Origin of the sequence: Flavobacterium difficile, assembly GCF_011392115.1 — a bacterium.
GTDB lineage: Bacteria > Bacteroidota > Bacteroidia > Flavobacteriales > Flavobacteriaceae > Flavobacterium > Flavobacterium difficile.
Genome location: NZ_JAAJBT010000001.1, coordinates 173,015 through 230,685, shown reverse-complemented (window position 1 = coordinate 230,685; position 57,671 = coordinate 173,015). Strand labels below are relative to the sequence as shown.

General features: G+C 30.9%; 49 protein-coding genes (2 of these 49 running past the window's edge). 27 read left to right on the top strand and 22 right to left on the bottom strand.

Going from position 1 to position 57,671, the window contains the following annotated elements:
• Positions 1 to 1,629, top strand: partial view of a hypothetical protein gene (locus G4D72_RS00995; protein WP_166075716.1) — the 3' portion only. Its footprint begins 654 nt before the window's first position; 1,629 of the gene's 2,283 nt are visible here — the last part of the coding sequence; its start codon lies beyond the left edge, outside the window; it ends in the stop codon at positions 1,627 to 1,629.
• 46 nt (positions 1,630 to 1,675) lie between these two features.
• Here the strand turns inward: G4D72_RS00995 and asnB are convergent, their stop codons facing one another.
• The 3 genes from asnB to G4D72_RS00980 form a co-directional block, all read right to left on the bottom strand.
• Entirely contained in the window at positions 1,676 to 3,544 is a 1,869-nt protein-coding gene (gene asnB, locus G4D72_RS00990; RefSeq protein ID WP_166075715.1) for an asparagine synthase (glutamine-hydrolyzing), read from the bottom strand.
• Between the two features lie 553 nt (positions 3,545 to 4,097).
• Positions 4,098 to 4,247, bottom strand: a complete 150-nt coding sequence (locus tag G4D72_RS13560; protein WP_394367562.1) for a T9SS type A sorting domain-containing protein — start codon at positions 4,245 to 4,247, stop codon at positions 4,098 to 4,100.
• Between the two features lie 185 nt (positions 4,248 to 4,432).
• Entirely contained in the window at positions 4,433 to 5,683 is a 1,251-nt protein-coding gene (locus G4D72_RS00980; RefSeq protein ID WP_166075713.1) for an ABC transporter permease, read from the bottom strand.
• A 208-nt stretch (positions 5,684 to 5,891) separates the two neighbouring features.
• Between G4D72_RS00980 and purH the strand changes: the two genes are divergently transcribed.
• The 6 genes from purH (at position 5,892) to rodA (ending at position 13,260) form a co-directional block, all read left to right on the top strand.
• Positions 5,892 to 7,418: a bifunctional phosphoribosylaminoimidazolecarboxamide formyltransferase/IMP cyclohydrolase gene (gene purH, locus G4D72_RS00975; RefSeq protein ID WP_166075712.1), complete on the top strand. Its 1,527-nt coding sequence runs from the start codon at positions 5,892 to 5,894 to the stop codon at positions 7,416 to 7,418.
• Positions 7,419 to 7,559: 141 nt separating this feature from the next.
• A complete protein-coding gene (locus G4D72_RS00970) occupies positions 7,560 to 8,588 on the top strand; it encodes a rod shape-determining protein (RefSeq protein ID WP_166075711.1) in 1,029 nt (342 codons plus the stop codon).
• An 11-nt stretch (positions 8,589 to 8,599) separates the two neighbouring features.
• Positions 8,600 to 9,436, top strand: coding sequence for a rod shape-determining protein MreC (gene mreC, locus G4D72_RS00965; RefSeq protein WP_166075710.1), 837 nt, complete (start codon positions 8,600 to 8,602; stop codon positions 9,434 to 9,436).
• Entirely contained in the window at positions 9,436 to 9,942 is a 507-nt protein-coding gene (locus G4D72_RS00960) for a rod shape-determining protein MreD (protein WP_166075709.1), read from the top strand. The genes mreC and G4D72_RS00960 overlap by 1 nt, the downstream gene beginning before the upstream one ends.
• Positions 9,939 to 11,906, top strand: a complete 1,968-nt coding sequence (gene mrdA, locus G4D72_RS00955; protein WP_166075708.1) for a penicillin-binding protein 2 — start codon at positions 9,939 to 9,941, stop codon at positions 11,904 to 11,906. The genes G4D72_RS00960 and mrdA overlap by 4 nt, the downstream gene beginning before the upstream one ends.
• 97 nt (positions 11,907 to 12,003) lie before the next feature.
• Positions 12,004 to 13,260: a rod shape-determining protein RodA gene (gene rodA, locus G4D72_RS00950; RefSeq protein WP_166075707.1), complete on the top strand. Its 1,257-nt coding sequence runs from the start codon at positions 12,004 to 12,006 to the stop codon at positions 13,258 to 13,260.
• A gap of 12 nt (positions 13,261 to 13,272) precedes the next feature.
• On the opposite strand, the gene G4D72_RS00945 is transcribed toward rodA, so the two are convergent.
• Positions 13,273 to 14,070 (bottom strand): DNA/RNA non-specific endonuclease, encoded by a 798-nt coding sequence (locus G4D72_RS00945; RefSeq protein WP_166075706.1) that lies wholly within the window; start codon positions 14,068 to 14,070, stop codon positions 13,273 to 13,275.
• A gap of 60 nt (positions 14,071 to 14,130) precedes the next feature.
• On the opposite strand from G4D72_RS00945, the gene G4D72_RS00940 reads away from it, so the two are divergent.
• Positions 14,131 to 14,694 (top strand): hypothetical protein, encoded by a 564-nt coding sequence (locus G4D72_RS00940; RefSeq protein ID WP_166075705.1) that lies wholly within the window; start codon positions 14,131 to 14,133, stop codon positions 14,692 to 14,694.
• 71 nt (positions 14,695 to 14,765) lie between these two features.
• On the opposite strand, the gene G4D72_RS00935 is transcribed toward G4D72_RS00940, so the two are convergent.
• Complete coding sequence (locus G4D72_RS00935) at positions 14,766 to 16,976, bottom strand: carboxy terminal-processing peptidase (RefSeq protein WP_166075704.1); 2,211 nt, start codon at positions 16,974 to 16,976, stop codon at positions 14,766 to 14,768.
• A gap of 133 nt (positions 16,977 to 17,109) precedes the next feature.
• Between G4D72_RS00935 and surE the strand changes: the two genes are divergently transcribed.
• Complete coding sequence (gene surE, locus G4D72_RS00930; protein WP_166075703.1) at positions 17,110 to 17,865, top strand: 5'/3'-nucleotidase SurE; 756 nt, start codon at positions 17,110 to 17,112, stop codon at positions 17,863 to 17,865.
• Here the strand turns inward: surE and G4D72_RS00925 are convergent.
• Complete coding sequence (locus tag G4D72_RS00925) at positions 17,860 to 18,891, bottom strand: LacI family DNA-binding transcriptional regulator (protein ID WP_166075702.1); 1,032 nt, start codon at positions 18,889 to 18,891, stop codon at positions 17,860 to 17,862. The genes surE and G4D72_RS00925 overlap by 6 nt on opposite strands.
• A 211-nt stretch (positions 18,892 to 19,102) precedes the next feature.
• Between G4D72_RS00925 and rplM the strand changes: the two genes are divergently transcribed.
• From rplM to G4D72_RS00900, 5 genes are all read left to right on the top strand, one after another.
• The gene (gene rplM / locus G4D72_RS00920; RefSeq protein ID WP_166075701.1) at positions 19,103 to 19,558 is read left to right on the top strand and encodes a 50S ribosomal protein L13; all 456 of its coding nucleotides are present in this window, start codon (positions 19,103 to 19,105) and stop codon (positions 19,556 to 19,558) included.
• Positions 19,558 to 19,944 carry a 30S ribosomal protein S9 gene (gene rpsI, locus G4D72_RS00915; protein WP_166075699.1) on the top strand — a complete coding sequence of 129 codons (387 nt, stop codon included), beginning with the start codon at positions 19,558 to 19,560 and terminating at the stop codon, positions 19,942 to 19,944. Before rplM ends, rpsI begins: the two co-directional genes overlap by 1 nt.
• A gap of 180 nt (positions 19,945 to 20,124) precedes the next feature.
• Positions 20,125 to 20,892 (top strand): 30S ribosomal protein S2, encoded by a 768-nt coding sequence (gene rpsB / locus G4D72_RS00910; protein ID WP_166075698.1) that lies wholly within the window; start codon positions 20,125 to 20,127, stop codon positions 20,890 to 20,892.
• A gap of 138 nt (positions 20,893 to 21,030) precedes the next feature.
• Positions 21,031 to 21,855 (top strand): translation elongation factor Ts, encoded by an 825-nt coding sequence (gene tsf, locus G4D72_RS00905; RefSeq protein WP_166075697.1) that lies wholly within the window; start codon positions 21,031 to 21,033, stop codon positions 21,853 to 21,855.
• 126 nt (positions 21,856 to 21,981) lie between these two features.
• The gene (locus tag G4D72_RS00900; RefSeq protein WP_166075696.1) at positions 21,982 to 22,875 is read left to right on the top strand and encodes a DMT family transporter; all 894 of its coding nucleotides are present in this window, start codon (positions 21,982 to 21,984) and stop codon (positions 22,873 to 22,875) included.
• A gap of 56 nt (positions 22,876 to 22,931) precedes the next feature.
• Here the strand turns inward: G4D72_RS00900 and G4D72_RS00895 are convergent, their stop codons facing one another.
• Both G4D72_RS00895 and G4D72_RS00890 read right to left on the bottom strand, forming a co-directional pair.
• Positions 22,932 to 24,992 (bottom strand): insulinase family protein, encoded by a 2,061-nt coding sequence (locus tag G4D72_RS00895; protein WP_166075695.1) that lies wholly within the window; start codon positions 24,990 to 24,992, stop codon positions 22,932 to 22,934.
• Positions 24,993 to 25,007: 15 nt separating this feature from the next.
• Positions 25,008 to 26,333, bottom strand: a complete 1,326-nt coding sequence (locus G4D72_RS00890) for a M16 family metallopeptidase (protein ID WP_166075694.1) — start codon at positions 26,331 to 26,333, stop codon at positions 25,008 to 25,010.
• 180 nt (positions 26,334 to 26,513) lie between these two features.
• Between G4D72_RS00890 and rplU the strand changes: the two genes are divergently transcribed.
• Positions 26,514 to 27,188 (top strand): 50S ribosomal protein L21, encoded by a 675-nt coding sequence (rplU, locus tag G4D72_RS00885; protein WP_166075693.1) that lies wholly within the window; start codon positions 26,514 to 26,516, stop codon positions 27,186 to 27,188.
• Positions 27,189 to 27,219: 31 nt separating this feature from the next.
• A complete protein-coding gene (gene rpmA / locus G4D72_RS00880) occupies positions 27,220 to 27,480 on the top strand; it encodes a 50S ribosomal protein L27 (protein WP_091310265.1) in 261 nt (86 codons plus the stop codon).
• 166 nt (positions 27,481 to 27,646) lie between these two features.
• Here the strand turns inward: rpmA and G4D72_RS00875 are convergent, their stop codons facing one another.
• The 5 genes from G4D72_RS00875 to ahcY all read right to left on the bottom strand — a co-directional run bounded on the left by G4D72_RS00875 (position 27,647) and on the right by ahcY (position 33,578).
• The gene (locus tag G4D72_RS00875) at positions 27,647 to 28,741 is read right to left on the bottom strand and encodes a DUF4407 domain-containing protein (RefSeq protein ID WP_166075692.1); all 1,095 of its coding nucleotides are present in this window, start codon (positions 28,739 to 28,741) and stop codon (positions 27,647 to 27,649) included.
• A 267-nt stretch (positions 28,742 to 29,008) separates the two neighbouring features.
• Entirely contained in the window at positions 29,009 to 30,901 is a 1,893-nt protein-coding gene (locus tag G4D72_RS00870) for a M56 family metallopeptidase (protein WP_235922418.1), read from the bottom strand.
• Positions 30,898 to 31,269: a BlaI/MecI/CopY family transcriptional regulator gene (locus G4D72_RS00865; RefSeq protein ID WP_166075691.1), complete on the bottom strand. Its 372-nt coding sequence runs from the start codon at positions 31,267 to 31,269 to the stop codon at positions 30,898 to 30,900. The genes G4D72_RS00870 and G4D72_RS00865 overlap by 4 nt, the downstream gene beginning before the upstream one ends.
• Positions 31,270 to 31,402: 133 nt before the next feature.
• Complete coding sequence (locus tag G4D72_RS00860; protein ID WP_166075690.1) at positions 31,403 to 32,068, bottom strand: BclA C-terminal domain-containing protein; 666 nt, start codon at positions 32,066 to 32,068, stop codon at positions 31,403 to 31,405.
• A gap of 193 nt (positions 32,069 to 32,261) precedes the next feature.
• Positions 32,262 to 33,578 (bottom strand): adenosylhomocysteinase, encoded by a 1,317-nt coding sequence (gene ahcY, locus G4D72_RS00855; protein ID WP_166075689.1) that lies wholly within the window; start codon positions 33,576 to 33,578, stop codon positions 32,262 to 32,264.
• Positions 33,579 to 33,727: 149 nt separating this feature from the next.
• On the opposite strand from ahcY, the gene G4D72_RS00850 reads away from it, so the two are divergent.
• The 6 genes from G4D72_RS00850 to G4D72_RS00825 all read left to right on the top strand — a co-directional run bounded on the left by G4D72_RS00850 (position 33,728) and on the right by G4D72_RS00825 (position 40,146).
• Positions 33,728 to 34,384: a 4'-phosphopantetheinyl transferase family protein gene (locus G4D72_RS00850; protein WP_166075688.1), complete on the top strand. Its 657-nt coding sequence runs from the start codon at positions 33,728 to 33,730 to the stop codon at positions 34,382 to 34,384.
• Positions 34,385 to 34,464: 80 nt separating this feature from the next.
• Positions 34,465 to 35,181, top strand: a complete 717-nt coding sequence (locus G4D72_RS00845; RefSeq protein ID WP_166075687.1) for a geranylgeranylglyceryl/heptaprenylglyceryl phosphate synthase — start codon at positions 34,465 to 34,467, stop codon at positions 35,179 to 35,181.
• Between the two features lies 1 nt (position 35,182).
• Complete coding sequence (gene pnuC / locus G4D72_RS00840) at positions 35,183 to 35,788, top strand: nicotinamide riboside transporter PnuC (protein WP_166076082.1); 606 nt, start codon at positions 35,183 to 35,185, stop codon at positions 35,786 to 35,788.
• Positions 35,764 to 37,317 (top strand): DUF4301 family protein, encoded by a 1,554-nt coding sequence (locus G4D72_RS00835; protein ID WP_166075686.1) that lies wholly within the window; start codon positions 35,764 to 35,766, stop codon positions 37,315 to 37,317. The genes pnuC and G4D72_RS00835 overlap by 25 nt, the downstream gene beginning before the upstream one ends.
• A complete protein-coding gene (gene arfB, locus G4D72_RS00830) occupies positions 37,317 to 37,718 on the top strand; it encodes an alternative ribosome rescue aminoacyl-tRNA hydrolase ArfB (protein WP_166075685.1) in 402 nt (133 codons plus the stop codon). The genes G4D72_RS00835 and arfB overlap by 1 nt, the downstream gene beginning before the upstream one ends.
• A 280-nt stretch (positions 37,719 to 37,998) precedes the next feature.
• A complete protein-coding gene (locus G4D72_RS00825; protein WP_166075684.1) occupies positions 37,999 to 40,146 on the top strand; it encodes a TonB-dependent receptor in 2,148 nt (715 codons plus the stop codon).
• Between the two features lie 46 nt (positions 40,147 to 40,192).
• Here G4D72_RS00825 and G4D72_RS00820 read toward each other — a convergent pair whose 3' ends face one another.
• Together G4D72_RS00820 and G4D72_RS00815 are read right to left on the bottom strand one after the other, a co-directional pair.
• The gene (locus G4D72_RS00820) at positions 40,193 to 40,726 is read right to left on the bottom strand and encodes a glutathione peroxidase (protein ID WP_166075683.1); all 534 of its coding nucleotides are present in this window, start codon (positions 40,724 to 40,726) and stop codon (positions 40,193 to 40,195) included.
• A complete protein-coding gene (locus G4D72_RS00815; protein ID WP_166075682.1) occupies positions 40,726 to 41,157 on the bottom strand; it encodes a Rieske (2Fe-2S) protein in 432 nt (143 codons plus the stop codon). Before G4D72_RS00815 ends, G4D72_RS00820 begins: the two co-directional genes overlap by 1 nt.
• A gap of 148 nt (positions 41,158 to 41,305) precedes the next feature.
• Between G4D72_RS00815 and greA the strand changes: the two genes are divergently transcribed.
• Entirely contained in the window at positions 41,306 to 41,782 is a 477-nt protein-coding gene (gene greA, locus G4D72_RS00810) for a transcription elongation factor GreA (RefSeq protein WP_166075681.1), read from the top strand.
• A 123-nt stretch (positions 41,783 to 41,905) separates the two neighbouring features.
• Positions 41,906 to 42,295: an HIT family protein gene (locus tag G4D72_RS00805; RefSeq protein WP_166075680.1), complete on the top strand. Its 390-nt coding sequence runs from the start codon at positions 41,906 to 41,908 to the stop codon at positions 42,293 to 42,295.
• A gap of 84 nt (positions 42,296 to 42,379) precedes the next feature.
• On the opposite strand, the gene G4D72_RS00800 is transcribed toward G4D72_RS00805, so the two are convergent.
• Positions 42,380 to 47,026 carry a LamG-like jellyroll fold domain-containing protein gene (locus G4D72_RS00800; RefSeq protein ID WP_166075679.1) on the bottom strand — a complete coding sequence of 1,549 codons (4,647 nt, stop codon included), beginning with the start codon at positions 47,024 to 47,026 and terminating at the stop codon, positions 42,380 to 42,382.
• A gap of 71 nt (positions 47,027 to 47,097) precedes the next feature.
• Complete coding sequence (locus G4D72_RS00795) at positions 47,098 to 48,243, bottom strand: sensor histidine kinase (RefSeq protein ID WP_166075678.1); 1,146 nt, start codon at positions 48,241 to 48,243, stop codon at positions 47,098 to 47,100.
• Positions 48,244 to 48,502: 259 nt separating this feature from the next.
• Between G4D72_RS00795 and G4D72_RS00790 the strand changes: the two genes are divergently transcribed.
• The 3 genes from G4D72_RS00790 to aat all read left to right on the top strand — a co-directional run bounded on the left by G4D72_RS00790 (position 48,503) and on the right by aat (position 50,521).
• On the top strand, positions 48,503 to 49,378 hold the full coding sequence (locus tag G4D72_RS00790) for a flavin reductase family protein (protein WP_166075677.1): 876 nt from the start codon (positions 48,503 to 48,505) through the stop codon (positions 49,376 to 49,378).
• A 12-nt stretch (positions 49,379 to 49,390) separates the two neighbouring features.
• Positions 49,391 to 49,771 (top strand): DUF3127 domain-containing protein, encoded by a 381-nt coding sequence (locus G4D72_RS00785; RefSeq protein WP_166075676.1) that lies wholly within the window; start codon positions 49,391 to 49,393, stop codon positions 49,769 to 49,771.
• A 114-nt stretch (positions 49,772 to 49,885) separates the two neighbouring features.
• Positions 49,886 to 50,521: a leucyl/phenylalanyl-tRNA--protein transferase gene (gene aat, locus G4D72_RS00780; protein WP_166075675.1), complete on the top strand. Its 636-nt coding sequence runs from the start codon at positions 49,886 to 49,888 to the stop codon at positions 50,519 to 50,521.
• A 61-nt stretch (positions 50,522 to 50,582) separates the two neighbouring features.
• Here aat and G4D72_RS00775 read toward each other — a convergent pair whose 3' ends face one another.
• From G4D72_RS00775 to G4D72_RS00755, 5 genes are all read right to left on the bottom strand, one after another.
• Complete coding sequence (locus tag G4D72_RS00775; RefSeq protein ID WP_166075674.1) at positions 50,583 to 50,798, bottom strand: VF530 family protein; 216 nt, start codon at positions 50,796 to 50,798, stop codon at positions 50,583 to 50,585.
• Positions 50,799 to 50,894: 96 nt separating this feature from the next.
• Positions 50,895 to 51,452, bottom strand: coding sequence for a DNA-3-methyladenine glycosylase I (locus tag G4D72_RS00770; RefSeq protein WP_166075673.1), 558 nt, complete (start codon positions 51,450 to 51,452; stop codon positions 50,895 to 50,897).
• Positions 51,445 to 52,125: a queuosine precursor transporter gene (locus tag G4D72_RS00765; protein WP_166075671.1), complete on the bottom strand. Its 681-nt coding sequence runs from the start codon at positions 52,123 to 52,125 to the stop codon at positions 51,445 to 51,447. The genes G4D72_RS00770 and G4D72_RS00765 overlap by 8 nt, the downstream gene beginning before the upstream one ends.
• Positions 52,126 to 55,890: a TraB/GumN family protein gene (locus G4D72_RS00760; RefSeq protein WP_166075670.1), complete on the bottom strand. Its 3,765-nt coding sequence runs from the start codon at positions 55,888 to 55,890 to the stop codon at positions 52,126 to 52,128.
• Positions 55,891 to 56,038: 148 nt separating this feature from the next.
• A protein-coding gene (locus G4D72_RS00755) for a prolyl oligopeptidase family serine peptidase (RefSeq protein WP_166075669.1) crosses the window boundary here: on the bottom strand, positions 56,039 to 57,671 show its 3' portion. It continues 473 nt past the right edge of the window; the window shows 1,633 of its 2,106 coding nt (coding positions 474-2,106); its start codon lies off the right edge, out of view; its stop codon occupies positions 56,039 to 56,041.

Sequence of the window (57,671 nt, the reverse complement as noted above, 5' to 3'; positions counted from 1 at the left end):
ACAGACGGAAAAAGTCCGTTAAACTTCACTAAAAAAAGTGCCCTTATACAGCCCAATTATATTTCGCCAACTACAAAATCTTCTGAAAAAAACTGGAGCTATCCAGGCATGAAAAACAACGAAGAGTATTACGATTATGACGATTCAACTGCAGTTGTAGTGGATACCGCTTATGCCGTTTCTGAAAACCGATACGAGTTTAAATCGAAAGTAGAAAACAGCTTAAAAGAAGCTTTATTAAACATAAAGAAAGATACTGCTAAATACTTAATGGTGTATTACAACTTAAAGGACCAGAGAGCCTCTAAAAATTTCAATACTTTCGTGAATAATTACGATGAAAATGCAAGCTACAACATGTACGAAGGGTATAATTCTGAATATGATACTTATAATTTTTACTTGGCCACAAATTCAGATGAAGCCTTTTTTAAGAAAAACAACATCAAAGAAAAATCAGTTGTTATTATAAATAAAGACGGTAAAATTATTGCTACATCAACCAAATCGCTAGACGATGTAGCAAATATTTTAAATTACGATAATTCCTTCTTAATTAATAAACTAAAGGAAACAGAAAATGCCATGGCTCTATCGAATTCTGTTACAAACAAAAAAACAAGTATTCCAGAGTTAACTAAAAGTTTAAACAAAAATTATAAAGATATTTATACTGAAAGATTTTATTTCGCAAATACCACTATTGATACAGCAGTAGTAATGGATGATTACCAAAATAACGATGAAAATAATGATGAAAAAATAGCTGTAGATCAAGCAGTAGAAGCAGCAGTTGCAGCGTATGACACCAATGATTTTACATTTTACAAAACAGAAGTTTCAGAAAAACTATTAGCCGAAAAATTAAATACTATTTTCGAATATTACAATTCTAAAAACATCCTTAACGAAAATTTAGTAGCTATTTTACTTGGTGAAATTTCAGGAAATCATATTTCTTTTGATTTATTTAAAAATGAAAACAACGGTTACAATAAACAAGAAATAAAGTACATCAATTATATTTTAAAATACAATAAAGAAGCAAACATTAAAAATAAAATCGCCAAAGTAATAAATAATGTTATTGCTTATAAAAGTGAAAATCCAGATTCAGCAACTTACACTGCTATTGCACATTCTTTGATAGCCTACTCAGACAACGATTTGACTATTTTAAATAGTGTTTTAAACTTATATAATCAGAAAGAAAAAGCATCTGAAGCAGCTAACCAATTAGTAGATTTGTACTACTCGACTTTAGTTAACAACAAACCTCTTTTTGAAAATATTGACGAGCAGTATATTAAATCGAATGCCACAGCAGATTACAAAACAGATTGGATCAGTTTTAAAAATCAAATTAATTCTTTGTTCAATGCCCAAGCATGGGATATTTTCGAACTTAATAAAACAAAAGATTTTGAAAGAGCGATTAAATGGTCGGAAGTATCTAACATTATTGAAAAAGAAAATCCGTATTCTTTAGATACCTTAGGACAATTATATTTTGCAGTTGGTAGAAAATCTGAAGCTATTATGATTCAAACTAAAGCCGTTGCACTAGCAAAAGAAATGAAAATAAGTTCTGAAGAATTTGAAAATGCATTGAACAATATGAAGAAATAAATTGCTAACAAAAATCCCGAATTTCAATTGAAAATCGGGATTTTTGTTATACTTTCATTCTAGCAAATTTGTCTATTTTTTGTTGAATACTTTGATGCGATTCATTAAAATCATACAACAAACCAAACAATTCCACTGAAGCCAATTTTCCAATAAAATACGGATTTTCGTTTCGCAACATATAATCTAAACTAGCATCATTTAATTGTAAATGTTGCGCTACATATCCGTTTTTAAAAAATTCTTTCGTAAAACATACGCCATTTAATCCGTCAATTGGTAAACCATTTTTCTTTTTAGCTACTAAATTTTTAGGTAAATAGTTTTTGGCTACTTCACGAACAATCCATTTATCTGTAATAAAAGGATGTTTTTTATTATGCAATTGTGTGGTCCAACGCGTTTTATATTCTAAAGGTAAGTTTAAACCGAATTTCACCACATCTTCATGTAAAAAAGGAAAACGCACTTCTATAGAAGAAATCATTCCCATTCTGTCGTTTCTGTATAATAATGCTTGCAAGTGTTTTTGCATCATTTCAAAAGAATCCAAATAATACTTTTGTTCATTTTTCGATACGAATGAAAATAATTCCGAACCCTGTTCATATAACATTTCACTTTTATAACCATTTGCTAATCGGACATTGAAACTATCTAAATTAGAAACTTCAGAAGGAAATAAATAATTGTTTAAAGCAGGATATATTTTGTAAATTTTCTTTAAAATTTCTTGTGGTAGTAACAATGCCTTTTTATAACGCGCCGCCATTAATTTCGAATAGCCTAAAAACAATTCGTCTGATCCTTCACCACAAATTACGGCTTTTATATTATTTTGTCTGGCCAAATGTGCTACTCTTGAAATGGGCACGCCATTGGTAAAATACACAATTGGTCCAGCATTATATTCTGTTGCGGTTATCCAATGTTTTAAAAAATCTTCTGGGTAAAATTCTGTTTTATGCAATTGTAAGCCCAAATGATTCGCCAAAGCCAATGAATCTGAATATTCTGAGTGTTTTCCAATAATATCAGCTGTAAACAATTGAATGGCTGGTTGGGTTTTTTTGGCCATTGCAGTTAAAACTGAGGAATCAATTCCACCGCTAACAAATGCACCCATTGGAAAATCTGAAACTAACATTTCATCAACAGATTTTGACAATAAAGTTTCAAATTCTTTTACAATTTCCAACTTAGGTTTTTGGGCTAACTCTTTATGATAATTGGCATCAACCTGATCTGATATTTTGTAATAATAGTGTTCCGAAAGTTCTAGATTAGATGCTATTTTTACAACAGTTCCTGGCTTTACATTTTCAATTTCATTAAATAAAGTGTATGTAGAACTTCCTTCTAAAGTACTGTTTAACGACAGCATTGCTTTATAACTATCCGGCTTTAATTGTAACCCTTTTGCCAAAGTTCTCGATTCGGAAGCGAAAGCAAATACATCAGAATTATTTACAAAAAACAAAGGTTTTATTCCGAATCTGTCACGAGCTAAAAAAAGTTCATTTTTCTTAATGTCGTAAAAAGAAAAAGCAAACATACCTTTGATATCGCGAAGTGTTTTTTCTATTCCAAAATGAACTAAATATTGAAAAAGCACTTCTGTATCTGAAGTTGTGGTAAATTTTACACTTGGTAAATGCTGTTTTAAAGACAAATAATTATAAATTTCACCATTAAAACACAACACAAAATTATCGTTAAAAAAAGGTTGATTGGATCTACTGTTTCCATCAATTAAAGACAATCTTTGATGAAAAAAATGCACCTTATCATTGGCATTCCAATCACCGGAAAAATCTGGTCCTCTGTGCGATTGAAGTGTTCTTAAACCTTCAATTAATTTTTGTTTTCTATTTTCAGAAATGCTTTTATTTATAAAACCAGAAATTCCGCACATACCTTTATTTCTTTAGGGGGATGCTAAGATAAAAAAAAGAATTGTAAAAAAAAACACATGAATCTAAACTTATTATTTGTGAAAGCAAGTCAAACCTTCCTCGAAAAAAAAATTGCTTTACAAACTAGTGATGGATTTGCATTTCTTTAATTATCATAAATTTTGTACGTAATAACTGATGATTCTTGCGCGTAATTTCTTTCAAACAAGAATAAAATTACAATTAGTAAAAAAATTTCTGATATTGAACGTTTAGAACAAGTTGGCAATTTTATGCGAATTTTTGAAGTCACATTATAACTTAAAAATGCAATAAAAAAATTTAAAACAAGATGGCAGAACTGTTTTATAGATTATGGTGATAAATTGTCTATTACCTTAGCTAAAACAACAACTTAATTAGAAAAATTTGATTCGTTTAGTTTTTAAAAAACCGTCGTGAAATTTTTCACGACGGTAAATAACCAATTCACTCATGATTCAAAATCTTATTTTATTCTACTATTTTTTTTTTTTTTGCAGCTACTATATTATCAACACCTTCAACATTTACTTAATTAAGCCCTTTAGACAAATTAGAAACGTTAACATTTTTATGTATTGTAGTTAGCACTTTTTGCCCTTGTAAAGAATACATTTCAATAGATTTTACTCCGTTTTCCATTTCAATTGTAAAGGCATTTGAAATTGGATTTGGGTAGATTTTAGGTTGAAATTTTTTTAATTAAAATCTTTCGAAGATAAAATGCCCGAAACCGTATTATTTACTTCAACTATTAGTACTAGGATTAAAACTCTATTATATTTTCACCAAACCTTTATTTTTTTACACAAAACAAAAAGCCATTACAAAACTGTAATGGCTTTAACTATTGGTATTTACAAACTTTACATTCCGGTACGAATAGCCTCTACGGGATCTAACTTAGAAGCAGAAATAGCAGGTAAAATTCCAGAAATTAAACCGATTAAAACTGACAAACCTGAACCTAATAATATATTAAATGCGCTAAGCACAAATTCAAAATCTAAAGCACTCGTTAAAATCATGGCAATAATCCAAACTAAAACAATTCCAAACAATCCGCCAAACATGGCTAAAATTACCGCTTCAAATAAAAACTGAAATAATATAAATTTATTTTTGGCTCCCAAAGCCTTCTGAATTCCTATTAAATTGGTTCTTTCTTTTACAGAAACAAACATAATATTGGCAATACCAAAACCACCCACTAATAAAGAAAATCCACTTATCATCCAACCAAAAATATTCATTTGACCGACAATATCATCAATAAAATCGGTAAACCCTGAAAGTATATTTACAAAAAAGTTATTAATATCATCTGGTTTTATTCCTCTGTAATTTCTAAGCTTATTGGCTAATTCTGCCTTAAATTCTTCTACATCTACATCGCTTTTTGGCTTTATTATAATAATTGGTTTAAACAAGTTACTATTTTCACCGTATAATTTTCTAATATTATTTACTGGGATAAAAACCGCCACATCATTAGAGCCGCCAATCATATTTTCTCCCATTTTTTTTAACACGCCAATTACAGTATACTTTTGTCCATACAAACGAATTTGCTTTCCAATAGCTTCATTTCCGTTAAATAATCCTTCTGCAACTTCATTTCCTAAAACTATTACCGATGTACCCGAATTGGATTCCGCTTCATTAAACAACCTACCTTTTTCGACTTTAAAAGGTTCTATTTCAAAAAATTCCTCAGTACTTAATTTTATTTCGATTGAATTTACAGTGTTGTCTTCAAATTTTATGGATTGACTTTGAGTAAAAAAGTTGTAAGAAATTTTGTCAATATTATTAACGCTTTTTTTCAAAAACTGAAATTCTTCGTAATTAACATTAGGAAATTGTTCTTTTTTCCATCTGGGAACATCAGTAGGACCAAATGAACCATCAAACAAATAAATAGTATTTCGATCCATACCGTCTAAACTATCTACAATGTTCTTTTTCATGGAATCTACAGCAGCTAAAACGGCAATAATTGAAAAAATACCAACGGTAACCCCTAACAGAGACAACAAAGTACGTAATTTATTGCTTTTTAATGCATTAATTGCAAAAGCAAAACTTTCTTTTAGTAAACGTATGTATAGTATCATAAAAAATCATTCTGATTATATGTAGTTAAAAAATAAAATTTGTTACAATTTAAGTCTTAAAATTTAGAAACTTAAAATGTAAATTAGAAAATTCAATTGTTGCATTTTCTTATTCAAATTCTTACTTTTGCAAATTCTTATTAGAAACAACTACTAAATAAATTTCAACTAAAACGGAAACATTTTCAGTTTTACAAACAACAACACAATGACTCACACCAAACAAATCAAATCGGCTTTAATATCTGTATTTGATAAAACGGGTTTAGAACCTATCGTAAAAGCCCTTCACCAAAACAATGTAACTATTTATTCTACAGGTGGAACACAAGATTTTATTCAAAATTTAAACATTCCTGTTGTAGCAGTCGAAGACATTACTTCATTTCCTGAGATTTTAGGCGGAAGAGTAAAAACGTTACATCCGAAGATTTTTGGTGGAATTTTAAACCGTCAAGATAACGAAAGTGATGTAGCGCAAATGGCTGAGTTTGATATTCCACAAATCGATTTGGTGATTGTTGATTTATATCCATTTGAAAAAACTGTTGCATCTGGAGCTAGTGAAGCAGCTATCATTGAAAAAATTGATATTGGCGGCATTTCTTTAATTCGTGCAGCAGCTAAAAACTTTAAAGATACCGTAATCGTTGCATCTGTAAATGAATACGCTACATTCCTTGATTTCTATACAACAAACAACGGTTCAACATCAATTGAACAAAGAAAATTATTAGCTACAAAAGCCTTTCACACTTCATCTAATTATGATACGGCAATTTTTAATTACTTCAATACTGAAGATACGTATTTAAAAATCAGTGAAGATAAAGGACAAGTTTTACGTTATGGTGAAAACCCACATCAAAAAGGCTTTTTCTTTGGTGATTTCGATAAAATGTTTACAAAATTACACGGTAAAGAATTATCTTACAACAACTTATTAGATGTAGATGCAGCTGTAAATTTGATGAACGAATTTAAAAACAACGAACCAACATTTGCTATTTTAAAACACAATAATGCTTGCGGTTTAGCTACCAGAGCTACAATGAAAGAAGCGTATTTAGACGCTCTAGCTGGTGATCCAACTTCTGCTTTTGGTGGTGTTTTAATTGCCAATGGAAATATCGATTTAGCAACGGCTGAAGAAATTAATAAGCTATTTTGTGAAGTGGTAATTGCTCCTTCTTACGACCAAGAAGCTATTGATGTTTTAGAAGAAAAAAAGAACAGAATTATTCTAGTAATAAATGACGTAGCATTACCTGCTAAAAATGTTCGTACTTGCTTGAATGGAATTTTAGTTCAAGATAAAGACAACATTACAGATTCAAAAGATATTTTAAAAACTGTTACATTAACTGCTCCAACTGAAGAAGAAATTGAAGATTTATTATTTGCTTCTAAAATTTGCAAACACACCAAATCAAATACAATTGTTTTTGCTAAAAACAGACAATTATGTGCTTCTGGAACAGGTCAGACTTCAAGAGTTGACGCCTTAAATCAGGCAATCGAAAAAGCAAAATCTTTTGAATTCGATTTAACTGGAGCTGTAATGGCAAGCGACGCCTTTTTCCCTTTCCCAGATTGTGTAGAAATTGCCAACAAAGCAGGAATTACTGCAATTATTCAACCAGGTGGATCGATAAAAGATGAATTGAGCATCAACTATTGTAACGACAATAAAGTAGCAATGGTTATGACTGGAGTTCGTCATTTTAAACATTAAAAATTTTATACAAAAACAGTATTTTAAAACGCATTAAAAATATTTTTTTTAATGCGTTTTTATTTTAAATAATTCCAAATTAATTTTATACTTTTGTTAGTTGAATATAATTAAACAAAATACTAAACCCTTGATTTAAATATGGGATTTTTTGACTTCATGACCGAGGACATTGCAATTGACCTTGGTACCGCGAATACACTGATAATTCACAACGACAAAGTTGTAATAGATAGCCCTTCAATTGTAGCAAGGGACCGAATAACTGGAAAAATTATTGCTGTTGGAAAAGAAGCCAACATGATGCAAGGTAAAACACACGAAAACATTAAAACAATTCGTCCATTAAAAGATGGAGTTATTGCCGACTTTGATGCCTCTGAAAAAATGCTTCAAATGTTTATTAAAAGCATTCCAGCCTTAAAGAAAAAATTATTCACTCCAGCGCTACGTTTGGTCATTTGTATTCCTTCTGGAATTACTGAAGTGGAAATGCGTGCGGTAAAAGAATCCGCAGAACGTGTTAATGGTAAAGAAGTTTACTTAATTCATGAACCAATGGCAGCAGCAATTGGTATTGGAATCGACATCATGCAACCAAAAGGAAACATGATTGTTGATATTGGTGGTGGAACAACAGAAATTGCCGTAATCGCATTAGCGGGTATAGTTTGTGATAAATCGGTTAAAATTGCGGGAGATGTTTTCACAAACGACATCATTTACTACATGAGAACACAACACAATTTATTTGTGGGTGAAACAACTGCGGAAAAAATCAAAATTCAAATTGGTGCGGCTATCGAAGATTTAGAAAGCGCTCCTGAAGACATGTCGGTTCAAGGACGTGACTTGCTAACAGGAAAACCAAAGCAAGTTGATGTTTCATATAGAGAAATCGCCAAAGCATTAGACAAATCGATTCAAAGAATTGAAGATGCCATTATGGAAACGCTATCTCAAACGCCTCCAGAATTAGCTGCAGATATCTATAATACAGGTATTTATTTAGCTGGTGGTGGTTCTATGTTAAGAGGATTAGACAAACGTATTTCTTTAAAAACAGATTTACCCGTTTATATTGCTGAAGATCCTTTAAGAGCTGTAGTTCGTGGAACAGGAATGGCACTTAAAAACTTAAATAAATACAAAAACATCTTAATTAAATAAGCACGTAATACATGCAGCAAATTATAAACTTTCTTATAAAAAACAGCTATAAACTGCTGTTTTTGCTGCTTTTGGGTGTTTCGTTAACACTTACGGTAAAATCGCATTCTTACCACAGAAGCCAGTATATTAACTCTTCCAACGCTGTATCTGGTTATACCTACAGTCAAATTAATAGCGTGAAAGAATATTTTGGTTTGCGTCAAAAAAATGAAGATTTAGCTAGAGAAAATGCCCGTTTAAAAGAAATTCTTTTCAATAAAAAAGATACCATTTTAGAAGGTAAAATTGTAGTTCCAGATATTTTATCCAATTATGTAGTGCGTCAAGCAAAAGTGACTAAAAATTCTTATACCAAACAAGAAAATTTTTTAACTTTAGACAGAGGTGCTATTGAAGGATTAAAACCAGACATGGCAGTAATTAGTGACAAAGGTGTAGTAGGAATCATTGAAAAAACTTCGAAAAATTTCGCAACAGTAATTAGCATCTTGCACACTAAAAATCCACTTAATGGAAAAATAAAAAATTCCGAACATTTTGGTTCTATTACTTGGGATGGAAAAAATGCAGGTTATGTACAATTGATTGATGTTCCCAAATTAGCAACTTTGAAAAAAGGAGACACTATTGTTACTGGTGCGCAATCTGCCATATTTCCTGAAAATATTCCAATTGGAAAGATTGACAGAATTTTTGAAGAAAAAAACACCAATAAGTACGTAATCAATATCCGATTATTTAACGATATGACAGCACTTGGATATGTGTACATCGTTGAAAATAAAAAGAAAAAAGAAAAACAAGCACTTGAAGCTGAAACAGAAAAAGATCCAACAAAAAAATAATGAACAGTAATTTTATTTTAAATTTAATCCGTTTTATTGTTTTATTAACGATACAAATCGTTGTGCTCGAACAAATTAAATTTGGCGGTTGGATTAATCCGTATTTATACATACTATTCATCATTTTATATCCTATTAACTCTAACAAATCGGGTTTCATTGCTGCTAGTTTTTGCTTAGGAATAGTGATGGATTTATTTTGCGACAGCGGTGGAGTGCATGCCACAGCGAGTTTACTTTTAGCCTATTTCAGACCTGGGTTTTTAAAATTTGCATTTGGTTTAAGTTACGAATATCAAACCATTAGAATTGCCGATAAATTATCCGTAGACCGATTTACTTTTATCATGTCTGCTATATTATTTCATCATTTAGTACTTTTTAGCTTAGAATTGTATCGTTTCGATTTGTTCTTCGAAATCATAACTCGTACTATATTAAGTACACTTTTTACATTCATAATTTGTATTCTTAGTATTTACTTAATTAAACCTAGCAAACGATGAGAAAGACCTTATTACCAACCATCATCATTGTATCATCGGTAATTCTTTTGGCACGTCTTTTTTATTTACAGATTATAGATGATTCACTAAAAATTAAATCTGAAAACAATGCCATAAAAATCAAATATGACTTTCCAGAAAGAGGGTATATTTATGATAGAAATGGAAAACTTCTTGTAGCCAATCAGCCTTCGTATGATATCATGGTTGTGCCCAACGAAGTGAAAGATATAAATGTAACCGAATTTTGCAGAATTCTTCAAATTACTGAAAAAGAATATGCCGAAAAAATAGAAAAAGCCAAAAAATATAGTCCGAGATTACCTTCGTTATTCCTTCCTCAATTAAATAAATTGGAATTTGCAGGTTTTCAAGAAAAAATTAGAAAATACAACGGTTTTTACATTCAAAAACGTTCTCTTCGTGAATACCAAACCAAAAATGGCGCCAACGTATTTGGATTTATCACGCAAGTGAATGATGCCATTATTGCTAAAAAACCTTATTATAAAAGTGGGGATTTGATTGGAATGCAAGGCGTTGAAGAAGCCTATGAAGAAATTTTACGTGGCGTAAAAGGTGTAAAATACATTTTAAAAGACAAACACAACAAAGAAATTGGTTCTTACAAAGAAGGAAAATTTGACACCATTGCGAAACAAGGTAGCGATTTAACACTTTCTATAGATTCAGAACTACAAAAATATGGTGAAGAATTAATGATCAACAAACGTGGTGGGATTGTTGCCATCGAACCAAGTACCGGTGAAATATTAGCACTTGTTACCGCACCAACCTTTGATCCTTCACTATTAGTGGGTAGACAAAGATCTAAAAACTATACCAAATTATATAACGATTCCATCGCAAAACCTCTTTACGACAGAGGTTTACTTGGCGAGTTTCCACCAGGTTCTCCATTTAAAATTTTAACAGGTTTAATTGGTTTACAAGAAGGTGTAATTAATGAAGAAACCTCATTTACATGCGGACATGGGTTTTCTTATGGTCGAGGTGCCTTCATGAAATGCCACTGTCCAGGTGGAATCATAAAATTAAATTTCGGAATTTATAAATCGTGTAACACCTATTTTGCCAACACCTATAAACGAACTATCGAAAAATATAAAAAACCAAAAGACGGCGTAACTGCCTGGTCCAATCATTTAAAAAGTTTTGGACTTGGAGATTTCATGGGATACGATTTACCAACTGGTAGAAAAGGACACATTCCAACTTCAAAATTTTACGAACGATTTTACCCAAATGGAGGCTGGCGTGCTACAACCATTATTTCCAATTCGATTGGTCAAGGAGAAGTTTCTATGACACCTATTCAATTGGCTAACATGATGGCCACTATCGCTAATCGTGGTTACTATTATACACCTCATATCATAAAAAATATTAAAGGAAAAAAAATAGATTCGAAATACACGACAAAACATGTTACAACAATTGACAGAAAACATTTTGACCCAATAATAAACGGTTTATTCGATGTTTACAATCGTGGAACTGCTGCTGGCTTAGGTGTTACGGGCTTAGAAATTTGTGGTAAAACTGGAACTGCAGAAAATTTCGCTAAAATTAACGGAAAACGAGTACAATTAGAAGACCACTCTGAATTTGTGGCATTTGCGCCAAGAATTCAACCCAAAATTGCTATTGCTGTGATTGTAGAAAACGGTCATTATGGAAATACTTGGGCTGGACCTATTGCTACTTTAATGATTGAAAAATATTTAAACAAAAAAATTACTAGAAAGGATTTAGAAAAAAGAATGTTAGAAGGAAATTTAAATTGGCAATATCGAAAATTATATCCAAGTAAAGATTCTATTCACAAACCTAAATTAACAAAAATAGATTCGCTTCGCTTAAAATTAAAATCGAAAAAAGAAATAGAAGCAGAAAAAAAGAAAAAACAAGAAGAAAAAAAGAAAGATTCAGTAAAAAAATAAACCGTCACGAAATATCAAAATTGAGATCGTAATCAATTAAATATCTAAAAAAAACTGCTATTTCGTAATTATAAAAATTCCAAATAAAGGAAGTAAAATGAAAAACCAAGATATTAGTAATTCCATCGATTGGATAACGATAATGTTATACATCATCCTTGTGGTTTTTGGATGGATGACTATTTATTCTGTTACGGTGCCGCCAGATGAAGAATACACCTTTGATTTTAGTTTAAATTATGGAAGACAAATGATATTTATGATTATTTCTATTCCTTTAATTTTTACTATTTTATTTGTAGATTCTAAGATATTTGAACGGTTTTCATTTATATTATATGGATTCGGAATATTTCTACTTCTAGGATTGTTTGTTTTTGGAGTTACCAAAAAAGGACAAACCAATTGGTATCAATTTGGTGGTTTTGGTTTTCAACCCTCGGAATTTGTAAAAACAGCTGTTGCCTTATTATTATCAAAATATTTGAGTGATGCACAAGTAAATTTAGCAAAGAAAAATTTTCAATATATCGCTTTTGCAATCATTGGACTGCCTGTTTTTTTAATATTAATGCAACCTGATGCAGGAAGCGCCATGATATTTTTATCGCTAATATTTGTGCTACACAGAGAAGGATTACCGAGTTGGTATTTATGGACAGGTGCAATAGCCATTGCCACATTCTTATTAGCGCTAATTATTAAACCCATATTTTTAATTTCCTTTGTGGGTGTTTTCATGGTAATTCATTATATTTTTAATCGTCTAATTACGAGAAATCCAATAGTTTATGGTTTGATTTTTATTGCCATTTCAAGTTTTGCTTTTTCTGTAAGTTATGTGTATGATAATGTGTTAGAACCACATCAAAAAGACAGAATTAATGTACTTTTAGGTGATGATGTAGACATGAAAAAAGAAGGATACAACTTAAATCAATCGATGATAGCGATTGGTTCTGGAGGTTTACTTGGAAAAGGATATTTAGAAGGAACTCAAACGAAAGGAGGCTTTGTACCAGAACAACACACTGATTATATTTTTACAACCGTTGGTGAAGAATGGGGATTTGTGGGGAACCTTTTAGTTATGAGTTTATTCGTGTGTTTATTTATTCGAATTTTATACTTAGCAGAAAGGCAAAAAACCCGATTTAGTCGAGTATATGGCTATTGTGTGGCTACCTATTTATTCACCCACTTTTTTGTAAATATTGCGATGCTTATTCGTTTGTTTCCAACTATTGGAGTACCACTACCCTTTTTCTCCTATGGAGGTTCGAGTTTATGGGCATTTACCATTATGCTATTTATCTTTATTAAGTTAGATGCGAATAAGGTAAATGAGTGGTAAAAAATTGATTTCTTAAAAACTCCAACCTTTATAATCTTTACTGGCTTCTAATTTATTTTCAGAAGCATCATTTAATTTAGGAAAAAAGTCAATTCCTGTTTTTTGTTCCAATTCGTCTACCGATACAACAAATTCGTATAAAGGCTGATTCGATTTTTCATGTGGCACTAAAAAAGCAATCATTCTGGTTTTGTCTTTCGTTAGTAACACCTTGTAAAAATATTTTGGCACAGCAACCTCTTCTCTACCAATAGTTTCTAAATCTTCAGTTAAAACACCACCCGTTACTACATAAACTCCATCATATTTACCTGCCCAATACCGTACTTTGTTTTCTAAACGGTTCCAAACTCCAGCATTAAAATCATATAATTGCGGTGAGGCGTTACTTGTAAAAAAAGTTTCCTCATACAATTCCTGACTTTGTTTTCTATCGCCAGCGGGACACAAATGACCTTTCGTATACCCTGATTTTTTATAATTTCCCCAATGTGCCGATTCTGTTTTTACAAGTGGGTCTTGTTCAAAAAGTGGTCTTTCTAAATCGGAATATTTCCATTTCCCATCTTCTAACAAATAGGCTACCCATTCGCTTTGCTCATAAGCTTCCGCATAGGAAAACGTATAACCTTCACGTTCATAAACAGCGTTAGTTGTAGAAGTCGGCAATGGAGAAAACTCAGAAGAATCTGTTGAATTGTTCGATACTTTTGTGGAAGTAGCATCTGTATCTAATTTCGTATTTTCATTTTTTAATTGACAAGAAGAAATAAAGGAAAGAAGAAATATATTTAAAAAGAATATTCGCATAATTATGTTTGTTATCTTTGTAAAAGTAAATAAAATACGTAAAACTTAACTCATATCAATATGAAAAAATTAGTCGCAATTATAGGATTTTGCCTCATAGCTGGCAGTCTAAAAGCACAAGAAATAAAAACCGATTCTATTTTAAAAAGTAATGATTCAATTAAAAAAATTGAATTTTCTAAATTAGAAAAAGAAAAAAAAGAAGCTTTAAAAGAAAAAGAAAAAGCAGAAAAACAAGCTGCTAAAGAAATTGAAAAAGCGGAAAAAGAGGCTAAAAACCAGCAAAAAGAACTAGAGAAAGCTAAGAAAGACGCTGAAAGAGAAAGAAAAGCAGCTGAAAAAGAAAGAAAAGAGGCAGAAAAAGAGCGCAAAAAGATTGAAAAAGAAAGAGAAGAATTAGCTGACGCTAAAGAAAAAGTTGCCGATTTAAAAAAGGACATTCTTAAAAACAAAGAGAAAACAGAAGACGAAAAAGAAAAGTTTGAAAAGGATAAGAAAAAAGGGAAACTATCGCCAAATGATGAAATCAAACGTCAAGAAAAAATAGAAAAACTTCTGAAGAAAAACATTGAATTACAAAACAAACTAGAAAAAGCGCAAATCAAATTAGACAAAATAAGATAAGCGACTCCTTAACTTTAACAACAAAAAATGCCATTCAAATTGAATGGCATTTTTTTATTTATAAATCTCATTTATTTAGAAGCTAACTTTTTCTCTTTCGTTTTTTTTGTTTTTTTAGTTTTCTCAAGAGTTGTTGCACTTACTTCTTTTAACGTTAAATCGAATAAAACGTTTAGTGTTTCGGTCATATAAACGTCTTTTACTAATTCAGCATGCCATCTGTCGCGTTTTTCTTTAAGCAATTCATCTTTTGCCATTAATTCTAATTCGTAAGGCAATGATGTAAAAGTTAAGTTGTTTTTAAATTTTTCAATCGCTTTAAACTTTTTAGTTTGGGCTTCAATATCTGACAATTCTTTTCTGTAAGAAGCATAATTTAAACTAATCGTATTGTCTTCTTTTCTATCGTTAATCCATTTTGCATTTTCAGAAATTAAACTAAAGTTTTCATTCGTAGCAATTCTGTTTTTACTCTTCGCAATAACTTTATCAAAACTCACATTTAAAGGAGTATAAATTGCAGGTTCAATTTTATCCCAAGGCAATGCACTTTTTTCGTCTTTTTCACCTGTTTCCATAAAACTAAAACGGTCTGGCATTACAATATCACTTTTTACACCTTCTAATTGTGTAGAACCACCATTAATTCTATAGAATTTTTGAGTTGTAGTTTTCAAAGCTCCTAAATCTCCGTACTGATTTCCGCGGACAAATTCGTTAAGTTCAAATACATTCTGAACCGTACCTTTTCCGTAAGATTGCTTACTTCCAATAACAATTCCTCTTTTATAATCTTGAATGGCAGCTGCAAAAATTTCAGAAGCCGATGCAGAATAATTATTAATCATAACAACTAACGGCCCATCCCATTGCACTTTTGAATCTGTATCTGGTAAAACTTGTGCTTTTCCACCTGCAGGTTTTACCTGAACTACTGGACCTTTATCGATAAATAAACCTGTCATTTTCACAACAGTTTCTAAAGACCCACCTCCATTATCACGTAAATCCATTACAATTCCTTGAACATTTAAAGCTTTTAATCGCTCAATTTCTTGTGCAACATCTTTAAAGGCATCTCTATTTGCTTTATTTTCAAATGTAATATAAAACTTAGGTAAATAAATTATTCCAAATAGTTTCCCGTCTTTATTTACTACTGTCGATTTGGCAAAAGTTTCCTCTGTTTCCACTTCATCTCTCATAATTGGAACAACTTTAACACTTCCATCAACTTTCTTTACAGTAAGTTTCACAAGAGTTCCTTTTGGTCCTTTAATTTTTTTGATCACATCATCCAAACGCATTCCTGCAATGTCGATTGGTTCTTCGTTACCTTGACCAACTTTTATGATAATATCGCCTTGTTCTAATAATTTTCCTCGCCAAGCTGGACCACCACTAATTAATTCTGAAACTTCAATGCCTTCGTTTTTCTTTTGTAAACGGGCACCAATACCTTCAAATTTACCACTCATGCTTACATCAAATTTCTCTTTATCTTCTGGAGAAAAGTAATAAGTATGTGGATCATATTGTGTTACAATGGCATTAATGTAAATTGAAAACCAATCTTCACGAGTTAATTCGGCAATAAAACTAAAATTATTATTTAGGTTACTCTCCGTTGTTTTTCTAGCTTTTTCTTCTAACTGTTCAAATGTTTTTGGTTCAGCTTTAACTACTTCTTTTTTCTCTGTAGTTTCTGCATCTAATTTATCAATTCCGTTTTGTATGTCTTCTTTATCTGTAATATCACTTAAAACGGCAAATTCTAATTGCTTTCTCCATCTGGTAGTCAAATCTCCTTTTGAAGCTGCATAAGGTAATTTTTCATAATCAACACTTATCGTTTCATCATCGTTTAAATTTAGAGGTTTAGAAAGAATCGAACTGTAAATTTCTTTTGATTCTTTCATTCTTTGCATTAACCTTTTGTAAGTTAAATCGAAAAACGACAAATCTTTACTTCTTATCATATCATCAATCGAAGTTTCATATTTTTGAAATTCATTAATATCCGACTGAATAAAATATCTTTTGGTTGGATCTAGAGATTCAATGTAAGAAGCATAAGCTTTTTTGGAAAAGTCATCATTCAATTCAATTGGAGAAAAATGTCCTTTTTCTAATACAAAAGACAACAACTCAAGTAACATTTTATCTTTCTCGTCTCCAGACGAAGTTTTGGATGGCATAAAACTCCACAATCCTGCAGCTAATATTCCTACAACTAATAAAACTCTATAATTCCTTTTCATAAATTCTACTATATTTTTCATTTCTAATTTCTAAAATCGTGCCAAAAGTAAATGCTTTTGTTTCTTTTTAACTAAGAACACAAATTTAATATTTTTATCTACAATTAAATCATAAAATATGATAATTTAGCAAATATTTTAACACCTTCACGAAATGAAAAAAATTCTAATTACCAATGACGATGGTATTGCTGCTCCTGGCATAAAAGCCTTAACCGAAGTAATGCACGAATTAGGTGAAATTTATATTATTGCTCCAGACAGTGCACAAAGCGGAATGGGACACGCTATAACGATAAACAACACATTAGAATTGAAACATATTCCCGGATTTTTAGGTACTGAAAACGCTTACAGTTGTTCTGGAACTCCTGTAGATTGTGTAAAGATGGGTGTACATGAAGTGCTGAAAACCCGTCCAAATTTATGTGTATCAGGAATTAATCATGGTTCAAATTCTTCTGTAAATGTAATTTATTCTGGTACGATGAGTGCCGCTGTAGAAGGTGGCATTGAAGGGATACCATCGATTGGATTTTCGTTATGCGATTACAGTTGGGACGCCAATTTTGAATTCATCAAACCCTATATCAAAAAAATTGTACTCGAAGTTTTAGAAAAAGGACTACCTGAAGGTGTAGTCTTAAATGTGAATTTTCCGAAAACAAACAACATAAAAGGCATTAAAATTTGTCGTCAAGCGAAAGCAGCCTGGGAAGAAGAATTTGACAAACGCATCAATCCCATGGGAAAAGAATACTATTGGCTTACTGGAAAATTTGTCAACCACGACAATGGCCAAGATACCGATGAATGGGCTTTAGCTAATGATTACATCTCTATTGTTCCTGTTCATTTTGATTTAACCGCATACCATGCGATGCAACAGTTGAATAGTTGGAATTTATAGTTTTCTGACCGAATCTCTTTTTCTTAATTCTGTTTTAATTACAGCTGTTTCAAATATTTTTTCCGATTCAAAATCTGGAATTTCTTCGATACGTTTGATGATTAATTCGGCTGTTTTCTGACCAATTTCTGGCGCATGCTGACTAATAGTAGACAAACTAGGCGTCATTCGGCGCGACCATAAACCATCTGCAAATCCTAGTATTGAAATATCATCTGGAACATGTAAACCATTTTTTAAACAAAATTTCATGGCAGTTACTACAGCGTATTCATCAATTGCAAAGATAGCATCCGGTTTTTTACTTAAAATAAGTGCTCCCATTTTTTCATCAAAGCCTTCATCTGAATCTGTAAGCAAAGCCAAGCTTTTATCAAATTTAATTTTATTTCTACGCAACGCCTCTTTGTAACCGTTTGTTCTTAAATCGCCAACACTTAAATTATTAATCGTTGAGAATAATGCAATTTTTTTACAATTGGTATCTATCAAATATTGCGTGGCATTCACAGCGGAATCAAAATCATCCACAATTACCTTATCACATTTTAACTCTTCAGCAATTCTGTCAAATAAAACAACTGGTGTTCCATGTCTTAGCACATTATATATATGAGTAAAATTATTTTCTTTCTGAGTTTCTTCTGCTAAAGCTAAAATAAAACCATCAATCGCACCATTGTCTAACATTTCAATCATTTGTTTTTCTTTTTCCAAAGATTCGTTAGAAGTACAAGTAATCAAATTATAACCTTTTTCATTCGCATATAATTCGATACCAGAAAAAACTTTAGCAAAAAACGGATTTAGAATGTTTGGCAAAATCACACCTATGGTATAAGAACGCTGATTTTTTAAGTTTTTAGCAATACTATTAGGTTTGTAATTTTTAAGAAGTGCGAATTCTTTGATCTTAATTTTAGTCTGTTCACTGATTTCCGGACTATTACTTAACGCTTTAGAAACCGTTGAAGTAGAAACACCTAATTCTCTCGCTAATTCTTTTAAAGTGGCTTTTGATTTCATTTCTAATACTTATCAACTTCAAAAATATAAAAATTGACTAAAATATGTGTATAAAAATGAATATAAATTTTGAGAGCATTTCAAAGAGTTCAAAATCAATACAAAAGAAATTTAGGATAGAGTTTGTAATTTTAATAATTAATTGTACTTTTGCACCCCTAAACCCGAAGTTCGGGATTAGGAATGGAATGTTTAATTAAAAATTAGTATTGTGAACACATTAAGCTACAAGACAATTTCGGCAAACAAGGCTACTGCAGACAAGCAGTGGATTGTGGTAGATGCTGAAGGTCATAACTTAGGTCGTTTTGCTTCTAAAGTAGCTATGCTATTAAGAGGTAAATACAAGCCAAGTTATACGCCGCATGTTGACTGTGGAGATAACGTAATTGTTATTAACGCAGAAAAAATCAATCTTACTGGAAACAAATTGGATGAGAAAACGTACATCCGTCACACAGGTTATCCAGGAGGACAAAGAAGTCTAACTGCAAAAGTAATGCAACAAAAAAATCCTGCATTATTAGTAGAAAAAGCAGTTAAAGGAATGTTGCCTAAAAACAAATTAGGAGCTCAATTATTCCGTAATTTAAATGTTAACGTAGGAGATGCTCATAAACATGCAGCACAATCACCTAAAACTGTTAACCTAAACGATCTTAAGTAATGGGAGTAATTCACAAAATCGGAAGAAGAAAATGTGCAGTTGCACGTGTTTATGTTACAGAAGGAACTGGTAACATTACAGTTAACAAAAGAGAGTTTGCTGTTTACTTTCCAACTGCTACATTGCAGTACAAAGTAAAACAAGCTTTAACATTAACTAACAACGAAAACAATTTCGACGTTAAAATTAATGTTTATGGTGGTGGAGCAACTGGTCAAGCAGAAGCTGTAAGAATGGCTATTGCTAGAGCAATGTGCGAAGTAGAAGCAGAAAACAGATTGGTTTTAAAACCAGAAGGATTACTAACAAGAGATCCAAGAATGGTAGAACGTAAAAAATTCGGTCAGAAGAAAGCACGTAAGAGATTCCAATTCTCGAAACGTTAATACTGGAAGTATTTCAGTATCTTTTTTCAGATACATTTTTACAATTAAATTAGAATTTAAAAACAAGTTGTCGATATTTCTTTTTATTGAAGAAGAAATTAGTTTAGCATCTAAATCTTTAAGACTAACGCAAGTGACTACTTAAAGATTGCTAGAACACGGAACGTAAACTATTACAAAATGGCAAACAAAATTGACGTTAAAGAGTTACTAGAGGCTGGTGTACATTTCGGACACATGACTCGTAAATGGGACCCAAATATGGCTCCTTACATTTATATGGAACGTAATGGTATTCATATCATTAACCTATATAAAACTGCTGCAAAAATTGAAGAAGCAAATGAAGCTTTGAAAAAAATTGCTGCATCTGGTAGAAAAATACTTTTCGTAGCTACCAAAAAACAAGCAAAAGATATCGTTGCTGAAAAAGCTGCTGCTTGTAACATGCCTTACATCACTGAAAGATGGCCAGGTGGTATGTTAACAAACTTCATCACTATTAGAAAAGCTATTAAAAAAATGGCTTCTATTGATAGAATGAAAAAAGACGGTACTTTCATGACGCTTTCTAAAAAAGAACGTTTACAAGTTGATCGTTTAAGAGCAAAATTAGACAAAAACTTAGGTTCAATTGCTGACATGTCTAGAATTCCTGCTGCATTATTCGTAGTAGATATTAAAGCTGAACATATCGCGGTTAAAGAAGCAAAAAAGTTAAACATTCCAGTATTCGCAATGGTTGATACAAACTCTGACCCTCGTTTGGTTGAGTACGTTATTCCAGCTAACGACGATGCTTCTAAATCAATCGATAAAATTTTATCTTTAGTAACTACTTCTATCACAGAAGGTTTAACTGAAAGAAAATCAGACAAAGAAGAAACTACAGAATCTGCAACTGAAGCTCCTGTAGCTGAAGCTGAAGAAACTTCTTCTGAAGCATAAATACTATAAATTCCGAAAGTAAAATTCCAAATTCCAAATTAATTTCATAACGTTTTGTTATAAATTATATAAAACTGGAATTTGGATTTTTACGATTGGAATTTCTTTTTTTACATTAATAATTTAAAATAAAATAAAATGTCAAATATAACTGCTGCTGAAGTTAACAAATTAAGAACTACAACTGGTGCTGGTATGATGGATTGCAAAAAAGCTTTAGTTGAAGCTGAAGGTAATTTTGAATTAGCAATTGAAATTTTAAGAAAAAAAGGTCAAAAAGTTGCAGCTAACCGTTCGGATAGAGAATCAACTGAAGGTGCTGTTATCGCTGTTGTTAATAGTGATAATACTGCGGGTGTTGTTATTTCATTAAATTGTGAAACTGACTTCGTAGGTAAAAATGAAGGTTTCGTTAAATTAGCAAATGATTTCGCTAACTTAGCTTTAAACTTTACTGATAAAGAATCTTTCTTAGCTTCAGACTTTGGAGGAATTACTGTTGCTGAAAAATTAATTGAGCAAACAGGTGTTATCGGAGAAAAAATTGAAATCGGTTCTTTCGAAAAATTAGAAGGAGCATTCGTAAATTCTTACATTCACGCTGGAAACGGTATCGCTACTTTAGTAGCTTTATCTGCTAACGTAGAAGGTGCTGCTGATGCTGCAAGAAACGTTGCAATGCAAGCTGCCGCGATGGCGCCAATCGCATTAGACGAATCTGGAGTTGACGCATCAGTTATTGAAAAAGAAATCGAAATTGCAAAAGATCAATTACGTGCTGAAGGAAAACCAGAAGCTATGTTAGATAATATTGCAAAAGGTAAATTAGGACGTTTCTTTAAAGACAATACTTTAGTAAACCAAGATTACATCAAAGATAGTTCAATGAGTGTTGCTGCTTACATCAAATCTGTAAACGCAGATTTAACTGTAACTGGATTCAAAAGAGCTGCTTTAGGTTAATATATCTTAAAAATAGCTATACCTTTAAGGCTGTCCAATTTGGCAGCCTTATTTTTTTGGTCGCACTCCAACCTTCTACAAAGGAAAGTGAAAAATTTAATTTCGTATTAATAAGTAAAACAAACAATGAAAAGCAACAATTCAAAATGGTTTATATTGCTAGTATTAGCAGTAGTTTGGGGAAGTTCATTTATACTAATGAAAAAAGGATTAGATGGCGGTATGAATGCCTACCAATTAGGTGCTTTCAGAATCATATTTACCTCTGTATTTTTGCTTTTAATCGCTGGAAAAGAACTACTAAAAATAAATTCAACTAAAATTAAATATGTTATTTTAGCAGGCTTATTAGGAAACTTCTTCCCTATCTTTTTGTTTGCTTTAGCACAAACCGAAATTAGCAGTTCAATAAGCTCAACCCTAAATTCGTTTACACCTCTTAACACACTAATTATCGGAAGTTTGCTATTTGGATTAACCTTTAATCGAAAACAAATTATTGGATTATTAATTGGCATTGTAGGTTGTTTGATTTTAGTATATGCTGGTGCTTCAGGAAATCCATCCAAAAATTATTGGTTTGCACTTTTAGTAATCGTGGCCACTTGGTGTTATGCTGCAAATATTAACATGGTCAAAAAATACTTATCTGACGTATCACCTTTAGCCATAACTGTTGGAAATTTTGCTTTTTTACTTTTTCCAGCATTAGGAATATTACTTTATAATGGATTGGATTTCCAAACCACAGCTCAAATATCAGAGGGTTTAGCCCTTACAACTAACATACATCCATTATTTTATGTGGCTATATTAGGAATTATCGGAACTGGATTAGCCAATATTTATTTTTATAAATTAATACAGATGTCGTCACCTATTTTCGCTTCGAACGTTACTTATTTAATACCAATTGTAGCAACAATTTGGAGTATGATTTTTAATGAAGGTGTAACCTTATTACAAGTCTTAGGAACAGTAGTTATATTATTTGGCGTTTATATTACGAATAGAAAATAAATTCCAAAAAAAAAGGATTGCTTTCGCAATCCTTTTTCACTTAATAAAATAAAAATTTATTCGAAATCTTTATCTGTAACACCTTCATTGATTTTTACATCTTGTGTAATAAATTCTAATGGCATACCTACATCCATTGTTGTTTTGTAAGGAAATTTCACACCTTTAACATCAATATAATCCGCATAAGTTGTCATTGCTTTACGCTTTTGAGCACCTTCACCAGATTCGTTTTCAGAAGCCACTTTCAATCCTGTTTTAACATCAAAGAAATATCTTGTTGTTCCTGCTTGGATTACGTATGCATCTTGACCGTTAACTGCTTCAATTCCAGTTAAAACAATTGATTTATCAGCTAATAAACCTAATTCAACGAAAGGAACCGCTTCTTTTTTCTCTTTAACTAATTCTTCACCTTCAATATTTTTCTTTTGACCTTGAGCTGCTTGATAACCAACTTTATCTCCTATAACTTGTTTCATAACAGACATACCCATCATTGAAATCTCAGTAGTAGACATTCCTTTATTAGAAATTTTAGAAACCATATCTAAAGACTGTCCTTGAATAGTTCCTTTAGCAGTAAGTAAAACAGTTTTAACCGTTTTTAAAGCTTTCTCTCCACCAATAGCATCGATGTGTTTTTTAACTACAGATTGAGCTGTAACGCCTGCTGGAATTTCTTTTTTCACAACTGGTTTATCTACTTTGTTTCCGTACTTGTCAAAATAAAAGATAGGCATTTTTTCTTTAGCACTCATCGCTTCTAATCCAGGTAAAACTTCTGTAGCTTTCCCCACAATTACAACTCTTGTATTATTAGCTAAAAAGTATTTATTAGCTGCATTTCTGATATCTTCTGGCGTAACAGCATTGATGTTTTTTACGTAATTTTCATAAAAATCATCTGGTAAACCTAATGTTTTGATGTTTAATGCATAACGAGCAATTGTAGCTGGTTTTTCAATTTGCATTACAAAGTTTCCAATGTATTTTGCTTTTGCATTTTTTAAATCTTCTTCAGAAACTAATTCTGTTCTGATTTTTTTTAATTCGTTAAAAATTTCTACAACTGCACTATCTGTAACTGCATTTCTAACAGATGCTGTTGAAGAAAATTTAGAAATGTATTTACTTGCACCAATATTCGAGTACGATCCGTATGTCCAACCGTGTTTTTCTCTTAAGTTTAAGAACAAACGACCTTCTCCACCACCACCAAGAATTTGGTTAGCTAAAATAGCAGCAAAATAATCTTTGTCATTCATTTTTAATGTAGACAAGTTGATTAATGCAATTTCAGTTTGAACTGCATTTGGCACATCCACAAAATTAATTTGAGAATACTGTAAATCTTTTGGATCGTTGTAAGTTAAATTTGGTGCCGTAGCTTTTTTCCAAACATCTGCTCCAAATAATTTCTCTACTTTTTTCTTAACGTCTTTTGTTTTCACATCACCAATAATCACCAAATAAGCATTTGCAGGTACGAAATACGTATTGTAGTGATTAATTACGTCTTGTAAAGTCACATTTTTTAATGTTTCTTCAGAAGTAAATTCACCATTATAATGTTCTTTTCCAAACGTTAAAACATTCTGAACTCTATTAGCAATGGCAGAAGCACTTTTTTCATCAGATTTTAAACCTTCAATTAATTTAGCTCTTTCCGCATCAAAATCAGCTTGTGTAAATAATGGATTTAATGCTCCGTCTGCTAATAATTCTAAGATTCTTCCAGAATATCTTGACAAACCACTTGCAGCAGCACCTGATTCGTAAAAATTAATATTGGCTCCTAAAAAGTCAATTTCTTCATTAAATTTTTCTTTAGAAATGGTTTCTGTAGCATTTCCAATCATGGCACTTACTAAATCAGTAACACCTTTTTTACTTCCTTCTGCGAAAGGTGCGTTATCTAAAGTTAAGTTGTAAGAAACTCTTGGCAATTTATTGTTTTCAACTACCAATACTTTTAAACCATTTTCTAAAACGAAAGTAACCGGTTTTTTAATATTAATACTTGGTGCCGGACCTTGTTTCGGCATTGGTCTATCTTGTGCTTCCATAGTTACTGTAAGTAATAAACTGGCTGCTATGTATAAATACTTTTTCATTTTTCTTAAATAAAATTATTTAGCTGTTTTTTCTTTTGCAGGACCATAATTTAAAATCAAACGTTGGTTTGGGTTTAAATATTTTTTAGCCACTTCTCTAATATCTTCTCTAGTAATAGAACGGTAGATTTCAATTTCTGTATTTACTAAATTGATATCTCCATACAATAAGTAAAAAGAAGCTAAATTCTCTGCAATTCCTTCTACAGTAGAATTTGAATTCACATAGTTGTTTTCAAATTTATTTTGTAATTTTTGGAAATCATTTTCAGAGATTAAATTGTTTTGCATGTTTACAATTTCTTCATCAATTTCTTTTAATAAACTTTCCGATGAAACCTCACCTAAAGGCAAACTATAAATAATATATTGTCCGTAATCTTCTTGAGAGTTACTGAAAGCACCAACCTGAAGTGCTACTTTTTTATCATCTACCATTTTTTTGTAAAGTTTAGAACTTTTACCATCAGATAAATAAGTAGAAATCATATCTAAAACACGAGCATCTTTAGTTTTCATTGATGGTGTTCTGTATGCAGCCAATGTCATTGGTAATTGTACATTCGGATCTTCCCAAGTAGCATTAATTGTTGAAGTAATAGGTGCTTCTTCGTATTTTTGTCTTTGTACAGGAGCGCCTTTAGGTATGGCAGAAAAATACTTTTTAATCCAAGTTTTAGCTTGAGCAGTATCAAACTGACCCGCAACTACAAGAACCGCGTTATTTGGTACATAGAATTTTTTGTTAAAAGCTTGAAACTCTTCTAAAGTAGCAGCATCTAAATGCTCCATTTCACCAATTGTTGTCCAACGGTAAGGGTGATTTTTAAATAAATTTTGTTTGATAGCTTTGAAGATATTTCCGTAAGGTTGGTTATCAATTCTTAAACGTTTTTCTTCTTTTACCACTTCATTTTGAGTATCTACTCCAATTTGATTGATAACAGGATGCATTAATCTTTCAGATTCCATCCAAATGGCTAATTCTAAATTATTTGATGGGAAAACTTCATAATAATACGTTCTATCATCTGAAGTATTCGCATTGTTTTGTCCACCATTAGCTGTAACTATTTTAAACCATTCACCTCTTTCAATATTTTTTGTTCCTTCAAACAATAAATGTTCAAAAAAGTGTGCAAAACCTGTACGATTTGGCTGCTCATCTTTTGCTCCAACATGATACATTACAGAAGTAATGATTACTGGTGCAGAATTATCTTGATGCAAAACAACGTGTAAGCCATTGTCTAAATCAAATTCTTCAAACGCCACTTTTTGTGCATTTGCCGTGCTTCCTAACATTGCTATTGTCCCTAAAGCCATTAATGTTTTTTTCATAATTAATTTTTATAATAATAAATGATATTCATTTGTCTGCTAAAGGTACAAATTGTTACAAAAAAACTAAAAAACTTTACCAACTTATTTAAAGCAAAGAAAAAACAAAACATATGTTGCGTGATTCATAAATAGTTGTATATTTGCAAACTGAAAAAATAATAATCTAAACATATTGTTATGTACGCAATCGTAGAGATAGCAGGGCAACAGTTCAAAGTAAGCAAAGACCAAAGGTTATTTGTTCACCGTTTAGCAAGTGATGTAGACGCAAAAGTTTCTTTTGATAAAGTCTTATTAATTGACAACGATGGAGCATTAACATTAGGCGCCCCAGCTATAGAAGGAGCTTCAGTAGAAGCCAAAGTATTAAAACACCTTAAAGGTGACAAAGTAATCGTTTTCAAAAAGAAAAGAAGAAAAGGTTACAAAAAGAAAAACGGTCACCGTCAATCTTTTACACAAATTATCATTGAAAGCATCGATGCTTCTGGATCTGTAAAAAAAGCTGCTACTCCTAAAAAAGAAGCTGCTCCTAAAGCAGAAAAGTTAGTTGATGCTCCTGCTGCACCAAAAGCTACTAAAGCCAAAGCTGCTAAAGGTGATGATTTAAAAATTATCGAAGGTATCGGACCTAAAGCTGCTGAAGTATTAGTTGCTGCTGGAATTGACACATTTGCTAAATTAGCTGCTACGGCTGCTGCTGATGTAAATGCAATTTTAGATGCTGCTGAAGCTAAAGTACAACATTTAGATCCAACTACTTGGGCACAACAAGCTCAATTAGCTGCTGATGGTAAAATGGATGAATTAAAAAAATTACAGGATGAATTAAACGGTGGTAAAGCTGTTTAATTTTAGTATTAACTTATAAAACCAAAACGTCATGGCTCATAAAAAAGGTGTCGGTAGTTCGAAAAATGGTAGAGAATCAGAATCAAAACGTTTAGGCGTGAAGATTTATGGTGGTCAAGCTGCAATTGCAGGAAATATCATTGTTAGACAAAGAGGTTCAAAACACAACCCAGGTGAAAATGTTTACATGGGAAAAGATCATACTTTACATGCTAAAGTTGATGGAATTGTAAAATTCCAGAAAAAAGGTGAGAACAAATCTTGGGTTTCTATTCTTCCATTCGAAGCATAATCTTAAGATTACAAATACAAAACCCGTCTTGTTTTAAACTTGACGGGTTTTTTGTCTTCATTTATTTCTTAAACTTAAAAAAAACAAAACACAGATTGGAGAAATTAGAATAATTATTCAAATTTCTCCAATCTGTGTTTAAAAATTACTTCGAACTATAAACAACTTAAGATTTAAACTTAGCCAAATAATTTTCCGATTGAATTTTCATGATTTCAGTTGCGTTTTTTTTCTTCAAGTTATATAATTCCTTATCGGTTTTGATGTCTGAATACACCTCATCATAAATAGAAGCATCCGTTTTCTTTTGTAAATCGCGCTGGTAACTATTTTGCTCGATTAATGTTTTATAACTAATTTCAGCATCTTCTAATTTGAAATCGTATTCGCTTTTACTAGCTAATAATTTTGCTATAATTGGAGAAGTTTCAATGGCTAAAAACAACAACATGATAAACAAAGAAGGCAAAAAAGGCAATTTATCTAAAGCATTTATTCTTGCCATTAAACCGTCAAAACTATCAATAATTGGTTGCGAATCGGTTACTTTCTTATCTAAATCTGCTTGTAAGGTTTTACCTTTTGCTTCTTTTTCTGCAATTAACTTTCCGTTTGACACTTTTAAAGAATCTAATTGTTTAGCCACTAAGTCGTAAGCTTCACGCTTTTCTTTATAAATTGGACCTTTACCCATTTTTTTAGTTCCAGCCGTTCCTTCTGCTTCTGTTATATAGGATTGATACAAAGCAGCCACTTCTTTCTCTTTTGCATTAAGCTGACTTTTTAAACTGTCAATTGAAGCTTGATTTTTATCTACATCTGTTTTAAAGAAATTTGCCACTTGCTTTTTATTTGCAATCGCCATTTCATTTTTCTCTTTTAACAAAACCGTATCAATTTCTTTTTTGAAAATTTTAATTTCCAGAGGTTTTGATATTACAATAGCAATAATCATAGCCAACACAATTCGCGGAGACGCTTGAATAAATTCATCTATAAAACTATCTCTTTTTTTGATAGTCGATACAATAAATCGGTCTAAGTTAAAAATTAACAAACCCCAAATTAATCCGAAAAAAGTAGCCATATATACATTGTCAAAAACCGTATATAAAGCATAAGAACAGGCTACAAAAGCCATAACTGCAGTAAAGAAAACAGTAGCGCCAATTCCGGCATATTTATTCTGTTCTCCGTTGGAGCATGAAGCAACAATATCTTTGTCCGCTCCAGAACAAAGAATAAAAAATGATTTTAGCATAACGATTCGTTTAAAACCACAAACTTGCCCCGATGTATCGAGAAAACACTTATGGTTAGTTGATGATTGATGATGATTACAAATTTGTTGCCAAAAATGGTATTTTGTTACAAGATTTTGATTTTATTATTGAATAGTTGTATTAAAACGTTTAAAATAACGTATAGAAACTATTATTTCAAATACAAATTCTCTCAAAATTATACAGAATTATGTCGAATATTTTAGAATAAAAAAACCATCATCTTGGGATGATGGTTTTTAAAATTATTGATATTTCAATTCGATTTTTTTTGTTCTGTTTTTTAATTGCCCTGTAAGTTGACTTTCATAAAATTCTTTCGTATATAGAAAATACAAATTATCTCGAGTTGAAGTTGGCGGATTAACCATTTCAGCATAATAATAAATATTTGTTCTTTTCATTTTACTTAATACTGCATTTTCAACTCTTCTGTCATTTATAAAAATTAAATACTTTTTTTCGTTTTTAAATTTTTCAAACAACTCTTGATTTGGAATTCGCTTTCCAACAAGATAAAACATATGTGTTTTAAGATATCTTTGCTTTATTTTCAGGTCTAAATCTTTATACTTTTTTGTTACATTGACATTATTATCTTTATCAATAATAGTAATCATGATGTCTTCATAAGCAAAATCTCTTTTTTGTTTGGTTTTTTTATCTTCAACAAATTCCTCTTTATTGAGATTTAGATGAATACTATATTCTTTTTTAGCTTTTGCAGTGTTTTTTTTATAACTATTTTTCTTTTTTAATACCTTATTACTATTATCTGAAAAAACCATTTTGCAAGTATCGTTACTATAATGTAAATGACTATTTTTCAAATAAGTATCAAAATATTTTTTTGTATATAAAGAATATTGATATTCCTGAGGAAAACGTTTAGACCTTGCATTTTTATGAACAAAACTAAAGGTATAATACTTAAAATCAGTTCGTTTATATTGATTGATTTCTTGTTTAGAACTTACTTTCCCATTAATCCAAACTGCTAAATTCTTAGTTTTCATTTGTTCAAATAACGAAAGAGGCAATTCTTTTTCAACAATTTTATTGGGTATCCAATTTAAATACTCTCTTTTTTGTTGAAGACTCAATTCTTCATACATTTTATTTATGGAAATATTTTTATTTTTTCTTAAATCTTTTAATAATATTCTCACATTTAAATAATAAGCATCTCTCAACCGATCCTTATCAGTTTCACTTATTTTGACATTTGATTTTGAATAAACTTTTTTCTCTTGAGCAACAACTTGAACACAGAAAAAATAAATTAATCCAGCAAGAATTGGAACTACTGCAATTTTTTTCAAAACGGCTAATTTTTGAGATGTTTTTTTTGTCATCATAAGTAATCGTTTTTTGGTTACTAAATAATTCAGGTTACTGGCTAAGTAAACTGTTTGGTTGTCGTTACCTTTTTGTAAAAGTAAATTTTGGTAAAACGGAACATTATCATATGTTTTTACAATTTCCTCATCCGCCAAAAATTCATGATTGAGTTGAATGGCTTTTTTGTAGAAAATAAAAAGGGGATTAAACCAGAAAATAGCCTTCAACAACTCAAGAAATAAAATATCTAATGTGTGCTTTTGAGTCACATGAACTAGCTCGTGTGCAAATAATTCTTCTTCAATAGTACTATTTTTATAATCTTCAGAATTAACAAATATTGTATTCAGAAAAGTATGTGGCAATATCTTTTCTTCCATCAAAACCAAATTTGCATTTTTATATTTTATGTTGGAATTTGATTTGATTTTAGTAAGTAATTGGAGATAATTTTTCCCTAATCGAACCAACAACAACAAAGTTACAGATACATAAGCCATCCAAATTAGATATGGAATGTAGTTTATAGTGTCTTCGGTTTGAATTTTGTTTTCATTAAAAATTAATTCCTCTGAAGATTTCGAAATAAAGTTATTATTTTCAGGTTGGATATTTTCTACAACAGGAATAATTTTGATGTATTCAAAAGTTATAAATGGAATTGCCAATGAAATTAAAATTGAAATCAAAAGATACAAACGATTGAAATGATGCATTTTTTCTCGTTCTAAAACCAAATGATAAAAACCTAAAAAAACAATTAAACTGATGGTTGATTTTAATAAAAAGTCGATCATTTTTTCTTTTTTTGAAGTTCAACATCGATAATTTTTCTCAATTCTTCCAATTCTTTTTCCGTCAAATTAGTTTCTCTTGTAAAAAAAGAAGCAAATTGTGAAGCCGAATCGTTGAAGAAATTCTTAATCAATCCATTTACGTGTTTGGAAAAATAATCTGACTTTTTCACTAATGGGTAATATTCGCGAGAATTTCCAAATTCATTATAAGCCACAAATTTTTTATCAATCATTCGTTTTAAAAGTGTCGCAACTGTTGTTGTTGCAAGCTTAGGTTCTGGATAAACTTCTAATATATCTTTCATGAAGGCTTTTTCCAGCCTCCAAAGATGTTCCATCAATTGTTCTTCTGTATTGGATAATGTCATCTGTTCTACGAATTTAGAATTAACTCTACAAATGTAGAATAATATTTTAATTCTACAAACGTAGAAGTAAAATTTAACAAAAAAATCCAGAATTATATAAATCTGGATTTTGTATATTTTGCAATTAAAACCATTATCGAATTTGTAGAATCGTAAAATTACAATCTTCTCGAGTACCTAAAACATTTAAACTAAGCAAAGTACTTAATACATTAAAACTTATGGTATCGCCTGTGTTCAAACTAACGAGCGTTGTAACTGTTCGGATTGGCGGAGAAACATTTACACCCAAAACACCTACATTAGCAAAAGAAGTTCGATTAATTACTATTCCGTTTTTTAGAATTGCTACTCCAAAATTAGTTGCAATAGCAATTGCAGACGTTGCTTTAATTTGCACTGAAACTTGATAAATACCGTTTTGTTTTGCTGTAAACTCAGAAGTTGAAGTATTGAATTCATCATTTAAATCAAAATCTTCAGAATCAAATCCTATTTTACTTGCTCCAGCGAGCAAAGTTAACGTTACATCACTTGAACTAGCAAAGTAGCCTTTTACACAAGATTTTAAATTACTTTCTAAAACCGTTTTTGAGGAAACTCTACTTACATTCCCAACATCATCTACCACTAAAATTGAATCTTTAGCTGCAGAAAGCCTATTTGTTAAAACTGAAGTTCTAATTCTTAAATCTCCATTAACATCTAATTGAGTGGTTGGTGTTGTAGTTCCAATCCCAACCTGACCGAAGTTCTTGATCATGAACAACAAGAACACAAAAAGCATCTTTATCTTCATAGTAGTTTAATTTTTTATACTAATTTACAAAATATATTATTGATGCGTTTAATAAATTGTTAATTTTTACATTATTTAGTATTTTTACATGATTTTATTGAGAATAATTAAATAAAAAATCCCCATTCTTTCGAATGGGGACTCTTAATATTTAAAAGCTGCTTACTAAAAACTGTAAACTGCTCGCTAATTTTTAGTATCTGTAGTATTCTGGTTTGAATGGTCCAGCTACTTTAACTCCGATATATTCAGCTTGATCGTCGCGTAATGTTTCTAATTCAACACCTAATTTAGAAAGGTGTAACGCAGCTACTTTTTCATCTAAATGTTTTGGTAACATATATACTTCATTTTTGTAGTTCGCGCTATTTTGCCATAACTCTAATTGTGCTAAAGTTTGGTTAGTAAACGAGTTACTCATTACAAAACTTGGGTGACCTGTTGCACAACCTAAGTTCACTAAACGTCCTTCAGCTAAAATAATAACTTCTTTACCGTTTACAGTGTAAATATCAACTTGAGGTTTAACTTCATTTTTAGTATGACCGAAGTTTGTATTTAACCAAGCCATATCGATTTCGTTATCGAAGTGTCCGATATTACAAACGATAGCTTTATCTTTCATAGCTTCGAAGTGACGACCTAAAACGATATCTTTATTACCCGTTGTAGTGATAATAATATCAGCATTAGCGATAACTGTATCTAATTTCTTAACTTCAAAACCATCCATAGCTGCTTGTAAAGCACAGATTGGATCGATTTCTGTAACTGTAACAATAGAACCAGCTCCGCGGAAAGATGCCGCTGTACCTTTACCTACATCTCCGTATCCACAAACTACTACTCTTTTACCTGCCAACATAACGTCAGTTGCTCTACGAACTGCATCTACTGCAGATTCTTTACAACCATATTTGTTATCAAATTTAGATTTAGTAACCGAATCATTTACGTTGATAGCTGGCATGTATAACGTACCATTTTTCATTCTTTCATATAAACGGTGTACACCAGTTGTAGTTTCTTCAGATAAACCTTTGATATCTTTAACCAATTCTGTGTATTTATCGAAAACTAAATTAGTTAAATCTCCTCCATCATCTAAAATCATATTTAAAGGCGCACGCTCTTCACCGAAGAATAACGTTTGCTCAATACACCAATCAAATTCCTCTTCATTCATACCTTTCCAAGCATAAACTGGAATTCCAGCAGCAGCAATAGCAGCAGCAGCGTGATCTTGAGTAGAGAAAATATTACAAGAAGACCAAGTAACATCAGCACCTAAAGCTACTAATGTTTCAATCAAAACCGCAGTTTGAATGGTCATGTGTAAACATCCAGCAATACGAGCACCTTTTAAAGGTTGACTTGCACCAAACTCTTCTCTAAGCGCCATTAAACCTGGCATTTCAGCTTCTGCTAATAAAATTTCTTTTCTTCCCCATGCTGCTAAAGAAATATCTTTAACTTTGTATGGTACGTAAGGAACTGTTTTTGTACTCATTATATTTATTAATTTATTTTATTATTTGAGAGTGCAAAAGTACAACATAAGTTTCTAATTAAGAAATATATTTTAGATATTTATGTTTTGTTTATAATGCTAATCCACTGAAATACAATTGTATAAAATTTTTAAATCGCTTTTGAGGTATGCCATTTTTCAAAGAAATTAACATTAATGAAGATACGACTGCTTATTTTTGGAAAATTTCCGAAGCTATCGAGTGGCTTTTTGAAAATGTTCAACTTAACGATAAGTCGATTTCCCGATTGGAAACCATGAGTTCTATTGAACACAAAAAAGGATTCTTAGCCGTGAGAATGCTATTACAACATGTTGGTTTTACTGATTCTGATTTGTTGTATGATGCATTTGGAAAACCGCATCTTAAAGATAAAAGTAAAAAGGCAAAAGATAAAAGTATACTGCCGCAACATATTTCAATTTCTCATTCTCATGAATTTTCTTGTATTTGCATCAGCAACCAAAGCATTGGAATTGATTTAGAAAAAAGAAAAGAAAAAACCCTAAAAATCGCACCTAGATTCATGGATGTTTCACATTTAGAATACCTTTCTGAATCTGATAAAATTGTAAAAGCAACTGTGATTTGGGGTGTAAAAGAAAGTGTATTCAAATTAAAGAATGAAAAAGGTATTAGTTTTCCCAATCATATTTCCGAATCACCTTTTCAATTAGAAGACAAAAAAGGAACAGTACAATTGCATTTTAACGAGGTAAAAGAAGAATTTAATTTTCAGTTTGATTTTGTAGACGATTATGTTTTCGTTTGTGTATTGCAATAAAATAAAAACCTTTGCGAGCCTTGCGACAAACTTTGCGTTTTTTTGCGGTTAATCCGTAAAAATTGTACTTTCGTATCGTTATGAAAAACATCTACCAAAATATTTTAATCGCCAAACAAAACAACCAAAAACTCTTGGCTATTTTGATTGATCCTGATAAAACGAAAGCGGAAGAAATTGAAAATTTATCTCAAAAAATAAATGAATCACCTGCCACTCATATTTTTATCGGAGGCAGCATCGTGGAACAAATTTGCATCGATTCTCTAATTATCGAAATCAAAAAATATTGCCACTTACCTATTTTAATTTTTCCTGGTCATCCCTCACAAATTTCAAATGAAGCAGACGGCATTTTATTTTTAAGTTTACTTTCAGGAAGAAATCCAGATTATTTAATTGAACATCACATCAATTCAGTAGATATTTTAACAAACTCTTCATTAGAAATAATTTCAACAGGTTATATTTTAATCGATGGCGGAAATGAAACTGCCGTTCAGCGTGTGAGTCAGACCTTACCAATTGAAAACACCAATATTAATTTGGCTTTCAAAACGGCTAAAGCAGGAGAATATTTAGGTAAAAAACTTATTTATTTAGAAGCCGGAAGTGGCGCCAATCATCACGTTTCACTTGAAATGGTAGAATATGTGTCTAAAAACATTTCAGTTCCATTAATTGTCGGTGGCGGCATTAGAAGTTTATCAAAAATTCAAGAAATCTTTAAAGCTGGAGCGGATATAATTGTGATTGGAACGGCTTTTGAAAATGATCCTACTTTTTTTACTTCATAATATGTTTGAAACCATCATCAATCAATACAAAAACATCCCGAATTGGCAAATTGCCATTGAAATCATAGTATTCATTTTTGGCATTTTGAGTGTTTATTTTGCAAAAAAAGAAAACATTTTAGTCTATCCAACCGGAATCGTCGCCACAGTATTATCCATTTACATTATGTATCATGCCAACTATTTTGCAGACATGAGCATCAACATTTATTATTCCATTATGAGTGTTTATGGATGGTTGCAATGGAAAAAAATTACAAACGGCGAAACACTTTTAATCTCCAGAACCAACCCTAAAGAAAAAAGTATTGGCGTTGTATTGTTTGTGATAACAGCAATTGTTTGTGTTTTAATTTACAAGTTTTTCGACTATAAATTACAAATAAACAACTATTTAGATATTTTTACTACTTCTTTATTTTTTTCAGCTATGTGGTATATGGCACGTAAAAAAATAGAAAATTGGACACTTTGGATCATTGGTGATGCGATTTGCATTTATATTTTTTTCGACAGACAACTTTACATTATTGCTCTTCAATACATAATTTTTACTATTTTAGCCATCTCAGCTTACTTAGAATGGAAAAAATATTTAGCGAAATAGATTTACAACAAATTGTTAAAAGAGGAAATTCTCTAGAAAAAATCATGCAACAATTGCATTACTTCAAAAATGGAATTCCTAACATCAACTTACATAAAATCGCTTCAATTAATGATGGAATTTTTCGATTTACAGATTCAGAAATTGAAGAATTTTGCACGTATTTTGACAAACACAAAGACAAATATGTTATTGAAAAGTTTGTTCCAGCAAGTGGCGCTGCAACTAGAATGTTCAAATCGTTAAATGAATTTTTAAACACATTCAATCCAGAAAAAGATACCATCAATTCGTATGTGAACATCAATAAGGATAAAGATTTATCACTTTTTATTGTAGGCTTAAGAAATTTCCCATTTTACAATGAATTAAAGGAAAAAACCAAAGCTCTTTTTAAAGAGTATTCCAACTATAATTCGGATCAAAAAGTTTACGCTATTGTAAAAACTTTATTAACAGAAGAAGGTTTAAATTTTGCTAACAAACCAAAAGGCATTTTACCTTTTCACATTGAAAATGATGAGATTTTAACTCCGATAGACGAACATGCTTTTGAAACAGAATTTTACAAAAAATCAAATGAAAAATCAAAAATTCATTTTACCATATCAAAGGAATTTGAAAAAGATTTTTTAAACATTACCAATAAATATAAGGATATTGAAGTTACGTTTTCGTATCAAAACGAAACCTCCGACACCATTGCAGTTAACGCAGACAATACCCCTTTTCGTGTAGAAGAAAACGAATTGTTTTTTAGACCAGGCGGACATGGTGCATTAATTGAAAATTTAAATCAATTACAATCTGATGTGGTTTTTATTAAGAATATCGATAATGTCTCGCAAAATAATCGTGAGCTAATATTAAACTATAAAAAGTTAATTGGTGGGATTTTATTGTACACCAAACGACAAGTTGAAATTTCTTTACAAAAACTTTTAAATAACGAAATTGACGAAAACAATATTAAAGAAATCATTGCATTTGTAGAAACAAAAATGTCTTTTCCATTACCAGAAGAAATCAAAATGTTTCAGTTTGAATATCAAAAAGAATACTTAATAAAAATATTAAACCGACCAATTCGTGTTTGTGGAATGGTGAGAAATGAAGGCGAACCAGGTGGTGGACCCTTTTGGGTTAAAGATGAAAAAGGACGTCATAATTTACAAATCGTAGAATCTTCTCAAGTAGATTTAACCAATGAAAACCAACGTAAGATATTTAAAAATTCTACACATTTTAATCCTGTTGATATTGTTTGCAGTTTAAAAGATTACAAAGGAAATAAATTTGATTTAACCAAATTTGTGGATGACAAAGCCGCTTTTATTACTGAAAAAACAAAAAACGGAAAACCAATTAAAGCCTTTGAATTACCGGGATTATGGAATGGCGCCATGGCCAAATGGACCACTATTTTTGTAGAAGTTCCCATAGAAACTTTCAATCCGGTAAAAAAAGTGATTGATTTGCTAAAACCTGCGCATCAACCGAACAATTTAGACACTAATTCTGCTTTATAATGAAAACGGAGATACTTGCATCTGAACTTAATTTTAAAGCGGTTCGCAGCAGTGGCGCTGGTGGTCAAAATGTAAATAAAGTTTCTTCTAAAATAGTATTAATATTTGATGTGGCTACTTCTTTAGGTTTAGATGAGGAAGAAAAACGCACACTTCAAACCAAATTAAAATCGAAAATTTCACAAGAAAACTTATTGATTTTAACTTGTGATGAAGACCGAAGTCAACTAAAAAACAAACGAATAATTATCAAACGATTTTTCGAAATGTTAGATAAGGCTTTAGAGAAACCAAAGAAAAGAATTGCCACTAAAACGACAAAAGGCGCTAATGAAAAACGCATTCAAGAAAAGAAAAAGGCAGGAGAAATTAAAGCTGGAAGAAGAAAATTAGATTTCTAAAAGCCATAGTTTTCATCATATAAAATTGATTTTTAAAATTATTCTTGATTTTTGAAATGGAATTCCTATCTTTGCCCCGTCTCAAAGGGGTGCTTGTTTTTCAGGCTGAGATTATACCCATAGAACCTGAGCAGGTAATGCTGCTAAGGAAAAAGAGAAATTCTTGTCATTCTTTCTTGTTTATTACAAGTACAGAATCTAAATTCTCAAAAACATTTTTTAACTAATTATTTTTTAACCAAGAGTAATTACCCCTTTTATTCGTATTATTTTACGAATTATGCAACTATTAAAAAAGAGTGTAACACTAGGCGCTTTATGCTTTTTACCCATTGTATTAAGTGCACAAGAACAACCAAAAGATTCTGTTAAACAAATCGAAGAAGTATTAATTTCTGGCGTAAGAGCGAAAGAAAAAAACCCGATTCCTTTTACTAACGTTTCAAAAGCACAAATTGCACCTAGAAATTTAGGTCAAGACATTCCGATTTTATTAAATTATTTACCTTCTGTAGTTACTACCACAGATGCTGGTGCAGGAATTGGCTATACCTACATGCGTGTACGTGGTTCTGATGGTTCGCGTATTAACGTTACTTTAAATGGTATCCCTTTTAACGACAGCGAAAGTCAAGGAACTTTTTTTGTAAATTTACCCGATTTTGCTTCTTCGTTAGAAAGCATTCAACTGCAACGTGGTGTGGGAACTTCTACAAGTGGAGCCGGTGCATTTGGTGCGAGTTTAAATTTACAAACCAAAGCGTCTCAACAAAATGGTTATGCTGATATTTCCAATTCAATTGGAAGTTTTTCAACCAGAAAACACACTTTAGCTTTTGGTACAGGTTTACACAATAATTTTGAAATGAACGCTCGTGTCTCAAAAATCGAATCGGATGGATATATTGACAGAGCTTCATCTAATTTATTTGGCTATTATTTTGATGCCAATTACATTACAAAAAACACCATAATTAAAGCTATTGCTTTTGGAGGAAAAGAAAAAACGTATCAATCATGGAATGGTTTAGAAGATGAAGAAAAGCTAAGAAACGACAGAACCTATAATTCTGTTGGACAATACACAGATGAATTTGGAAACATCCAGTTTTATGGAAATGAAACCGATAACTATTGGCAAAATCATTTTCAATTGCATTGGAACCAAAAATTAACTTCTAAATGGCAATCTAATGTAGCGTTACATTATACTTTAGGAAAAGGATATTTCGAACAATACAGAGAAGATGAAGCTTTTGCAGATTATTTATTACCCGATTTTGGCAGTAACACCACAACTGATTTAGTAAGAAAACGTTGGTTAGACAATGACTTCTTTGGAACAACTTTCTCTTTAAATTACAAAACTCCAAACACAGATGTAATTATTGGTGGAGCAGCAAATAAATATCAGGGAAAACATTATGGAGAAGTAGTTTGGACGCAATTTTATGTACCAAACACGAACAGATACTACGATAATTTCGGAAATAAAAACGATGTGAATTTTTACACGAAAGCCTCACAACAAGTAGGAAAACTTAATGTTTTTGCTGATTTACAATACCGTATGGTTTTTTACCAAGCCAACAGTATTAAATTTAATGATGTAAATGATACATTCCGTTTCTTTAATCCGAAAGCTGGAATTACGTATACTTTAAACACCGCAAGTTCTATTTATGGGTATTTCGGAATTGCGAATAAAGAACCAAGACGTGATGATTATGAAAATGGAAGCATTAAACCAGAGCGTTTACAAGATTTCGAATTAGGTTATAAATTTAGAAACAACAAAGCATTTGTAAATATTAATGCTTTTTACATGAGATATAAAGATCAATTGGTAGCAACAGGTGCTTTGAATGATGTAGGAAGCCCAGTTTTTGAAAATAGTGGAAAAAGTTACCGTTTAGGACTTGAAATTGAATCGTCAATTAAAGTTACTGAAAAAATAATGGTTCAACCAAATGTAACTGTAAGTACCAATAAAAATGAAGATTTTTACTTTCAAAGAGATGGTGTTTTAACCAACTTAGGCAATACCAATATTGCGTATTCGCCTAATTTAATTATTGGAAACAACATTACATTTGCTCCAATTAAAGCTTTACAAATTTCCTTTTTAACCAAATTTGTTGGGGAACAATACATGGGAAATATTGATGCTGAAAAATCAGTTTTACCAGATTACACAACATCAGATTTAAATATCAATTATGAATGGAAAATCAATAAAGGCATTAAATCTATTGTATTTTCTGGATTAATAAACAATATTTTCGACAGAGTTTACGAATCTAACGGTTATTTTTATACGTATGATGATGACTTTAGTAATCCACCAGCAATTACAACTATTGAAGGTGTTGGGTTTTATCCGCAAGCTGGGATTAATTTCTTAGCTGGAATAAATTTGCGTTTTTAAATTCACACAAGTATAAAAAAGGTTAGAAGAATTTCTAACCTTTTTTTCATTTTCCTTCTATCCATGCGGTAATACTTCTATCGTCTGGTTGTGTATTTGGTGGAATTATTTTTTCTAATTCGCCATTTTCATTCAATAAATACTTTTGAAAATTCCATTTTACGGATGAATTTTTTACACCATTTTTCGATTTCTTAGTTAAGAATTCATAAATTGGATGCATAGTACTTCCTTTTACAGAAATTTTCTCCATCATGGGAAAAGTAACCCCATAATTAATGCTACAAAATTGTTGAATATCATTCGAATTTCCTGGTTCTTGCCATAAAAAATTATTGGCTGGAAATCCAATTATTTCAAAATTTTGATTTTTGTACTTATCGTAAATTTTCTGCAATTTTTCATATTGAGGTGTTAAACCGCATTTAGAAGCTGTATTTACTACAAGTACTTTTTTTCCTTTCAAAGTAGAAAAATCAAAGTCGTTTCCTTGTAAGTCTTTCACCACAAAAGAATGAATAGAACCTAAAGTTTGATTAGGTTTGTTGGATCCGAAAAAAGAGGTTAAAAATTCAAACATCAGTTAAAAATTCTTAGAGTTGTATCGTCAATTACCTGAACACGATAAGCTTTTAACGGATATTGTTTACCTGCTGCTAAACCTGTAAACAAACTATATTCCGCATTATCACACGGACACTTAGCATTAATTCCGTTAATTGTCATGGTAGAACAATCTGCCAAAGCTTGATTAGGACAAGCCGCATCATAAGCAACATAATTACCACTGCCTGCATTAAAAACTATAATTCCTCTTATTCCAGCACCTGCAGTATTTACATAAACTCCTGTAGAAGGAAATGCTAAAGTGGCGTATTGAGGAAAACTCATGTTTATATTAACTTCAAACGAATAATTAGGTAAAAAAGGATTCTCATTATTTCTTTGTGTATCTTTTTCGCAAGAAAAACTTAGCACAATTACAACGAGAAGGTAAAAAAATCTTTTCATTTTTTTTATTTTTTTGATTTATCAAATTTAATTTATTTATATTTGACAAACTAATATAGTAAACAAAAATAGTTAAATAAATTATATCTTTGCAAAAAGGGAATCCCATAGTTGTGGGATTTTTTCTATTTTATAAATTAATGAAGTTATGAGCACAGTATCTTATTACACAGCAGAAGGATTAAAACAATTGAAAGCCGAGTTAGATCAACTTAAATCTATAGAACGCCCTAAAGCATCTCAAGCCATTGCAGAAGCAAGAGATAAAGGCGATTTATCTGAAAATGCGGAATACGATGCAGCAAAAGAAGCCCAAGGTTTATTAGAAATGCGTATTTCTAAAATGGAAGAATTGGTTTCTAATGCAAGAATTATTGACGAATCTACTTTAGATGTATCAAAAGCTTTGGTATTATCTAATGTGAAAATTAAAAATCAATCGAACGGAATGGAACTACAATATAAGTTAGTTGCAGAAAGTGAAGCCGATTTAAAAACAGGAAAAATATCCGTAACGTCTCCAATTGGAAAAGGATTGTTAGGTAAGAAAGTTGGTGAAATTGCAGAAATTAGTGTTCCAAATGGGGTGTTAAAATTTGAAATTTTAGAAATTACACGTGACTAAGACTATGTTCAATTAGGCAATAATCAATAGGCCAATTTGAAAACATATCAACAACAATAAGTATTCATTTTTCAAAAAGATAGCATTGAAAATTGGCTAATTGTCAAATTGAAAATTAATTTTATGAGTTCTATTTTTACAAAAATAATCAACGGAGAAATTCCTTGTTATAAAATTACAGAAAACGAGGATTTTATTGCTTTCTTAGACGTAAATCCGAATGCAAAAGGACACACTTTATGTGTACCCAAGCAAGAAGTCAATAAAATTTTCGACATGGAAGAAGATTTGTACTTAGGATTAATGGCGTTTTCCAGAAAAGTAGCCATTGCGTTAGAAAAAACTGTTCCTTGTAAACGAATTGGAGTGGCAGTTGTAGGCTTAGAAGTTCCACATACACATGTGCATTTAATTCCACTTCAAGACATGGACGATATGCGTTTCCAACGAAAAACAACATTAACACCAGAAGAATTTTCAATTTTAGCCAAACAAATTGCTGAAAATATATAGAATAGAATTTTTCCTCTAAAAAACACTCATAAAAAAAGCCGTTCTTTAAATTGAACGGCTTTTTTTATTGAAATTCATAGTAAATTATTCTGCTATAAATTTTGTATTTTGTACTTTATTATTAGCTGTAATTCTTACTAAATACACACCTGTAGCAAAAGCTTTATTAAAAGAATAACTTGCTTTGTTCTCAGAAACATCATGAGTAAATAATAACTTTCCTTGAATATCAAAAATTTCAACTTTTACTAATTTCGTTCCTTGTACATCATTAAATAAATTTAATGTTTGTGCAGCGTTATTATAATATACTACAAAATCGTTAGCGGTATCAATTGCAGCTTGCTTTTCAAATACTAATTGAAACCTATCAGAATATTCACCATTTTCTAAAACATTTGTAAAACTTGAACGAATTAAATTGGTATATGTGTTATTTTTCTTGTCATACAAATAAATTGGTTCTTCTGATGGATGATTTTTAAAATCGATTAATTCAATAGTTGTAACTCCGGAAATTTTAGTTTTAATATTTAAATCAAACACATTAGATTTATTGAAATAACCAGTTCCTAAAATACATAATTTTTTATTTTCTAATAAGAAACCAGCATCTGATTCGAATTGATCATAAATCTCACCATCATATAAATTATCAAACTTATTTGTAGCGTTTTCATTCATAAATCCTAAAAGTAATTCTCTACTATTTCCTTCTGGAAGCGTTACTTTTAATCTGACTTTTTTAAATTCATCTACTTCTCTTAAATTAGTATTCGATACATCTTGTCTAAACAAAGTATTTGAATTCGCCTGATCTTCTTTAACAAAAGCACGCATGGTATTATTAAAAGTAATTGTACCACCAGATGCGCTCGCCGTAACAAAGAAACCTTGACCAACTGGTATGTATCGATTAGGCGTTTTAACGTTACCACCTAAATCTAAGATTCCTACTGGAGCAACTGGCGGAACACCACCTGTTAAATTTCTTGCAGCATAACCACCTCTATATTCTCTTAAAATATGTGAATCATTTAATACAGAATGTTCCCAAAAATAAACCGTTCCAACTAAACTAGATGCATTTGTAGTTAAAAACGCATTAGTATCTAAAGCAGATGGATAAGGATTTCCTACTAAAGTTAAGTTATTAGCGTTAATTGGAAATGAAATAGTTCCATTATTAGGTTTTCCTGTAAAAGTATATGTTTGTGTTCCATTTGTTGGTTTTAGACCCTTCAAAGTAAACCCATTACCTGCAATTAAACTCGAATTTTCATTTAAAGCTACCCAGTTACTATATGTTCCTGCTGTATTTCTAAACGCATACAACCATCTTCTAGATAAAGTAATTGGTGTAGTTGGCAATCCATCGTAGGAATTTGTCCAGGTAATATTTTGTAAACTACTTTCTATAGTAGCATCTTTTAAAACTGAATTTATTACATAACCACTATTATTAGAAACCGTGCTTAAAGTAGAAACTGGTGAACTGATAAAATTGTAATTAAATCGTTTCGATTGACCCAAAATGTCTCTTTCTAAAAACCCTGCACTTGTAACGTCTAAATCAGAGTTAATCGGCTGAATAAGTTGCGATTTACCAACCAAATCAATTCCACCATCATTTTTTAAATAGTGACTAATTTCTAGTTTCGAATCGTTAGCAATAGAAAAAACATTTGCTGTATTTATTAATCCTAAAACAGACAAACTCTGAGAAGCATTGTTAAAGACAACATTTCTAGAATTTCTGATAATATTCCAGGTAACTTCCGTATTAACACCATTTACATTTAAAGTACTTCCAGGAACATATAATTCACTTCCACCAGACCAAGTTGCGGCTAAATTGCAATTTCCATCATTAGTTGTTATGTATGGAATTGGAGAAGTTTGAACATTAATTAAATAGCCTGTTCTATCAATTAAAGAACCTCTTAATCTGTTATTAGACAAGTCGTTAATATGTGTTCCTAAGTAAGAATTAAAATTAAAATACAATACTAAATCTGACCAAACTTTTGCAGAAATATCGTTTTTAGTAATTGAAAGAGGTAATTCTTTTCCTTTTATTGCTAAACCAATTTTTTCTAATTCTTGATTCATTACAAATCGTAACTCTGTTACCGTTAAGGCTTTATTATAAATTCTTAATTCGTCTAATTTTCCTTTAAAAACGTCTAAAATAGTCAGTTTATCAATATAATTTGAAGCTACACTAAAAATATTATTAGAGGTACTTGGAGCAGATAAAGCGTTAGTTCTATCTAATATACCATCAATATACATTCTCAAATTTGTGCCATCATAGGTTACGGCTACATTTCTCCATGTATTAATTGGTAAAACAGTATTTGAAATAATTGTCGTAGTAACACCTGCTTTCTTTGAAATAAATTTCACTCTATTTGCATCTGTTAATGAAAAACTATAACCGTCTGCAGTTAAACTATTAAATTTTGATACGATAGTTTTGTCTGAAAGTGTGGCATTAGAACCACTCGTATTAACCCAAGAAGAAATAGTAAAATTAGCATTTAGGTTTAAGTTATTACCTAACTGAATTTTATCATTTACTCCATCAAAATCCATGTGAAAAGGAGCTAACGTTTCATGTGCTATTCCGAATTTAACGAATTTTGTTCCATCAAAATCGTAATAACATTGATGGTAAATTCCGTTTTGCGTCATAAAAACGGTTTCAATATTATCTGTAGCTGGATCGAAATTTGGAGAATCACTAACGATCATTACAATTGCATCTTCCGGACCAGTAATTGGAATTAGCAAACCAGCTGTTTCAATTTGAAGTTTAACGGTTCCAACATCAGAAGTTGGCAAACCTTTAATTTCTTTAAATTTCCATGTTCTATTTGTCACACTTGTAAATGTGGTAACTGCTGGACCTAATCCTATAGCTAAATCGGTAGTCGGACTAGCTAAGTCTTCTAAAGTAGAACCCCAAATTAAAAAATCTTTATCGGATGTAAAATTATTTGGGTTTAAAGTATTCTTTACATAAATATCTCCTAAACCAACAGTAACATAAGTTTGAGGATCTACACTATACGATTGTTTTTGGTTTAAACCCATACAATCATCTCTACCAATTGCACAAACATTATAAGTAAAACCGTAGTCTGGATGTCCAGGAATTTGTCCTAAAAACAAAAATTGTCCTGCTGAATTTTTATATGGATAAGGTGCGTGTGGTACACCAGCTGCTGGATTAGGATGCAACCCTAAATTTGCACCATATTTTAAAGCCAAATAAGTATTAATAATATCTCTATCTGCAGCAGACTTTGTCGCTGAAAAAACTAATATTTCTGCTACATTCCCTTTTAAGAAACCACTGGTATCAAAATAAGTAGACCTTCCTAAAAGAAATTTAGAATTGGTAACTTTGTGATAAGTAGTTGGATTTACTTCCGCTGAAAGTGTTGGTGGAAAAGGAGCTGCTGCCAAATTAATAGCGTCTAACAGTAAATCTTGACCATTATTAGTGGTATTTATTCTCGTATTAAAAACCACAGGTCTATCATACGCTAATGTAGGATGTAATAAGGCCTTTCCATAATTGTCTCTCGGTCCTTGATTATAAGCTGCGAAATCATTATTTGGAGTATATCTAGAGGACGTTTCATTTACACTAATACCTGTAACATCCTGATTTCCTCCATCTCTGGTATAATCTTCACCCATAATTACATCGACTCTTGCGGTTCCTTTTTGGATGGGATCGGCTGTTTTTATAACGATAAAAATTTCATCGTTGTAAAAACCTTGTCGAGCCATTAAAAAATCATTAATTCCATCAAACTTAACTACCGGATTAAAGTTAATGTTTTCTGCTGGAGTATCAATATATACCGGTTGATTTGCAACATTGGCATTTTTTAAATCTGTCCAGTTATTTAAAATATTAGCACTATTTGTCCAATTAGGTATAGCTTGTCCGTGTGTGAATGTTCCACTTAATGCATCAGCTTTCCACCAACCTTCTAAATTATTAAATAATGTAGGGGAACATGAAGCTGTTAAATACGTTTTTGGTGTAGTCAAATATCCTTTAACCACAAAATCGTCTACTGCAACACCGTTACCAACAGAACCATTTCCGTCGGAAGAAAAATTAAATCTGAATCTTACAGCTGGTTTATTATCAAAAGCTTGCGCTGGTAATTCCATTTTACAATCTAACCAACCCCCATTATTTTGTTTCCAATAAAAAGTTGGTAATGTAGCTGCTGGTAAAAGCATTGTACTATTGTACCAATTATTTGAAAGAACCTCTTGAGATTGCAAACGTCCTAATGTAAACCAAGTTAGAGCATTAGAATTTCCATTTGCTATTGTTGGTATATTGTTTGTTTCATATTCTAAAGACAATCTGTCAAGATCTCCAGCAGCAGTTGAAGTTTTTAAATACAATCTAAATTCAACAGTTAATCTTTCGTAGCCTGTTAAATTGATTGTGGGTGAAGTTGCACGATTGTTGTTAACATTTATATTGTAATTATTTGCCCCGTTTTGAAGTGTATGAAGATAATTTCCGACACCGGCAAAAGAATTTGAACTGTTATTTACCCAGTTGGCATCAACTGTCCAGTTATTGTTTCCGATTGAATTGGCAAAATTTGAATTGAAAATTGTCGTTTGAGCGTGAGAAAAACAAGACAATATAAACCCAATTAAAATGTAAAATTTTAATTTTTTTTTCATAGTTTTTTTTTTATAGTCGGGCCAAAAGTATAAAATGCAAAAATACTATGCAAGCATATTATGTTTTAGTTTTATAAAACATTCAATAAAATTTCTATTGTAGTGTTTTTGTAAGATTCTGATTGTAAAACTTTTATTTGACCGTTATGGTAATCCTGAACAATTCTTTTGGTTAACGAAAGGCCTAAACCCCAACCTCTTTTTTTGGATGTATAACCTGGTTCAAAAATAGTTTTAAATTTATTTTTTGGTATACCAATTCCTGTATCGGAAACCTGAATGGCTACTTTATTTTTTTGCAAAAGTAGCTCTACTTTAATTTTTCCTTTACCTTTCATGGCATCAATGGAGTTTTTAACTAAATTTTCAATCGTCCAACTGTGTAAGGTTGGATTTAAAGAAACATAAATAGGTTCTGAAGGGGCAATAAAATCGAAACCCACTTGTTTAGACGATCTGGCTTTTAAATATTCGAAAGACGATTTTGTTTCTTCAATAATATCTCTTTTTTCTAAAATAGGTTCACTTCCAATTTTCGAAAACCTATCAGTAATGGTTTGTAAACGATTGATATCTTTTTGGATTTCTTCTATAGTAGTTTCATCAATATTTTCCAATTTCAATAATTCTAACCAACCAATTAAGGATGATAATGGTGTGCCGATTTGATGCGCCGTTTCCTTAGCCATACCCGCCCAAAGTTTGTTTTGTGTTGCCATTTTAGTAGCTCGATAAAAATTATACACTACCCCACCAAATAAAAAGGCCACCAATAATAAAGCAATCGGATAATATTTTAGTTTGTTTAACATCGGAGAATCGCCATAATAAACCAATTGATAATCATCTGAAGCAAATTGTACTCTTATTGGGTTGTTTTGGTTTTTAATTACGTTTAAATATTCTTTTACCTTAATACTATCATTAGAAATTTCTCCAAGATTCAAATCACTTAAAATCTTTCCTTTTTTATCGGTAAGAATTAATGGAATATTTTCATTTTTCTCAATAATAAATGTTGGTAAGGAAATATCTGAATCAATATCCGAATTTCTAATATTCTTTAAAGCTTTTGCCCAAAGTTCAACTTTAATGCGTTCTTCTTCTTTAAATATTTGAAAAAGTAAAAACGTATTCCAAAGTATAAAAGTTGCGATTAAAAACGAGGAAATAATGATAACCCAACGGGTAAGATTTCTTTTTTCAGAAAACTGCATATAATGTATTTTGAGTAAAAATAATAAAAAGTGTGTAGTGAATGGTCATTCATGAATAGTTTTTTGATTTTTTTATCCAACCACAAATCTATCTGTAAAATATAAAAAGGTTTGCATCGACTTTCATTTAGATTCATACGAATAAAAATTTACGAGTGCGTTTTTCAGTGAAAGAAATTCAAAACAAAAATATACGAACATTTGTAAAAAGAAATATCATTTCCATTGATTTGCTTTATATTTGTAAAAAATTATTCTCATGTTAAGCATCGATCCAAAAGAAATTTCACCAGTAAAATTACAAGGGTATTTACAAAGTGCTGTATCTCCTAGACCTATAGCTTTTGCAAGTACTCTAGACTTAAACGGAAACCCAAATTTGTCGCCTTTTAGTTTTTTTAATGTATTTAGCAGCAACCCGCCGATATTGATTTTTTCGCCAGCACGAAGAGTTCGAGATAATACAATAAAACATACTTTAATTAATGCTCAAAACACCCATGAAGTAGTTATTAATATTGTGAATTACGATATTGTACAACAAATGAGTTTATCGAGTACAGAATATCCTGATGGTGTAAATGAATTTGAAAAAGCAGGCTTTACTATGCTTCCTTCAGATATTGTAAAACCGTTTAGGGTAGCTGAAAGTCCGGTTCAATTTGAATGCAGAATTAACGACATTATTGCTTTAGGTGATCAAGGTGGCGCGGGAAATTTGGTAATTTGCGAAGTGGTGAAAATCCATATTCATGAATCTATTTTAGACGAAAATCAAATGATTGACCAACATAAAATTGATGTAGTTTCTCGTTTAGGAGGCAATTGGTACAGCCGTGCTAATGCAGGATTATTTGAAGTAGAAAAACCACTAACTACTTTAGGAATTGGTGTAGATTCGATTCCGGAATTTGTAAAAGAAAGCGGATATTTCAATGGAAATGATTTAGGTAAATTAGGAAACATTGAAGCTATTCCAAATGAAGAAGAAATTACTATATTTGTAAAGGAAAATTTTGAAGTGAAAGCTGTTTTAAGTTCAGATGATTTGGACACCAAATTTGCAAAAGCAAAAGAATATTTAGACAACAATCAAGTTTTAAACGCTTGGAAATTATTATTAGCAGAAAAATAAATTATTGAGATTATGGAAGTTATTGGAAAGATTAAAATGATTGGCGCTACTCAAGATGTAAGTGCTTCATTCAAAAAAAGAGAATTAGTTGTTACTACTGAAGAGCAGTATCCTCAACATATTATGGTAGAATTCACACAAGCAAAAGTGGACGATTTAAATGCTTACCAAGTTGGTGAACAAGTTAAAGTTTCAATCAATTTAAGAGGTAGAGAATGGGTGAACCCACAAGGTGAAACAAAATATTTTAACTCAATTCAAGGTTGGAGAATTGAAAGAATGGCCGCAGCTGCACCAGCTGGAGCTCCAGAAATGCCACCAATGCCAGCCGCACAAGCTTTTGCACCTGCAACTGACTTTAAAGAAGAAGAACACGACGATTTACCTTTCTAAAAGTTAAATTTCAAAACATAAAATTCCAAATTCCAAGAATTGCTAAAATAATTTCAATTGGGATTTGGATTTTTTTATTGTTTTTTGGAATTTTAAAGATTAGAATTTTCCATTATGTATTTTTTAACACCCGAACTTTATTTTCCGCCAGCAACAGAAACTTCTCCTGAAGGAATCATTGCCGTTGGTGGCGATTTATCTCCAGAACGACTATTATTAGCGTACCAAAATGGTATTTTTCCTTGGTATGACTCAGACGAACCTAAACTTTGGTGGTGTCCGGAACAACGGATGGTATTGTTTTTCGAAAACTTACGAATCACCAAAAGCATGCGTAAAATTATAATAAAAAAAGAATTTCAAGTTACTTTTAATACTGCTTTTAGAGACGTCATTTCTAATTGTCAAAAAACGCCTAGAAAAGAGCAAAACGGCACTTGGATTTCAGATGAAATTGTAGAAGCCTATTGCAAACTACACGATTTAGGACATGCAAAAAGTGTAGAAGTTTGGCAAAATAATGAACTTGTTGGCGGTTTATACGGAATAGATTTAGGACATGTATTTTGCGGAGAAAGTATGTTTTCTAAAGTTCCAAACGCAAGTAAAGTGGCATTTATTCACTTGGCCAAGCAATTAGAATTAGCCAATTACAAATTGTTAGACTGTCAAGTTCATAACAATCATTTAGAAAGTTTAGGCTGCGTCGAAATTGATAGAGAAGAATTTTTAGCAATTTTAAATAATTAATTATTACTAAGAAAAGCGTATAGTGGCATACAAAAACAGATTCTCAAAAATTGACACAGATTTATCTGGTATCAAATTTCTTCAAACTCTTAACATATAATTCCTCAACTTTTTTACGTGCCCATTCGGTTTTTCTTAAAAAAGTTAAACTAGATTTAATAGATGGATTTTCATTAAAACACTTAATTTTTATCAATTCACCAAGTGTATCAAAACCATAATAATCAACTAATTTTTCTACAATTGTTTTTAATGTTACGCCGTGTAATGGATCCATTTTATTTACGATTTTTGATTTGGAATATATGATTTAATATATCTGATAATTATTTTTTTGAAAACTGCAACTGCGATTGTTTACTGCGACTTTACATTAAGCTCTCAGCCAGCAAGCTTCAATGTGATCATTTACCATTCCTGTGGCCTGCATGAATGCATAAACAACCGTTGAACCAACAAATTTGAATCCTCGTTTTTTTAAATCTTTACTTAGCTTATCTGAAATTTCAGTAGTCGCAGGAACATCATTTAATGATTTTGGGTTGTTGTCAATTGGTTTTCCATCTACAAAACCCCAAATGTATTTCGAAAAACTTCCAAATTCTTCTTGTATTTTTATAAAAGCTTGCGCATTTGTTACTGCTGCTTTTATCTTTAATTTATTTCTTATAATACCGACATCTTCAGCTAAAACTTGCAATTTGGCATCTTTAAAATTGGCTACTTTTTGTACATCAAAACCAGCAAAAGCTTTTCTGAAATTCTCCCGTTTTACCAAAACCGTATACCAACTTAATCCTGCTTGAAACGTTTCTAAAATTAAAAATTCAAACAAAGCAACCTCATCATAAACAGGTTTTCCCCATTCGTTGTCATGATAGTCTTTATACAAATCGGTTTTTTCGCACCAAGCGCAACGTATCTTAGTCATGTCCAATTCTAATTATTTCTTCATCTTCTTCGTTATGAATATATTTCTCGATTAAAAAATGACCTAAATAAATTAATGGTGTCAAACAAACTGCAATAATTAATTTGAATGCATAACCTGTTAATGAAAATTCTACATATTGTTTGGTAGTCCAAATTCCTGGCAAATAGAAAGCAATTCCACCTACAATGAAAGAGTCGATTAATTGAGAAATTACTGTAGAACCTGTACTTCGTAGCCAAATCATTCTATTACCTGTTTTCTTTTTGAAGTAGCTAAAAACAGTTACATCTAAAAACTGAGCAGCTAAAAACGCAACTATAGAACCTATAATTATAAGGTTACTTTGCCCGAAAACAGCTTTAAATTGTTCATTAGAAACTGGACTAATTCCTTTAGCTTCGGGAATTTCCATAGAAAAAAACAAAATGATAAAACAGTAAAAAATTAATCCAGCAGTAATATAACTTAGTCTTTTCACACCTTGTTTCCCGAAATATTCATTAATTAAATCGGTGGTAATAAATACAATTGGCCATGGCAAAATACCCATACTCAGTACAAATGGTCCAATTTCAATTAATTTTCCTCCTATAAGTTCGGCTGTAATAGCATTAGTGATAAAAATTCCAGCTAAAATTAGGTATACTATTTCTTTCTTTGTTTTTAACATTTACTCTTCATAATATTCTTCTACTTCGTAATCTTCATCTCTTCCATTTGAAAAACTAGTTCGTAAATGGTTGTCGTTTAACGATTCGTTAATCATAACTTTTATTTTCTGAGCAATTTCTTTATCATCGATAATTTTTTCCTCATCAAATCTTCTAAATGCTTTTAAATTGAGTTTATTATTTTCATCATGAACAAAAGCGATAGCCGATAATTTTTCAGAATTTTTCCCATAAGAATCTTCTTCAATATTTATTTTCTTAAAGAAAAAGTAGGAAATTTTTTTGTCTTTCAAAGTTATAATTTTTTCATCTAACAACACTATAGAGTCATTTTCCGCATCGAAATCTTCATAATAATGAATGGCATTCATTACTATAGAATCTTTGGTATACATAGAAATATCATTCATCTGTTTGTTGTGATATAACATTTGAATGGCTGCATATTTTGTTTTCGGATTAGCTATTAACTTATTAATTGTCGCCTTACCTAATTTTTTATTTTTAGCTAATTCTCTTTCTGCTAAAGCTACATTTAAATCGTCAATATCTAAATTTTCAGCTTTTACAAATAAATCATTTACATTTTTTTCACTTTTGAATGAATATAAAAGCGATAAATAACTGTTAAATTCATCAATCGGTGCATTATTTTCATCACGATAATTATAGTCGTCATCTTCAGAAGATTCGTCTTCAGATTTCCAACTTGCCAAACGTTTGTATTCTAATTTAGCATTTGTAAGCAACATTTTTTTGTACGATTTTAACTTTTTTGCCGCTACTTTTTCAGAATTCAATAAAACAGTTACAAAATCAACTACTGGTTCATGAAATTCATTAATACTGTAATATTCTAGAACATTCGGATATAACACTTGAGAATTTTCGATATCAGCTGTAAATAAATTAAATAAGCCCGAAATAACATAATTATCTGAAATTGGCAAATCGTATTCTAGCAATTCGGCAATTTTTTTATACGCTATTTTACTTTTTTGAAAAGTTAAAGCACGTAAAATTGAAAATTGTGTTTGTGTAGCAACACCTTCTTCTTTATAAGCTTTCTCTAAAAAAGGTATAACTTCAGGAACTTTTAAAGCACCAATTCTTTCGTATAAATCACCTTTAAATTCTATTTCTTCTTTACGAAATTCGAAGTTTTCAATTAAGTTTTTAAGTTTTGGAAAATCGGATTCTTCAATTCTTAAATTATCAAATGATTTTATAGCAGAAAATCGGATACTGTCGTGTTCGCTATTTAAATCTTCTTCAAACAATGCAAACTTATTTTCAAAAAAAGTTCTGGAAGTTACTTTATCGTCTACTTTAAAAGATGTAAATACCTTTTCTATGAACGGATTGTCATTTTTATACTTTTTATCAACTAACGTAGTTAAGGTATAATATTCTCCTTTTTTAAGTACAATTTTATACTTGATAGCTTGAGTACTTTTAGGTTTCGTTGCTAAAACTTCGTAAACGTAAAAATCAGTAGAAGGGTCTTTGGTGAATTTTTCGTTTGTTAGTTCTAGTTTCTGATTGGATGATAAGGCTAAAGTTTTATCCCAAATTGAATATTTATAATCTAAGGGATCAAATTCCTCTTTTTTATCTTCATTTAAAAGTGCGGAACCATCATAATCCTGAATGTTTCCAGAAGTCGCTTCCACTACAGTTGCATAATCTACATCTTCAAATTCACTGGCTCTAGTATAATTTCTGTATTCGAAATCGGTTGAAATATTTTTCTTAATTCTATTAAATAAGGAATCTAAAACGGCATAACTTTCATATTTATGCGGTTGAGAATAGGAAATTTCCACCACATTTTTATTTGGAGAAAAGATCTCATATGTTTTGTATTTTACTTCAAAATGATTGGTTTTATCTTCTTTTTGATACCTGTTTTTTCTTTCGAATTTAAAATCTAAATATTCATTTTGTTGTTTTGGAATTTCAACAGAAAAATGAGCAGTAGAATCTGTAAGTACTCTGTAAACAATCTCTTCTTTTGCTGGTAAAATTTCGAAAGAATTAAAAAAGGAATCTACTTTATTTTTACTAGCATTTACTGTTCCTAACAAGTAATATTTATTGGCTTTTAACACCGATTTTAAATAAATATTTTTTTCATTTAGTTTGGATTGAGAAACAAATTCAAACTTAGTAGCATCAAAACTAGTTTGAGTAGAATCTAATTCGTGTACATTATAAAATTCGTAATGCATTCTTTTTAATTCGTACTCAGAATCTTCTAAATTAGCATTATCCATTAAGGTACTTTCAATTAAAAAATAATGTGCATTTTCTTGCTCATCAAAAGCATAAATCTCGGTATCTTCTAGCTTTTTATTATCTTTTTTATTTCCCACAAACGAGTAATAAGCAGGTAATTGCACTTTAAAATTTTGTTTATTTGGCACAACAGTAGCCCAATCTTGTTTGTACGATTTAATTTTAATATTATTGTATACTTCGTCTTCATACTTTCTAACATATTCTCCTTCGCCACTCATAATCACAGCAATAATTTCTAACGGAGTTATATAATATCTGTAGCGTTCGTTTTTGCCAGTTTTAGTTTTACTTTTAATATCGTAAACAAAATTATTTTTTTCTTGGTAAGATTTTTTCTCTAAAATTTCACCTGGAATATTTTCAAAAAACAAACTGTCTAAAGTTTTATGATTAAATTTTTCATCTTTTTTACTAATGAAATCTTTAAGCAACATTCGTTTTACGTTAATATAGCCACCATTTCCTAAATCTGGAGATTCCAAATTCTCATCATTTTTTAAAACTAATGGAAATAAGGGTAAAGAAATCATTTCATCTGATGTGGTATTGATTTCAAAAACAGGTTTTACAAAATACTCTTCAATTTGTTTTTTTAGTTTTTTCCCTTTTTGGGTATAGTCTGAAAGTATGGGTGTAACCGTATATCCTTTTTTACGTAGCATTTCAATCATTCCGTTTTTTCCAGGTAAATGCGCTGCACCTACTGCTGCAAATAAACTTCCTGTTTTCATGATTGAATCCATACTTTTTGTCATCACTTCATTTCTATCAAAAAGCATGGCTTTGTTGTAAGATTTTGGTGAAGAAAGCATGTTTAATGTATCGATTAAATCTAAATCTTTTTCTCTGTAAGCATCTCTTAGAACTTCTGCATAAGAACGCTTTTTTAAGATTTTCAAAAAGGCTTGTTTGTTTTCATCAATCTCACTAATATCCATTTCAGCTTGCGCTTTTTCAATATTTAATGTGGTTGTTTTTACATCTTCTAATCCTAATGTTTTTTTTCCGTATTTTCTTCCTGTTCTGTAAATAAACATATCTAAATACGTTTCTTCTTGGTATTCCTGATTGGCTTGATTGGTTCGAGACAACAAACCAATTAAGTTGTAATTCGTACCTTTAAAAAGAGAATATAAATTGTCTTTTTTTATGGGTGTAGTATAAAAATTGGAATAAAAACCACCAAAAGATCTTGTGGTTCTATAAAAGCTGAACAAATCGTATAATTCTGTCCAAGTATTAGGTTCACTTTCGTTAGCAATATAATCAGACGCTAATAATTTTTCAAAAAAAGCATCAGACAAATGAAAAGAAACCTTGTCGGAAACGTGCATGGTTCCGTACATATAAGATTTTTTGGTTAATCCGTTACCCGAGATTTCCCAAAACAAACTTTGGTATTTTTTTTCTTGAGCTAATGCAGAAATTGACAAAAAAGTCAATATAAATAAAATCTTCTTCAATTTGAAAATAATTAGGTTAAAGTTGCCCAAATATAACAAATTGAAAAAGATTTCACTGTTAATTATTCAAATAAATTAAGGTATGAAAAGGACACCCAAATTTAGGTATTGCCTTAATTTATATGTTTATAAATTTCGTTCTTGTTAACTATTTTAATTTTTCAATTCCCATATTATACAAGGCAAATGCAAATTCATCTGCAATTTCATTAATTGTAGAAGTTAGTGATTTTCCTGCGCCATGTCCGGCATTCACATCAATTCTAATCAAAACAGGTTGGTCTCCGGTGTATTTATCTTGTAATTCGGCAGCGAATTTAAAACTGTGTGCTGGTACTACTCTATCGTCATGATCTCCAGTTGTAACCATTGTTGCAGGATATTTTACACCCGATTTTACATTATGCACTGGTGAATATTTATACAGATAAGAGAACATTTCTTTACTATCCTCAGCAGTTCCGTAATCATAAGCCCAACCTGCACCTGCTGTAAAAGTATGATAACGCAACATATCTAAAACACCTACAGAAGGAAGTGCCACTTTAAATAATTCTGGACGTTGTAACATTGTAGCTCCAACTAATAAACCGCCGTTAGAACCACCATTAATAGCTAAAAAGTCTGGTGAAGTATATTTTTCAGCAATTAGAAATTCAGCTGCTGCAATAAAATCATCAAAAACATTTTGTTTGTTCATTTTCGTTCCTGCATCATGCCATTTTTTTCCGTATTCGCCACCACCACGTAAGTTAGCTACAGCATACACACCTCCATTTTCAAACCAAACCGTATTTGCTACGTTAAAAGAAGGTGTTAAACTTACATTAAAACCACCATAACCATATAAAATGGTTGGGTTTTTCCCATCTAATTTTGTACCTTTTTTATAGGTAATTATCATTGGGATTTTAGTTCCATCTTTTGAAGTATAAAATACTTGTTTTGATTCATACTCCTCAGAATTAAAGTCGATGTTTGGCTTCATATAAAACGAAGAAATTCCAGAATCTACATTAAAACTATAAACACTTCTTGGGTTAACATAGTTTGTAAAAGAATAATATAAAGATTTTTTTGTTTTTTTACCTCCAAAACCTCCTACAGTACCAATACCAGGTAAAGAAACTGTTCTTTTTAAAGATCCGTCATAATTGTATTGTAAAATCACAGAAACTGCATCTTTAATGTAATTTGCAAAAATATAGCCACCAGCTGTAGAAACTGAAAGCACATTTTCTGTTTCAGGAATTAATGTTTTCCAATTTTTTTCATCTGGATTTTTTAAATCGATGATTACCAACTTTTGATTAGGAGCATTTTTATCGGTTTGAATATAAAATTTAGACCCAATATTGTCTACAAAATTATAATCGTTATTCATATTATCTATTAAAGTGACGATTTTAGAGTTTGGCTTGGTTAAATCTTTATAATAAAATTCGCCTCCATAAGTAGAATTGGCTGCAGAAATGATAAGATATTTACCGTCTTCAGTAACTCCACCACCAACATATCGTCTTTTAATATCTGCACCAAAAATAACCTTATCATCCTTTTGTGAAGTTCCTAATTTATGATAATACAACTTGTGTTGGTCTGTTTTAGCTGACAATTCACTACCTGTTGGTTTGTCGTAACTTGAATAATAAAACCCTTCGTTTTTATACCAAGAAACGCCACTAAATTTAACATCAATAATAGTTTCCCCGATTTTAGCTTTCGTTTTGGTATTGATTACGATAACTTTTCTCCAATCGGAACCAGCTTCTGAAATAGAA

Bases quoted from the DNA above. Each gene is read 5' to 3' on its own strand.
- surE (WP_166075703.1), top strand. From the start codon at position 17,110: ATGAAAAAAATTCTAATTACCAATGACGATGGTATTGCTGCTCCTGGC.
- rodA (WP_166075707.1), top strand. From the start codon at position 12,004: ATGAAAAACCAAGATATTAGTAATTCCATCGATTGGATAACGATAATG.
- G4D72_RS00935 (WP_166075704.1), bottom strand. From the start codon at position 16,976: ATGAAAAATATAGTAGAATTTATGAAAAGGAATTATAGAGTTTTATTA.
- purH (WP_166075712.1), top strand. From the start codon at position 5,892: ATGACTCACACCAAACAAATCAAATCGGCTTTAATATCTGTATTTGAT.
- G4D72_RS00925 (WP_166075702.1), bottom strand. From the start codon at position 18,891: ATGAAATCAAAAGCCACTTTAAAAGAATTAGCGAGAGAATTAGGTGTT.
- mrdA (WP_166075708.1), top strand. From the start codon at position 9,939: ATGAGAAAGACCTTATTACCAACCATCATCATTGTATCATCGGTAATT.
- G4D72_RS00770 (WP_166075673.1), bottom strand. From the start codon at position 51,452: ATGACTAAGATACGTTGCGCTTGGTGCGAAAAAACCGATTTGTATAAA.
- G4D72_RS00820 (WP_166075683.1), bottom strand. From the start codon at position 40,726: ATGTTTGAATTTTTAACCTCTTTTTTCGGATCCAACAAACCTAATCAA.
- G4D72_RS00900 (WP_166075696.1), top strand. From the start codon at position 21,982: ATGAAAAGCAACAATTCAAAATGGTTTATATTGCTAGTATTAGCAGTA.
- G4D72_RS00890 (WP_166075694.1), bottom strand. From the start codon at position 26,333: ATGAAAAAAACATTAATGGCTTTAGGGACAATAGCAATGTTAGGAAGC.
- G4D72_RS00940 (WP_166075705.1), top strand. From the start codon at position 14,131: ATGAAAAAATTAGTCGCAATTATAGGATTTTGCCTCATAGCTGGCAGT.
- rpmA (WP_091310265.1), top strand. From the start codon at position 27,220: ATGGCTCATAAAAAAGGTGTCGGTAGTTCGAAAAATGGTAGAGAATCA.
- rplU (WP_166075693.1), top strand. From the start codon at position 26,514: ATGTACGCAATCGTAGAGATAGCAGGGCAACAGTTCAAAGTAAGCAAA.
- G4D72_RS00790 (WP_166075677.1), top strand. From the start codon at position 48,503: ATGTTAAGCATCGATCCAAAAGAAATTTCACCAGTAAAATTACAAGGG.
- G4D72_RS00970 (WP_166075711.1), top strand. From the start codon at position 7,560: ATGGGATTTTTTGACTTCATGACCGAGGACATTGCAATTGACCTTGGT.
- tsf (WP_166075697.1), top strand. From the start codon at position 21,031: ATGTCAAATATAACTGCTGCTGAAGTTAACAAATTAAGAACTACAACT.
- asnB (WP_166075715.1), bottom strand. From the start codon at position 3,544: ATGTGCGGAATTTCTGGTTTTATAAATAAAAGCATTTCTGAAAATAGA.
- G4D72_RS00835 (WP_166075686.1), top strand. From the start codon at position 35,764: ATGGAAAAAATATTTAGCGAAATAGATTTACAACAAATTGTTAAAAGA.
- G4D72_RS00895 (WP_166075695.1), bottom strand. From the start codon at position 24,992: ATGAAAAAGTATTTATACATAGCAGCCAGTTTATTACTTACAGTAACT.
- G4D72_RS00845 (WP_166075687.1), top strand. From the start codon at position 34,465: ATGAAAAACATCTACCAAAATATTTTAATCGCCAAACAAAACAACCAA.
- G4D72_RS00765 (WP_166075671.1), bottom strand. From the start codon at position 52,125: ATGTTAAAAACAAAGAAAGAAATAGTATACCTAATTTTAGCTGGAATT.
- G4D72_RS00785 (WP_166075676.1), top strand. From the start codon at position 49,391: ATGGAAGTTATTGGAAAGATTAAAATGATTGGCGCTACTCAAGATGTA.
- aat (WP_166075675.1), top strand. From the start codon at position 49,886: ATGTATTTTTTAACACCCGAACTTTATTTTCCGCCAGCAACAGAAACT.
- rpsI (WP_166075699.1), top strand. From the start codon at position 19,558: ATGGGAGTAATTCACAAAATCGGAAGAAGAAAATGTGCAGTTGCACGT.
- pnuC (WP_166076082.1), top strand. From the start codon at position 35,183: ATGTTTGAAACCATCATCAATCAATACAAAAACATCCCGAATTGGCAA.
- ahcY (WP_166075689.1), bottom strand. From the start codon at position 33,578: ATGAGTACAAAAACAGTTCCTTACGTACCATACAAAGTTAAAGATATT.
- G4D72_RS00850 (WP_166075688.1), top strand. From the start codon at position 33,728: ATGCCATTTTTCAAAGAAATTAACATTAATGAAGATACGACTGCTTAT.
- G4D72_RS00960 (WP_166075709.1), top strand. From the start codon at position 9,436: ATGAACAGTAATTTTATTTTAAATTTAATCCGTTTTATTGTTTTATTA.
- arfB (WP_166075685.1), top strand. From the start codon at position 37,317: ATGAAAACGGAGATACTTGCATCTGAACTTAATTTTAAAGCGGTTCGC.
- rpsB (WP_166075698.1), top strand. From the start codon at position 20,125: ATGGCAAACAAAATTGACGTTAAAGAGTTACTAGAGGCTGGTGTACAT.
- greA (WP_166075681.1), top strand. From the start codon at position 41,306: ATGAGCACAGTATCTTATTACACAGCAGAAGGATTAAAACAATTGAAA.
- G4D72_RS00865 (WP_166075691.1), bottom strand. From the start codon at position 31,269: ATGACATTATCCAATACAGAAGAACAATTGATGGAACATCTTTGGAGG.
- G4D72_RS00875 (WP_166075692.1), bottom strand. From the start codon at position 28,741: ATGCTAAAATCATTTTTTATTCTTTGTTCTGGAGCGGACAAAGATATT.
- G4D72_RS00800 (WP_166075679.1), bottom strand. From the start codon at position 47,026: ATGAAAAAAAAATTAAAATTTTACATTTTAATTGGGTTTATATTGTCT.
- G4D72_RS00825 (WP_166075684.1), top strand. From the start codon at position 37,999: ATGCAACTATTAAAAAAGAGTGTAACACTAGGCGCTTTATGCTTTTTA.
- G4D72_RS00870 (WP_235922418.1), bottom strand. From the start codon at position 30,901: ATGATCGACTTTTTATTAAAATCAACCATCAGTTTAATTGTTTTTTTA.
- G4D72_RS00860 (WP_166075690.1), bottom strand. From the start codon at position 32,068: ATGAAGATAAAGATGCTTTTTGTGTTCTTGTTGTTCATGATCAAGAAC.
- G4D72_RS00805 (WP_166075680.1), top strand. From the start codon at position 41,906: ATGAGTTCTATTTTTACAAAAATAATCAACGGAGAAATTCCTTGTTAT.
- G4D72_RS00775 (WP_166075674.1), bottom strand. From the start codon at position 50,798: ATGGATCCATTACACGGCGTAACATTAAAAACAATTGTAGAAAAATTA.
- G4D72_RS00795 (WP_166075678.1), bottom strand. From the start codon at position 48,243: ATGCAGTTTTCTGAAAAAAGAAATCTTACCCGTTGGGTTATCATTATT.
- G4D72_RS00980 (WP_166075713.1), bottom strand. From the start codon at position 5,683: ATGATACTATACATACGTTTACTAAAAGAAAGTTTTGCTTTTGCAATT.
- G4D72_RS00945 (WP_166075706.1), bottom strand. From the start codon at position 14,070: ATGCGAATATTCTTTTTAAATATATTTCTTCTTTCCTTTATTTCTTCT.
- G4D72_RS00815 (WP_166075682.1), bottom strand. From the start codon at position 41,157: ATGAAAAGATTTTTTTACCTTCTCGTTGTAATTGTGCTAAGTTTTTCT.
- mreC (WP_166075710.1), top strand. From the start codon at position 8,600: ATGCAGCAAATTATAAACTTTCTTATAAAAAACAGCTATAAACTGCTG.